This is a genomic window from Pseudomonas sp. MNR3A, from assembly GCF_009650575.1.
GTDB classification, from domain to species: domain Bacteria; phylum Pseudomonadota; class Gammaproteobacteria; order Pseudomonadales; family Pseudomonadaceae; genus Aquipseudomonas; species Aquipseudomonas machongensis.
Genome location: NZ_VZZS01000015.1, coordinates 1 through 55,404, shown reverse-complemented (window position 1 = coordinate 55,404; position 55,404 = coordinate 1). Strand labels below are relative to the sequence as shown.

At 64.0% G+C, this 55,404-nt stretch carries 54 protein-coding genes and 3 pseudogenes (1 of these 57 only partly in view); 32 read left to right on the top strand and 25 right to left on the bottom strand.

What is annotated here, in order from left to right:
* Both F6X62_RS11450 and F6X62_RS11445 read right to left on the bottom strand, forming a co-directional pair.
* Nucleotides 1-430, bottom strand: partial view of a LysR substrate-binding domain-containing protein gene (locus F6X62_RS11450; protein ID WP_153773548.1) — the 5' end (the start) only. 485 nt of this gene lie to the left of the window's left edge; only the first 430 of its 915 coding nucleotides appear in the window; the start codon lies at nt 428-430; the stop codon falls past the left edge of the window.
* Between the two features lie 82 nt (nt 431-512).
* Entirely contained in the window at nt 513-1,832 is a 1,320-nt protein-coding gene (locus F6X62_RS11445; RefSeq protein ID WP_151924765.1) for a Na+/H+ antiporter family protein, read from the bottom strand.
* A 243-nt stretch (nt 1,833-2,075) separates the two neighbouring features.
* Here F6X62_RS11445 and F6X62_RS25640 point away from each other — a divergent pair.
* From F6X62_RS25640 to F6X62_RS11430, 4 genes and pseudogenes are all read left to right on the top strand, one after another.
* Nucleotides 2,076-3,371: pseudogene (locus tag F6X62_RS25640) on the top strand (HAMP domain-containing protein); the annotation flags it as partial.
* A gap of 102 nt (nt 3,372-3,473) precedes the next feature.
* On the top strand, nt 3,474-4,229 hold the full coding sequence (locus F6X62_RS25635; protein ID WP_371926297.1) for a methyl-accepting chemotaxis protein: 756 nt from the start codon (nt 3,474-3,476) through the stop codon (nt 4,227-4,229).
* A gap of 122 nt (nt 4,230-4,351) precedes the next feature.
* A complete protein-coding gene (locus F6X62_RS11435) occupies nt 4,352-5,377 on the top strand; it encodes an ABC transporter substrate-binding protein (protein WP_153773546.1) in 1,026 nt (341 codons plus the stop codon).
* A 150-nt stretch (nt 5,378-5,527) separates the two neighbouring features.
* The gene (locus tag F6X62_RS11430) at nt 5,528-6,613 is read left to right on the top strand and encodes a TerC family protein (protein ID WP_232233037.1); all 1,086 of its coding nucleotides are present in this window, start codon (nt 5,528-5,530) and stop codon (nt 6,611-6,613) included.
* Between the two features lie 23 nt (nt 6,614-6,636).
* On the opposite strand, the gene F6X62_RS11425 is transcribed toward F6X62_RS11430, so the two are convergent.
* Complete coding sequence (locus F6X62_RS11425) at nt 6,637-7,866, bottom strand: acyl-CoA dehydrogenase (protein ID WP_153773545.1); 1,230 nt, start codon at nt 7,864-7,866, stop codon at nt 6,637-6,639.
* 142 nt (nt 7,867-8,008) lie between these two features.
* On the opposite strand from F6X62_RS11425, the gene F6X62_RS11420 reads away from it, so the two are divergent.
* The 4 genes from F6X62_RS11420 to F6X62_RS11405 all read left to right on the top strand — a co-directional run bounded on the left by F6X62_RS11420 (nt 8,009) and on the right by F6X62_RS11405 (nt 12,136).
* On the top strand, nt 8,009-8,947 hold the full coding sequence (locus tag F6X62_RS11420; RefSeq protein ID WP_054891282.1) for a LysR family transcriptional regulator: 939 nt from the start codon (nt 8,009-8,011) through the stop codon (nt 8,945-8,947).
* Between the two features lie 93 nt (nt 8,948-9,040).
* Nucleotides 9,041-10,084 (top strand): hypothetical protein, encoded by a 1,044-nt coding sequence (locus F6X62_RS11415; protein WP_153773544.1) that lies wholly within the window; start codon nt 9,041-9,043, stop codon nt 10,082-10,084.
* A 159-nt stretch (nt 10,085-10,243) separates the two neighbouring features.
* Entirely contained in the window at nt 10,244-11,398 is a 1,155-nt protein-coding gene (locus F6X62_RS11410; protein ID WP_153773543.1) for a cysteine desulfurase family protein, read from the top strand.
* Nucleotides 11,399-11,503: 105 nt separating this feature from the next.
* Nucleotides 11,504-12,136 carry a LysE family translocator gene (locus F6X62_RS11405; protein WP_153773542.1) on the top strand — a complete coding sequence of 211 codons (633 nt, stop codon included), beginning with the start codon at nt 11,504-11,506 and terminating at the stop codon, nt 12,134-12,136.
* A 6-nt stretch (nt 12,137-12,142) separates the two neighbouring features.
* Here the strand turns inward: F6X62_RS11405 and F6X62_RS11400 are convergent, their stop codons facing one another.
* From F6X62_RS11400 to F6X62_RS25625, 6 genes and pseudogenes are all read right to left on the bottom strand, one after another.
* Nucleotides 12,143-12,520 (bottom strand): response regulator, encoded by a 378-nt coding sequence (locus tag F6X62_RS11400; RefSeq protein ID WP_065862796.1) that lies wholly within the window; start codon nt 12,518-12,520, stop codon nt 12,143-12,145.
* 44 nt (nt 12,521-12,564) lie between these two features.
* Nucleotides 12,565-13,791, bottom strand: a complete 1,227-nt coding sequence (locus F6X62_RS11395) for a hybrid sensor histidine kinase/response regulator (RefSeq protein WP_063544794.1) — start codon at nt 13,789-13,791, stop codon at nt 12,565-12,567.
* Nucleotides 13,785-14,360, bottom strand: a complete 576-nt coding sequence (locus F6X62_RS11390; protein WP_153773541.1) for a chemotaxis protein CheB — start codon at nt 14,358-14,360, stop codon at nt 13,785-13,787. The genes F6X62_RS11395 and F6X62_RS11390 overlap by 7 nt, the downstream gene beginning before the upstream one ends.
* Nucleotides 14,357-15,178 (bottom strand): protein-glutamate O-methyltransferase CheR, encoded by an 822-nt coding sequence (locus tag F6X62_RS11385; RefSeq protein WP_063544792.1) that lies wholly within the window; start codon nt 15,176-15,178, stop codon nt 14,357-14,359. The genes F6X62_RS11390 and F6X62_RS11385 overlap by 4 nt, the downstream gene beginning before the upstream one ends.
* Nucleotides 15,175-16,401: pseudogene (locus F6X62_RS25630) on the bottom strand (response regulator); the annotation flags it as partial. The pseudogene F6X62_RS25630 and the gene F6X62_RS11385, both read right to left, overlap by 4 nt.
* Nucleotides 16,402-16,503: 102 nt before the next feature.
* Nucleotides 16,504-18,642: pseudogene (locus F6X62_RS25625) on the bottom strand (CHASE3 domain-containing protein); the annotation flags it as partial.
* 260 nt (nt 18,643-18,902) lie between these two features.
* Here F6X62_RS25625 and F6X62_RS11375 point away from each other — a divergent pair.
* Nucleotides 18,903-19,253 carry a response regulator gene (locus F6X62_RS11375; protein ID WP_063544790.1) on the top strand — a complete coding sequence of 117 codons (351 nt, stop codon included), beginning with the start codon at nt 18,903-18,905 and terminating at the stop codon, nt 19,251-19,253.
* A gap of 8 nt (nt 19,254-19,261) precedes the next feature.
* On the opposite strand, the gene cobF is transcribed toward F6X62_RS11375, so the two are convergent.
* Together cobF and F6X62_RS11365 are read right to left on the bottom strand one after the other, a co-directional pair.
* Nucleotides 19,262-20,011, bottom strand: coding sequence for a precorrin-6A synthase (deacetylating) (gene cobF, locus F6X62_RS11370; RefSeq protein WP_063544789.1), 750 nt, complete (start codon nt 20,009-20,011; stop codon nt 19,262-19,264).
* Between the two features lie 65 nt (nt 20,012-20,076).
* Nucleotides 20,077-21,366, bottom strand: a complete 1,290-nt coding sequence (locus F6X62_RS11365; RefSeq protein WP_153773539.1) for an OprD family porin — start codon at nt 21,364-21,366, stop codon at nt 20,077-20,079.
* Between the two features lie 353 nt (nt 21,367-21,719).
* Here F6X62_RS11365 and F6X62_RS11360 point away from each other — a divergent pair, with 353 nt between their 5' ends.
* From F6X62_RS11360 to F6X62_RS11350, 3 genes are all read left to right on the top strand, one after another.
* Nucleotides 21,720-22,088, top strand: a complete 369-nt coding sequence (locus tag F6X62_RS11360; protein ID WP_153773580.1) for a histone-like nucleoid-structuring protein, MvaT/MvaU family — start codon at nt 21,720-21,722, stop codon at nt 22,086-22,088.
* 227 nt (nt 22,089-22,315) lie between these two features.
* Nucleotides 22,316-22,843 carry a lactoylglutathione lyase gene (gloA, locus tag F6X62_RS11355; protein WP_153773538.1) on the top strand — a complete coding sequence of 176 codons (528 nt, stop codon included), beginning with the start codon at nt 22,316-22,318 and terminating at the stop codon, nt 22,841-22,843.
* A gap of 98 nt (nt 22,844-22,941) precedes the next feature.
* Nucleotides 22,942-23,184 carry a hypothetical protein gene (locus F6X62_RS11350; RefSeq protein WP_153773537.1) on the top strand — a complete coding sequence of 81 codons (243 nt, stop codon included), beginning with the start codon at nt 22,942-22,944 and terminating at the stop codon, nt 23,182-23,184.
* Nucleotides 23,185-23,226: 42 nt separating this feature from the next.
* Here F6X62_RS11350 and F6X62_RS11345 read toward each other — a convergent pair whose 3' ends face one another.
* Nucleotides 23,227-24,048, bottom strand: a complete 822-nt coding sequence (locus F6X62_RS11345; protein WP_153773536.1) for a shikimate 5-dehydrogenase — start codon at nt 24,046-24,048, stop codon at nt 23,227-23,229.
* 161 nt (nt 24,049-24,209) lie between these two features.
* Here F6X62_RS11345 and F6X62_RS11340 point away from each other — a divergent pair, with 161 nt between their 5' ends.
* The 3 genes from F6X62_RS11340 (at nt 24,210) to pbpG (ending at nt 26,036) form a co-directional block, all read left to right on the top strand.
* Complete coding sequence (locus tag F6X62_RS11340) at nt 24,210-24,548, top strand: hypothetical protein (protein ID WP_054891267.1); 339 nt, start codon at nt 24,210-24,212, stop codon at nt 24,546-24,548.
* 105 nt (nt 24,549-24,653) lie between these two features.
* Complete coding sequence (locus F6X62_RS11335; protein WP_153773535.1) at nt 24,654-24,836, top strand: hypothetical protein; 183 nt, start codon at nt 24,654-24,656, stop codon at nt 24,834-24,836.
* Nucleotides 24,837-25,109: 273 nt separating this feature from the next.
* Nucleotides 25,110-26,036 (top strand): D-alanyl-D-alanine endopeptidase, encoded by a 927-nt coding sequence (gene pbpG, locus F6X62_RS11330; RefSeq protein WP_153773534.1) that lies wholly within the window; start codon nt 25,110-25,112, stop codon nt 26,034-26,036.
* Between the two features lie 48 nt (nt 26,037-26,084).
* Here the strand turns inward: pbpG and F6X62_RS11325 are convergent, their stop codons facing one another.
* Nucleotides 26,085-26,516, bottom strand: coding sequence for a hypothetical protein (locus F6X62_RS11325; protein WP_054891264.1), 432 nt, complete (start codon nt 26,514-26,516; stop codon nt 26,085-26,087).
* A gap of 65 nt (nt 26,517-26,581) precedes the next feature.
* Nucleotides 26,582-27,283, bottom strand: a complete 702-nt coding sequence (locus tag F6X62_RS11320; protein ID WP_151924774.1) for an NUDIX domain-containing protein — start codon at nt 27,281-27,283, stop codon at nt 26,582-26,584.
* A gap of 134 nt (nt 27,284-27,417) precedes the next feature.
* Between F6X62_RS11320 and F6X62_RS11315 the strand changes: the two genes are divergently transcribed.
* From F6X62_RS11315 to F6X62_RS11300, 4 genes are all read left to right on the top strand, one after another.
* Nucleotides 27,418-28,068, top strand: a complete 651-nt coding sequence (locus tag F6X62_RS11315) for a nicotinamidase (protein ID WP_153773533.1) — start codon at nt 27,418-27,420, stop codon at nt 28,066-28,068.
* On the top strand, nt 28,065-29,267 hold the full coding sequence (gene pncB, locus F6X62_RS11310; RefSeq protein WP_153773532.1) for a nicotinate phosphoribosyltransferase: 1,203 nt from the start codon (nt 28,065-28,067) through the stop codon (nt 29,265-29,267). Before F6X62_RS11315 ends, pncB begins: the two co-directional genes overlap by 4 nt.
* A 121-nt stretch (nt 29,268-29,388) precedes the next feature.
* Nucleotides 29,389-30,762 (top strand): nucleotide 5'-monophosphate nucleosidase PpnN, encoded by a 1,374-nt coding sequence (gene ppnN, locus F6X62_RS11305; RefSeq protein ID WP_054925383.1) that lies wholly within the window; start codon nt 29,389-29,391, stop codon nt 30,760-30,762.
* 244 nt (nt 30,763-31,006) lie between these two features.
* The gene (locus F6X62_RS11300) at nt 31,007-31,633 is read left to right on the top strand and encodes a TIGR04211 family SH3 domain-containing protein (protein ID WP_054895397.1); all 627 of its coding nucleotides are present in this window, start codon (nt 31,007-31,009) and stop codon (nt 31,631-31,633) included.
* A gap of 5 nt (nt 31,634-31,638) precedes the next feature.
* Here the strand turns inward: F6X62_RS11300 and F6X62_RS11295 are convergent, their stop codons facing one another.
* Nucleotides 31,639-32,559: a LysR family transcriptional regulator gene (locus F6X62_RS11295; RefSeq protein ID WP_153773531.1), complete on the bottom strand. Its 921-nt coding sequence runs from the start codon at nt 32,557-32,559 to the stop codon at nt 31,639-31,641.
* A 124-nt stretch (nt 32,560-32,683) separates the two neighbouring features.
* Here F6X62_RS11295 and F6X62_RS11290 point away from each other — a divergent pair, with 124 nt between their 5' ends.
* Entirely contained in the window at nt 32,684-33,418 is a 735-nt protein-coding gene (locus tag F6X62_RS11290) for an SDR family NAD(P)-dependent oxidoreductase (protein WP_153773530.1), read from the top strand.
* A gap of 18 nt (nt 33,419-33,436) precedes the next feature.
* Nucleotides 33,437-33,643, top strand: coding sequence for a 4-oxalocrotonate tautomerase family protein (locus tag F6X62_RS11285; protein WP_054895394.1), 207 nt, complete (start codon nt 33,437-33,439; stop codon nt 33,641-33,643).
* A gap of 86 nt (nt 33,644-33,729) precedes the next feature.
* On the opposite strand, the gene F6X62_RS11280 is transcribed toward F6X62_RS11285, so the two are convergent.
* The gene (locus tag F6X62_RS11280; protein WP_063544776.1) at nt 33,730-34,611 is read right to left on the bottom strand and encodes a LysR family transcriptional regulator; all 882 of its coding nucleotides are present in this window, start codon (nt 34,609-34,611) and stop codon (nt 33,730-33,732) included.
* Nucleotides 34,612-34,741: 130 nt separating this feature from the next.
* On the opposite strand from F6X62_RS11280, the gene argC reads away from it, so the two are divergent.
* Both argC and F6X62_RS11270 read left to right on the top strand, forming a co-directional pair.
* Entirely contained in the window at nt 34,742-35,677 is a 936-nt protein-coding gene (argC, locus tag F6X62_RS11275; protein WP_153773529.1) for an N-acetyl-gamma-glutamyl-phosphate reductase, read from the top strand.
* Nucleotides 35,678-35,760: 83 nt separating this feature from the next.
* Nucleotides 35,761-36,447, top strand: coding sequence for a GNAT family N-acetyltransferase (locus F6X62_RS11270; protein ID WP_054895391.1), 687 nt, complete (start codon nt 35,761-35,763; stop codon nt 36,445-36,447).
* A gap of 60 nt (nt 36,448-36,507) precedes the next feature.
* Here the strand turns inward: F6X62_RS11270 and F6X62_RS11265 are convergent, their stop codons facing one another.
* From F6X62_RS11265 to F6X62_RS11255, 3 genes are all read right to left on the bottom strand, one after another.
* Entirely contained in the window at nt 36,508-37,827 is a 1,320-nt protein-coding gene (locus F6X62_RS11265) for an LLM class flavin-dependent oxidoreductase (protein WP_153773528.1), read from the bottom strand.
* A gap of 9 nt (nt 37,828-37,836) precedes the next feature.
* Nucleotides 37,837-38,790 (bottom strand): ABC transporter substrate-binding protein, encoded by a 954-nt coding sequence (locus tag F6X62_RS11260; protein WP_153773527.1) that lies wholly within the window; start codon nt 38,788-38,790, stop codon nt 37,837-37,839.
* 75 nt (nt 38,791-38,865) lie between these two features.
* Nucleotides 38,866-39,936 carry an LLM class flavin-dependent oxidoreductase gene (locus tag F6X62_RS11255; protein WP_153773526.1) on the bottom strand — a complete coding sequence of 357 codons (1,071 nt, stop codon included), beginning with the start codon at nt 39,934-39,936 and terminating at the stop codon, nt 38,866-38,868.
* Nucleotides 39,937-40,196: 260 nt separating this feature from the next.
* Between F6X62_RS11255 and F6X62_RS11250 the strand changes: the two genes are divergently transcribed.
* The gene (locus tag F6X62_RS11250) at nt 40,197-40,805 is read left to right on the top strand and encodes a cysteine dioxygenase (RefSeq protein ID WP_153773525.1); all 609 of its coding nucleotides are present in this window, start codon (nt 40,197-40,199) and stop codon (nt 40,803-40,805) included.
* Nucleotides 40,802-42,385, top strand: a complete 1,584-nt coding sequence (locus F6X62_RS11245) for a rhodanese-related sulfurtransferase (protein WP_153773524.1) — start codon at nt 40,802-40,804, stop codon at nt 42,383-42,385. Before F6X62_RS11250 ends, F6X62_RS11245 begins: the two co-directional genes overlap by 4 nt.
* Nucleotides 42,386-42,416: 31 nt before the next feature.
* On the opposite strand, the gene F6X62_RS11240 is transcribed toward F6X62_RS11245, so the two are convergent.
* Nucleotides 42,417-43,325: a LysR family transcriptional regulator gene (locus F6X62_RS11240; protein ID WP_153773523.1), complete on the bottom strand. Its 909-nt coding sequence runs from the start codon at nt 43,323-43,325 to the stop codon at nt 42,417-42,419.
* Nucleotides 43,322-44,287: a GlxA family transcriptional regulator gene (locus tag F6X62_RS11235; protein WP_153773522.1), complete on the bottom strand. Its 966-nt coding sequence runs from the start codon at nt 44,285-44,287 to the stop codon at nt 43,322-43,324. Before F6X62_RS11235 ends, F6X62_RS11240 begins: the two co-directional genes overlap by 4 nt.
* A 102-nt stretch (nt 44,288-44,389) precedes the next feature.
* Here F6X62_RS11235 and F6X62_RS11230 point away from each other — a divergent pair, with 102 nt between their 5' ends.
* Together F6X62_RS11230 and F6X62_RS11225 are read left to right on the top strand one after the other, a co-directional pair.
* Complete coding sequence (locus tag F6X62_RS11230; protein ID WP_125929782.1) at nt 44,390-45,175, top strand: SDR family oxidoreductase; 786 nt, start codon at nt 44,390-44,392, stop codon at nt 45,173-45,175.
* A 178-nt stretch (nt 45,176-45,353) separates the two neighbouring features.
* Nucleotides 45,354-46,784 (top strand): PLP-dependent aminotransferase family protein, encoded by a 1,431-nt coding sequence (locus F6X62_RS11225; protein WP_153773521.1) that lies wholly within the window; start codon nt 45,354-45,356, stop codon nt 46,782-46,784.
* Here the strand turns inward: F6X62_RS11225 and F6X62_RS11220 are convergent.
* Together F6X62_RS11220 and F6X62_RS11215 are read right to left on the bottom strand one after the other, a co-directional pair.
* Nucleotides 46,777-47,973, bottom strand: coding sequence for a cyanate transporter (locus F6X62_RS11220; RefSeq protein ID WP_153773520.1), 1,197 nt, complete (start codon nt 47,971-47,973; stop codon nt 46,777-46,779). The two genes, F6X62_RS11225 and F6X62_RS11220, sit on opposite strands and share 8 nt — an antisense overlap.
* Complete coding sequence (locus F6X62_RS11215; protein ID WP_153773519.1) at nt 47,970-48,428, bottom strand: nucleoside deaminase; 459 nt, start codon at nt 48,426-48,428, stop codon at nt 47,970-47,972. Before F6X62_RS11215 ends, F6X62_RS11220 begins: the two co-directional genes overlap by 4 nt.
* 207 nt (nt 48,429-48,635) lie before the next feature.
* Between F6X62_RS11215 and F6X62_RS11210 the strand changes: the two genes are divergently transcribed.
* Nucleotides 48,636-49,073, top strand: coding sequence for a carboxymuconolactone decarboxylase family protein (locus F6X62_RS11210; RefSeq protein ID WP_153773518.1), 438 nt, complete (start codon nt 48,636-48,638; stop codon nt 49,071-49,073).
* A gap of 19 nt (nt 49,074-49,092) precedes the next feature.
* Here F6X62_RS11210 and F6X62_RS11205 read toward each other — a convergent pair whose 3' ends face one another.
* Complete coding sequence (locus F6X62_RS11205; RefSeq protein ID WP_153773517.1) at nt 49,093-50,124, bottom strand: AraC family transcriptional regulator; 1,032 nt, start codon at nt 50,122-50,124, stop codon at nt 49,093-49,095.
* 169 nt (nt 50,125-50,293) lie between these two features.
* On the opposite strand from F6X62_RS11205, the gene F6X62_RS11200 reads away from it, so the two are divergent.
* Genes F6X62_RS11200 through F6X62_RS11190 form a run of 3 tightly spaced genes read left to right on the top strand, consistent with a single transcriptional unit; the run spans nt 50,294 to nt 52,937 of the window.
* Nucleotides 50,294-51,478, top strand: coding sequence for an acetyl-CoA C-acyltransferase family protein (locus tag F6X62_RS11200; RefSeq protein WP_153773516.1), 1,185 nt, complete (start codon nt 50,294-50,296; stop codon nt 51,476-51,478).
* A 13-nt stretch (nt 51,479-51,491) separates the two neighbouring features.
* Nucleotides 51,492-52,340: a 3-hydroxybutyryl-CoA dehydrogenase gene (locus F6X62_RS11195; protein ID WP_153773515.1), complete on the top strand. Its 849-nt coding sequence runs from the start codon at nt 51,492-51,494 to the stop codon at nt 52,338-52,340.
* 12 nt (nt 52,341-52,352) lie between these two features.
* Complete coding sequence (locus F6X62_RS11190; protein ID WP_153773514.1) at nt 52,353-52,937, top strand: TetR/AcrR family transcriptional regulator; 585 nt, start codon at nt 52,353-52,355, stop codon at nt 52,935-52,937.
* Nucleotides 52,938-52,977: 40 nt separating this feature from the next.
* Here F6X62_RS11190 and F6X62_RS11185 read toward each other — a convergent pair whose 3' ends face one another.
* On the bottom strand, nt 52,978-53,970 hold the full coding sequence (locus tag F6X62_RS11185) for a bile acid:sodium symporter family protein (RefSeq protein ID WP_153773513.1): 993 nt from the start codon (nt 53,968-53,970) through the stop codon (nt 52,978-52,980).
* 127 nt (nt 53,971-54,097) lie between these two features.
* Between F6X62_RS11185 and ampC the strand changes: the two genes are divergently transcribed.
* On the top strand, nt 54,098-55,237 hold the full coding sequence (ampC, locus tag F6X62_RS11180; protein WP_153773512.1) for a class C beta-lactamase: 1,140 nt from the start codon (nt 54,098-54,100) through the stop codon (nt 55,235-55,237).
* The last annotated feature ends 167 nt before the right edge of the window (nt 55,238-55,404 follow it).

Below are 55,404 nucleotides of genomic sequence, written 5' to 3'. Positions count from 1 at the left end.
CGGCGACGATATCCACCACACGGTCGAACACGTCCAGGCGAATCTCCAGGGCCGGATACGCCGCCGACAACTGCGCCACAGCAGGTGCGACATGGTTGCGGCCGAAGCCGAAGCTGCTGCACAGGTGCAGCACGCCGCGCGGCTCCTGGCGCACCTGTTTCATCTCGCCGACGAAGTCGTCCATGTCACCGAGAATGCGGATGGCCCAGCGCTGGGCACGCTCTCCGGCGTCGGTGAGGGCAATGCTGCGGGCGTTACGGTGCAGCAGCCGCGTGCCCAGCGCCACCTCCAGCAAGCGGATGCGCTTGCTGACATAGGCTGGTGACAAGCCCAGTTCGTCCGCTGCCGCTGCAAAACCTGACTTGCGGATCACCGTGAGGAAGACGCGCAGGTCTTCCGGCAGCGGCGATTCGGCACGAGGTGTGTTCATTGGAGGTGCTCCCGAAGCGATTGATTCACGCTTCGGGCATGATGCCAGCCCTACCGGTTAGCGACAATCGATCCGATCGGGCCTAAAGCACCATCGCCGCTACCCAGCCAAACGCCAGCAGCGGCAGGTTGTAATGAATGAAGGTCGGCACCACCGTGTCCCAGATATGGTGATGCTGGCCATCGACGTTCAGGCCCGAGGTCGGCCCCAAGGTCGAGTCCGAGGCAGGCGAGCCAGCGTCGCCCAACGCACCGGCCGTGCCGACGATGCACACCGTGGCCAGCGGGTCGAAGCCCAACTGCACACACAGCGGCACGAAGATCGCGGCAAGAATCGGCACGGTGGAGAAGGACGAGCCGATGCCCATGGTCACCAGCAACCCCACCAGCAGCATCAGCAAGGCACCGATACCCTTGCTGTGGTCGATCCACTGCGCCGAGGTCTCGACCAGGCTCTTCACCTCGCCGGTGGCCTTCATCACCTCGGCAAAGCCCGAGGCCGCGATCATGATGAAGCCGATCATGGCCATCATTTTCATGCCCTCGGTGAACAGATCGTCGGTCTCGCGCCAGCGCACGATGCCCGACAGCGAGAAGATCAGGAAACCGACCATCGCACCGATGATCATCGAATCCAGCCACAACTGGATGATGAACGCCGCAGCGATGGCTGCGCCGGCCACCAGCAACGTCAGTGGGTTGTACTGCACACTGACCTGCTCGACCTCTTCGATGCGCGCCAGGTCGTAGTCACGCTTGCGCCGATAGCTGATGAACACCGCCACCAGCAGGCCAACGAGCATGCCCGCCGCCGGGATGGCCATCGCGTGGGTGACGTTGACGCCGCTGATGTCCACGCCCGCGCGGCTGACGTTGGCCAGCAGGATCTGGTTGAGGAAGATGTTGCCAAAACCCACGGGCAGGAAGATGTACGGGGTAATCAGGCCGAAGGTGATCACGCAGGCGATCAGGCGCCGGTCGATGCGCAGGCGTGTCAGCACGTACAAGAGCGGCGGCACCAACAGCGGGATGAAGGCGATGTGAATCGGCAGAACGTTCTGCGACGACACCGCAACCACCAGCATCAGGCCGATCAACAGCCACTTGAGCTTACCGCTCTGTGCCTGCCCCTGGCGGTCGATCATCGCCAGGGCGCGGTCAGCCAGGGCGTGAGCCAGGCCCGATTTGGCGATGGCCACGGCGAAGGCGCCGAGCAACGCGTACGACAACGCCACCGTCGCGCCGCCGCCCAGGCCGCCATTGAAGGCCGCGAGCGTGCCCTCGATCCCCAGGCCACCGACCAGGCCCCCGGTCAGGGCGCCAACGATCAGGGCGATGACCACATGCACGCGGGACAAGCTCAGTACCAGCATGATACCGACCGCGGCGATCACTGCATTCATGGTGTGCAATACCTCATTACGACAGACAAAAAGCGGGCGCTCCGGCGACAAGCTGCGCTGGGCAGCGGCCGGACCATGGGTGTTGTTATGGAGGGCGCACACTCTGAAGCACTGGGAGGAGGATGTCAAAACTGCCGAGGGATGGCGTTTGTATAGGCGTTTTTATCTTTATTGAACGTTCATATAAAGAAAAGCCCGGTCCCGCCGAAACAGTCGTCAGCCCCAGCTCTACTATTACAAGGGATGTACACCATGCCGTTGCGTCAACTTTCCATCCAATGGAAGATCACCCTGCTCGCCGGGTTGTGCCTGGCCAGCATCGTCACATTGCTCGTCGGCCTCTCGTTGTATCGCATGGACCACAGCTCGGATCTGGTCAAAGCCAGCAGCTCGCAGATGCTCACCGAATCCGCCCAGGCCCGTATCGAATCTCAAGGCGAGGTCCAGGCCCTGAGCATTCGCCGTCAGTTCATGGACGCCTACCAGTACGGTGCCGGCTTCGCCCGTCAGGTCCTGTTCCTGCGCGAACAGGCCGAAAACCGCTTCATCGACGCCCACGACCTGCGCCAGGACATGACCGCCCAAGTCCGCGCCGCCCTGCAGGCCAACCCCGACCTGCTCGGCCTTTCGCTGGTATTCGAAGCCAACGCCCTGGACGGCAAGGACAAACTGTTCAGCGGCCTCGCGGAGCTTGGCAGCAACGAAACCGGGCGCTTCGCCCTGTACTGGTCGCAGCCGCGCGCGGGCCAACTGACCGCCATGGCGTTGCCCGAGCGTGATATGGCCAACACCCAGATCGGCCCCAGCGGCGAGGCGGCCAATACCTGGTGGGCCTGCCCGCGCAGCACCGGCAAGGTCTGCGTGATCGAGCCCTACTTCTATGAGATCGCTGGCCAGCAAGTGCTGATGACCAGCATCGTCTTCCCGCTGATGGTGGACGGCAAGGTGATCGGTACCCTGTCCATCGACACCAACCTGAACAGCTTGCAGGCCCTGAGCGAAGACGCCAGCCGCAGCCTCTACGAAGGTCGCACCAAGGTCGGCATCCTCAGCCCCGCGGGCCTGCTGGCCGGCTACAGCCCGGACGCCGGCAAGCTGGCCGAGCGCTTCGACCAGGTCGATACCCGCCAGGGCGCCGAGCTGGTGCGCAAGCTGACCGCCGGCAAGCTGCAGGTACTTCACGACCAGCAACGCCTCAAGGTACTGGCCGCGTTCGCACCGATTCCCGGCGGCAAGCCTTGGGGTGTGCTGCTCGACGTACCGGAAAGCGCCCTGACCGGCCCTGCCGACGCGCTAAAGCGCGAACTCGACGTGCTCAACACCAGCGGCACCCTGCTCGAGCTGGGCCTGGGCCTGGCTGCGGCGATCGCCGGCCTGCTGGCGGTGTGGCTGATGGCGCGCGGGGTAACCCGGCCGATCCTCGGCGTGGCAGCGATGCTCAAGGATATCGCCAGCGGCGAAGGTGACCTGACCCGTCGCCTGAACTACGACAAGCGCGACGAACTGGGTGAGCTGGCCGGCTGGTTCAACCGCTTCCTCGACAAACTGCAACCCACCATCGCCGAGGTCAAACGCTCAGTGCAGGCAGCACGCGGCACGGCCGACCAGTCTGCTGCCATCGCCAGCGAAACCAGTGCGGGCATGGAGCAGCAGTACCGCCAGGTCGACCAGGTCGCGACCGCCTCCCACGAAATGAGCGCCACCGCCCAGGACGTCGCCCGCAGCGCGGCCCAGGCAGCGCAAGCCGCGCGCGAGGCCGACCAGGCCACCCGCGAAGGCCTGGCCGTGATCGATCGGACCACTGACAGCATCGATGCGCTGGCCGCCGACATGAGCAGCGCCATGGCCCAGGTCGAGGGGCTGGCGCAAAACAGCGAGAAGATTGGTTCGGTGCTGGAGGTGATTCGCTCCATCGCCGAGCAGACCAACCTGTTGGCTCTCAATGCGGCCATCGAGGCCGCGCGCGCCGGGGAAGCCGGGCGTGGTTTCGCAGTGGTCGCCGACGAAGTCCGCAACCTCGCGCGGCGTACCCAGGAGTCGGTGGAAGAGACCCGCCAGGTGATCGAGTCGCTGCAGGCCGGCACCCGTGAGGTGGTTGGCGCCATGGACAGCAGTCATCGTCAGGCCCAGGGCGGCGTGGAGCAGGTCGGCCAAGCGGTCACCGCGCTGCAGCGCATCGGCCAGGCGGTCACCGTGATCAGCGACATGAACCTGCAGATCGCCTCGGCCGCCGAGGAACAGAGCGCGGTGGCCGAAGAGATCAACAGTAACGTGGCCACCATCCGCGACGTGACCGAATCGCTGTCAGGTCAGGCCAATGAGTCGGCGCGGGTCAGCCAGTCGCTGAACAGCCTGGCCAACCAGCAGCAGGGGCTGATGGACCAGTTCCGGGTCTGAACACGCCTGCGCGATGCCAGCCTGGCATCGCGCAGGGATCGCCGCCAGCCGCCGAACCAGGCCGCTGCCCTCGTCGTCTACACTTTGCCCGACCCCACGAATTGGCAATCGACGAGGCCATCATGAAGAAAATTCCAACCTTGCTGGCCGGCCTGCTGCTCGCGCTGGGCCTGGCCAGTACCGACAGCGCCGCACGCGCCGAGTCAGCCAAACCCATCCAGTTCGGCGCCATTGGCTGGGAAAGCGGCGCCCTGACCACCGAAATCCTGCGCCTGATCGTCGAGAACGGTTACGGCTACCCCACCGATACCCTCCCCGGCAGCACCGTCAGCATGGAAGTCGCGCTGGCGAAAAACGACCTGCAAGTGATCGCCGAAGAATGGGCCGGGCGCAGCCCGGCCTGGGTCGACGCCGAGAAAAAGGGCGAGGTGTTCGCCTTGGGCGACACCGTGAAGAACGCAGTCGAAGGCTGGTATGTGCCGGCATACGTAATCGAGGGCGACCCGGCGCGCAACCTGAAGCCGCTGGCGCCAGAACTCAAGAGCGTCGCCGACCTCAAGCGCTATGCGCAGGTATTCAAAGATCCCGAGGCGCCGACCAAGGGTCGCTTCCTCAACAGCCCAAGCGGCTGGACTTCAGAGATCGTCAACAGCCAGAAGCTCAAGGCCTACGGGCTCGATGGGCTCTACAGCAATTTCCGCACCGGCTCAGGCGCCGCCCTCGACGCTGAAGTCAGCTCGGCTGTTCGCCGTGGCCAACCGGTGCTGTTCTATTACTGGAGCCCGACACCGCTGATGGGCCGCTTCGATTTCGTGCGCCTGGAAGAGCCCGCTTATGACGCCCAGGCCTGGGCCACCTTGACCGACCCGGCCAACCCCGCCCCACGTGGCAGCAGTTCGCTGCCCGCCAAACTGTCGATTGGTGTATCGAAGGCCTTCAAGACCCAATACCCGGACCTGGTGGCCTTGTTCGAAAAGGTCGACTTGCCAATCGACACCCTCAACCAGGCCCTGGCCATCATGAGCGAGAAACGCCAGGACCCGCGAGAGGCGGCCAAGGTATTCCTGCGCGAGCATCCACAGGTCTGGAAAGCCTGGATGCCACCTGCAGTGGCGCAGAAAGTCGGCGACGCGCTCGGGAAACCGTGATCAGGCAAAGAAATGTAACACCCCTCCCCCTTGGCCCCGGCACTCCATGGACTAGGCTTACACCCATGTGATGCCGGGCCCCTCTGACGGTTTGCGCCGCCATGTCGGAATCACTGTTGCCATGCAACGTCGACAATCAAGGAGGGGCTCATGACAGCTCTGCAGACATTCCTCACAACACCCCTGCTCGGCACCAGCACCTGGCTGTGGCTGGTATTCGTCACCATCGTCATCGCCCTGCTGGTCCTCGACCTGGGCGTGCTGCACCGCCAGGAACGCGAAATCGAAATGCGCGAAAGCCTGCTGCTTTACTCGGGCTACTTCAGCGTGGGCGTACTGTTCGGGGTATGGGTGTGGTACGAGCTTGGCGCCCAGTCGGCATTGGAGTTCTACACGGGCTTCCTGGTCGAGCAGTCGCTGTCGATGGACAACGTGTTCGTCATGGCGATGATCTTCAGCTTCTTCGCCATCCCTCGCCGTTACCAGCACCGCGTGCTGTTCTGGGGCATCCTCGGCGTGGTAGTCCTGCGTGCGATCATGATTGGCGTGGGCGCCGCGCTGGTACAGAACTTCGCCTGGGTGCTCTACCTGTTCGGTGCGTTCCTGCTGTTCACCGGGGTGAAGATGGCGCTTTCCAGGGAAGATAGCCATCCGGACCTGGCCAACAACCCGGTGCTGCGCTTCGTGCGCAGGCACATGCGGGTCACTGACCAGATCCACGGCAAGCACTTCTTCGTCCGTCTCACACCACCCGGCCAGAGCAAGGCGTTACGTTACGCCACCCCACTTTTCCTCGCCCTGGTGCTGATCGAACTGGCCGACCTGGTATTTGCCGTCGACAGCGTGCCGGCGATCTTCGCCATCACCCAGGACCCGTTCATCGTCTACACCTCGAACATCTTCGCCATCCTCGGCCTGCGCTCGCTGTACTTCGCCCTGTCAGCCTTGATGCACCGCTTCGTCTACCTCAAGTACGCCCTGGCGTTGGTGCTGATCTTCATCGGTTGCAAGATCTTCTACCACGGGTTGGTGGGCAAGGTGCCGGCGCTGCTGTCGCTGGGCGTGACATTCGGGTTGCTGCTGGGCGGCGTGGTGCTGTCGCTGTTCAAGACCCGAGGCAGCGAAGGGCAAGAACCTGCCCTGGCCCAGGACAGCCCGAGCAAGGCCGAAGCGACCGCTGGCGACACCGCGCCAGGATCATCCAAGGCCCCTACCACGAACCACACCGGCCCTTGACGGCAAGGACCTGCCCAGCGGGCTTACTGCCCGCTGCGCAGCATCTCCTTGGGCACATACTTGCCGATCTCGTACTTGCCGATCGCCGCCCGATGCACTTCGTCGGGCCCGTCGGCCAGGCGCAGGGTGCGCTGCATGGCATACATGTAGGCCAGCGGGAAGTCGCCGCTGACACCGGCACCACCATGAATCTGGATAGCGCGGTCGATCACCCTGAGCGCGACGTTCGGCGCCACCACCTTGATCTGGGCAATCTCGCTACGCGCCACCTTGTTGCCGGCGGTGTCCATCATGTACGCCGCCTTGAGGGTCAGCAGGCGCGCCATATCGATTTCCATCCGCGAGTCGGCGATCTTGTCGACGTTGCCTCCCAGCCGGGCCAGCGGCCGACCGAACGCGGTGCGGCTTACCGCACGCTTGCACATCAGCTCCAGGGCACGTTCGGCCATGCCGATCGAACGCATGCAATGGTGGATACGTCCCGGCCCCAGGCGCCCCTGGGCAATCTCGAAACCACGCCCTTCGCCAAGGATGACGTTCTCGTAAGGCACGCGCACGTTATCGAACAGCACCTCGGCATGACCATGGGGCGCGTCGTCGTAACCGAACACCGGCAGCGGGCGCACGATCTTCACCCCGGGCGCATCGGTAGGCACCAGCACCATCGAATGCTGCTGGTGGCGCGGGCCATCGGGGTTGGACAGCCCCATGAAGATCATCACCTTGCAGCGCGGGTCGCAGGCGCCGGAGGTCCACCACTTGCGCCCGTTGATCACCCACTCGTCACCATCACGCACGGCGGTGGCAGCCATGTTGGTGGCATCGGAGGAAGCCACATCAGGTTCGGTCATGGCAAAGGCCGAGCGGATCTCGCCACGCAGCAGCGGTTCCAGCCACTGCTGCTTCTGCGCCTCGCTGCCATAGCGCACCAGCACTTCCATGTTGCCGGTATCCGGCGCCGAGCAGTTGAAAGGCTCTGGCCCCAGGAGCGAGCGCCCCATGATCTCGGCCAGCGGTGCGTACTCCAGGTTGGTCAGCCCCGCGCCGTACTCGGACTCAGGCAGAAACAGGTTCCACAGCCCTTCGGCCCGGGCCTTGGCCTTGAGCTCCTCCATGATCGCGGTGGGCTGCCAGCGGTCACCCTCGGCAACCTGGCGCTCGAACACCGCTTCGGCGGGATAGACATAAGTGTCCATGAACGCAGTGACGCGCTCGCGCAGAGCCTGGACCTTGGGCGTATAGGCGAAATCCATCTGGGCTACCTTTGCGGAATGAAGAACATGCAGCAGAGCCTAGAGCAGTGCAGGTCAATCCACCTAGTCTATTTTCGGCGTGTATTAACATTCATAACCGATATATGATCGGCGAATAACATCAACAACACGTGGCGCCCTTATGAACCTCAGCAAGGTCGATCTCAACCTGTTCATCGTCTTCGACGCCATCTACACCGAAGCCAACCTGACCCGTGCCGGGCAGATCGTCGGCATCACTCAGCCTGCCGTATCCAATGCCCTGTCACGCCTGCGCGAAACCTTCAACGACCCGCTGTTCGTGCGCACCGCCCAAGGCATGGTGCCGACACCGATGGCACAGAACATCATCGGCCCGGTGCGTAATGCCCTGGCCCTGCTGCGTACCTCGGTGCAGGAAAGCCGGATCTTCAATCCGCAGCAGGCCAGCAAGACCTTCCGCATCAGCATGACCGACCTCACCGAAGCGGTGGTCTTGCCGCTGCTGTTCCAGCGTTTGCGCCGCCTGGCGCCGGGCGTGGTGATCGAGAGCTTCCTGTGCAAGCGGCGCGAGACTACCAAGGAGCTGGCCGCAGGTCGCCTGGACTTCGCTGTCGATGCCCCGCTGAACACCGATCCACAGGTGCGCCACGTCAAGCTGATGCAGGACCGCTATGTCTGTGCCCTGCGCCAAGGCCACCCCTTGGGCGAGGCCAAGCTGACCCTCGACAGCTACCTGGGCATGACCCATATCCATATTTCCAGCCGTCGCAACGGCCTGGGCTACGTCGATCTGGCACTGGGCAAGATGGGCGTGCAGCGCAAGATCGCGCTGCGCTCCCAGCACTACCTGATGGCCTCGCAGGTGCTGCAGCAGACCGACATGGTGATGACCGTCCCTGAGCGTTTCGCACGCCGCCATCAGTTGCGCTACCTGACGCTGCCGGTAGAAGTCCCGCCACTGGAAACGCACCTGTACTGGCATGAAAGCACTGATCAGGACCCGGCCAACCGCTGGATGCGCGAGCAGATCATCGAACTGTGCCAGCAGGTGGTGGCGCAGGATGAGCGAGAGATTGCCGCGCAGGCCGCTGCCGACTGAGCGAAGGCGGTGCATACGATGATGGCACACTGGACGAACGGTGCCATCACCTCTAGCATCTGCGCCGCCCTCACCCAACGCTCAAGGACGATCATGCTCGCCACCGCAGCACGCTCCATCACTCTGGTTGCCGCTTGCGCACTGCTCGGCGCCTGCAGCTTCAACGGCACCTACCAGGACAGCAGCCGCACTGACGCGGCAAAACTGCGCTACGTCTCCAACACCTCCAACTCGACGCTGGATGTCTACCGGGGTCCCCGATGCGAGGGCAGCACCACCGGCCTGCTCAACAACTTCCTGGCCAGAGACACTCGCCGTCGCGCCGACATGCGCGTGCCACCCACCGCCGACACCCGTGGCTACCTGGAGATCCGCCTGGAGCCCGACCAGCCACTCTATCTGTTTGCCAACACCTTGAGCACCGGTGGCGCGCCCTGCTCGATCGGGGTCACCTTCACCCCCGCCGCCGGTTCGGAGTACGAAGTGAGCGTCGACCGCAGCGACGGTTACTGCATGCTTCAACTCACCCGCCTGCAACGCATCGACGGCAAGGATGTACGCATCCCCTACCCGCTGAACGATGAGCCCTTGGCAAGCTGTAGCGGCACCTCGCCGCTGTTCCCGCTACCGCCCACTCCGCTGCCTGCCTCCGTGCAACGCAGCGCGATGATCGAAAGCCTCATCAATGACAGCCTGGCCTCGTCCGGCGCAGTGATCGACATACTGCAAGCCGGCAACCTGCAGCAACCTCCGGCCGATCAGCAGATCGCCGAACGTCGCAAGGCCTTGGGCAATGCCACGCTGCCCGATGCCTACTGGGACCAGTACCGCGCCAATCTGCAGCATTTCGAGCAAGCCCTTGGCCAGGTCAAGCCCCTCGCCCAGGCCAGATTCCGCGACAATAACCGCAAGTACCTCAACAGCGTGCAGGACCAGCAGTTGCAGATCTGGGCGGGTCTGGAGTTGGGTAACCGCTACAATAGCCGCGAGGTTCGCATGCGCGACATGAGCCGTTACTACGCGCGGGTCTACCGCCAGATCACCGCTGAAGCGAAGCTCGAACACCTGCGGGCCATGGCGCAGCTTGACCGGCAATACGGCGTTTGCGAACGCTTCGAAGGGTGCTGGAGGCTTTGATGCAACGGCCAGCCAGAATAGTTTTCTTCTGGCTGGCCTCAAGCAGAAAAATATTTCTACGGAACACTGAGAAAGGCGAAAACAAGAAAAACTTCTTCCCTCGCGACTCCCCTAGCATGCTCACATCATTCTTCAGCCTCTGCTCGCACGGTCCCACCTATGCACAACTCACCGCTGTACCTCGACTACGCCGCCACCACCCCAGTCGATGACCGGGTCATCGAAAGCATGCTGGCCTGCATGGGCCACCAGGCGCATTTCGGCAATCCTGCGTCCAGCGGTCACGCCTTCGGCCAGGCCGCCCGCGAGTTGGTGGAACAGGCCCGTTGCCAGGTCGCCGAACAGGTCGGCGCGGCGCCCGAATCGCTGGTATGGACGTCCGGTGCCACCGAGTCGAACAACCTCGCCCTCAAGGGCATCGCCCAGGGCGCCGGCCAGCCCGGTCACTTGATCACCAGCCAGCTGGAACACAAGGCCGTGCTCGACACGGCCGCCGAACTGGAGCGCCAGGGCTGGGCGGTCACAAGGCTGGCGCCGGATGCACAGGGGCTGATACAGCCCGAAGCCGTCCAGGCCGCCCTGCGTGCCGACACCCGCCTGGTATCGCTGATGGCGGTCAACAACGAGCTGGGCACCACCACCGACTTCAGCCGGATCGGCGAATGCGTACGCGCACATGGCGCACTGTTACATGTGGATGCCGCCCAGGCCGTGGGCAAGGTCAGCATCGACCTGGCGCGCCAAGCCGTCGACCTGATGTCGTTTTCCGCACACAAGGCCTACGGCCCCAAGGGCATTGGCGCACTGTACGTCGGCAGCCGCGCGCGCTCCTGCCTGCAGGCGCAGATGCATGGTGGTGGCCATGAAGGTGGGCTGCGCTCCGGAACGCTGCCGGGGCATCAGATCGTCGGCATGGGAAGTGCCTTCGCCCTGGTCGGCGCCCTGGCCGCAAGCGAGCACGAGCGGATCAAGGCACTGTCGCAACGCCTGCGTGACGGCCTGCTGGCCTTGCCGGGTGTGAGCCTCAACGGTTGTGCCGAACAGCGCATCCCACACACCTTGAACCTGTGCATCGAGGCCAAGGGCTTCAGCAGTGCGGCATTGGCGAGCGAACTGGCCATTTCCACGACCTCGGCGTGCAACTCGGCCAGTAACGCTGCATCCCACGTGCTGCTGGCCCTGGGGCTGAGCGAGCAGCAGGCACGCAGCAGCGTACGCATCAGCCTGGGGCGCTACAGCACCGAGGCTGATGTGGACAAGGCGCTCGAGGTGTTCGGGCGGGTCATTGCAGCGGGCGCCGTGGCGCTCTGGTAGCGACGCCTTCTGTCAGGTACGGACAGTGAAGTAAAACCCATTGCCATGGCATCCGGCGCCGATTACTGACATCTTGGCGCTTTCCCCTGCGAAGGAACGCGTTCCATGGCATTGCATCTCTGGCTGACGTTTTCCCTGGCCTATCTGATCACCTCGCTCACCCCGGGCCCCAACGTCCTGCTGACCGTACGCAACGCTCTGCGTTACGGCCCGTCCGGCATGGGCATGACGCTGCTGGGCAACCTCAGTGCGCAGTTGCTGCTGATCAGCGGTGTGGCGATGGGCGTCGGTGCGTTGTTGATCTCGCTGCCGGCGGCATTTCTGGCGTTGAAGCTGGTGGGTGCGGGGTATCTGATCTATCTGGGCCTGCGTCAGTTGCTGTCACGGGACAAGCCCAAGCTGCCCGCAGGCGAGATCACCCCGGTAGCGCCACGCGCGAAATGGCGGATCGGTGTCGAAGCCTTCCTGGTGTCGGCGAGCAACCCCAAGACCTTGGTGTTCTTCTGCGCCTTCCTGCCACAATTCCTTGAACCTGGCCGGCCGATCTTCGGCCAGTTCGCAGCAATGTTCATCAGTATCGCGGCCATCGTCGGGCTGGTGCATTCGTTCTACTGCTTCACCGCCTACCGCTTCGGCCAGCGCCTGAAGGCCTCGCGCCTGGCAGCCTGGTTCAAACGCGCCACCGGTGCGCTGTTCATCGGGCTGGGTGTGCGATTGCTCAGCACCAAGGCGGTGTAAGTCCCGTTATCTGAGCAATGCCTGGATCTGTTCATGCAGGGTGTCGAGGTCGAACGGTTTGGCCAGGATCGGCGCCTTGCGCGCGATCGGGCTGCCAGACTCGAGGATCTCCGCGGGATAGCCGCTGATGAAGATCACCTTGAGGTCCGGGCGCAGCTTGACCGCAGGCTCGGCGATATCAACCCCGGAAATCCCGCCTGGCAGGCGAAAGTCCGTGACCATCAGGTCCAGGTGCGGCTTGCTCGCCAGAATCGCGAACGCCTGCTCACCATCCTCGGCCACCAGCACGTGATAGCCCTCGCCCGCCAGGTAGTCGCGCAGGATCATCCGGATGACCGGTTCGTCCTCGACCACCAGCACCACATCTTGTGCATCTTCGCTCATGACAACGCCTTGAATTTCAAATAGTTGGCCATCTGACCACCAGGTCACACAGAGGTTGCCTGCGCCTGGTCACTTTGTTGATCGGCCGTCGCCAGCGGCAGCAGGATGCTGAACGTCGCACCCTGCCCCTCTTGGCTCTCGACCTGGATTCGTCCACCGTGGGCCTGCACGATCTGCTCGGAAATATACAAGCCAAGCCCCAATCCACCACTGGCCTGGTGCGCCGCAACCCGCTCGAACTGCTGGAAGATCCGCTGCTGGTTGGCGGCACTGATGCCGATGCCGTGATCCTGGACCTGCACACAGGCCATGCCGGTTTGCTCGAACACCCGCACCTGGACCGGGCGTCGCTCGCCATAGCGCAAGGCATTGGACAGCAAGTTGGCCAGCACCTGCTCGATACGGAACTCGTCCCACTCCCCCTGCAGCGCGTCGCAGCGTTGCAGCTCGATGTGGGTGTCCAACGCCGTTGCCTGGGCCGAGAAGTTCTCCACCAGGCCGCGCACCAACTGCGACAAGTCGAACAGCCGCGGGCGGATCGACAGCTTGCCGGTGCGGATGCGCGACACGTCGAGCATGTCCTCGATCAGCCGGATCAAGCTGTTGATCTGCCGTTCGTCACGCTCGACCATCGCATGCAGGTGGGTTTCGCTGAACGCCGCGAGGTTGCCCCGCGACAAATGCATCTTGCGCAGCTGGGTCTCCAGGATCAGGCCGTTGAGCGGCGTGCGCACTTCGTGGGAAACGATCGACATGAAGTCATCGCGCATGCGCACCGCACGCTCCAGCTCGCTGCGTGCCACCTGCAGCTGGGCAAGCAGTTGCTCCTGCTCCTGCCGGCTGCGCTCGAGCGCTTCCAACTGACGCCCGAGCACCTGGCGCTGGCGATAAAGGTCGACGAACACCGACACCTTGCTCTTGACCGCCTGGGTGTCCAACGGCTTGTGCAGGAAGTCCACCGCGCCGCTCTCGTAGCCCTTGAAGGCGTAGTTCATCTCGCGGCCAGCAGCGCTGACGAAGACGATCGGAATGTTCTTGGTCTTCTCCATGCCGCGCATCAGCTCGGCCAGCTCGAAACCATTCATGCCCGGCATCTGTACATCGAGGATGGCCAGGGCGAACTCGTGCTCGAGCAGCAGCGACAAGGCCTGCTCGGCCGACTGGGCGCGGTGCACCTCACGGTCCTCACCCTGGATCAGGGCATCGAGGGCCAGCAGGTTTTCCGGCAGATCGTCGACGATCAGCAGTTTGGCGATGATGTGGCTTAGCATGCGCTGGGTTCCAGGGTGGCGAGCAACTGCCCGATACCGCTCAGAGAAAGAATATGGTCGGGGCGATGCAGGGCCAGTGCGGCCTCCGGCATCAGCGCAACCTGTGCGTCGCGGGGGTCCTGGACCACGGTCCGGCCTCCGCACTTCTTGATGCAGGCAAGGCCCTCGGCGCCGTCTTCGTTGGCACCGGTGAGCAGCACGCCGAGCAGCCCTTCGCCATAGGCATCGGCAGCCGAGGCGAAAAGGAAGTCGATCGCCGGGCGCGAAAAGTGTACCGGTGCCTCCTGGCTCAGCGACAGGCTCAGGTCGCGCTCCACCGACAGGTGATAACCGGGCGCTGCAACATAGATCTGCCCGGCCTCGATCCGTTCCTTGTCACGAGCCTCGCGCACCGGGCGATGCAACCGGCGATGCAGCACCTCGGCCAGTTGGCTGTGGCGGTCATCCGGCAGGTGCAGCACACACAGCACAGGCTGGGCGAAGCCCTCTGGCAAGCCGCCAAGCACCTCGAACAAGGCCGCGACGCCGCCGGCCGAGGCGCCGATGACCACTGCGCGCACGCCGTTCATGTCTTGCGGTAGATCCGCTCGGGCCTGACCAAAGGCTCGAAGCGGTCGCTATAGGCCGAAAAATCCACCGATTCCTTGCTGCCCAGGAACAGGAAGCCGCGATGGCACAACGACTCGTGGAACAGCCCCAGGGCACGGTCCTGCAAGTCTTTGTTGAAGTAGATCAGCACATTGCGGCATGACACCAACTGGGTTTCGGAAAACACGCTGTCGGTGGCCAGGCTGTGGTCGGCGAAAGTCACGTTGTCACGCAGGCTGCTGTCCATGATGGCGTTGCCGTAGGCAGCAGTGTAGTACTCGGAGAAGTCGCGCCGCCCTCCGGCCTTGCGGTAGTTCTCCTCGTACTCGCGCAGGCTTTGCATCGAGTAGATGCCCTGCTTGGCCTTCTCCAGCGAGCTGGGGTTGATGTCGGTGGCGTAGATGATGGTGCGCTCCAGCAACCCTTCCTCGCGCAGCAGGATGGCCATGGAGTACACCTCCTCTCCCGTGCTGCAACCGGCGATCCAGATTTTCAGTGAGGGCCAGGTGCGCAACAGCGGCACCACCTCCTCGCGCAAGGCGAGGAAGTGGTCAGGGTCGCGGAACATCTCGCTGACCGGGATCGTCAGGTATTGCAGCAACTGCATGAACATGCCCGGGTCGTGCAGTACCCGCTCCTGCAGCGCAGTCACGGTACGGCAGTCGAACTGTCGCAGGGCATGGAGGATCCGGCGCTTGATCGACGCGCCTGAGTAGTCACGGAAGTCGTAGCTGTACTTGAGGTAGATCGCCTCGATCAGCAGCCGGATCTCAATATCGGTGTTGCGTTCGCTAGTCAAATTCGCTCCAGTTGCGGCAGCCAGACGCGGATCAGGGAGAACAGGCGGTCGAGGTCGATCGGCTTGGCCAGGTAATCGTTGGCACCCGCCTGCAGGCAACGCTGCTGGTCATCCTTCATGGCCTTGGCCGTCACGGCGATGATCGGCAGCTTGCGCCAGCGGGGCTGCTGGCGGATCAGCCGGGTCGCTTCATAGCCGTCCATTTCCGGCATCATCACGTCCATCAGCACCAGGTCGACATCATCGTGCTGTTCAAGGCGCTCCAGCGCTTCACGGCCGTTGCGCCCGATCTCGACGATAGCGCCCTTGTGCTCCAGGGCACTGGTCAGGGCGAAGATGTTACGCACATCGTCGTCCACCAGCAGGATCTTGCGCCCCTCGAACACCTTGTCGCGGCTGCGCGCGGTCTTGAGCATGCGCTGGCGCTCGTGGGACAGTTGCGACTCGACCTTGTGCAGGAACAGCGTCACTTCGTCGAGCAGGCGCTCCGGCGAGCGCGCGCCCTTGATGATGATCGAACGCGAGTACTTGAGCAGGTCGGCTTCTTCTTCGCGGGTCAGGTTCCGCCCGGTGTAGACGATCACTGGCGGGAAGCTGCGGATGTCTTCGGCCGTCATGCGCTTGAGCAGCTCGTTGCCGAGCATGTCGGGCAGCTTGAGATCGATGATCATGCAGTCGTAGATGTTTTCGCGCAGCAGCTCCAGGGCCTCCTGGGCCATGGCCACGGCGGTGATCTCGATGTCGTCGTCGCCGATCAGGCGGGCGATGCTCTCGCGCTGCAGGTCGTCGTCCTCCACCAACAGGATGTGCTTGAGCTTCTGCGTCAGCTTGGCTTCCAGGCGGCTGAACACCTCCTTGAGCTCCTCGCGGCTGGCCGGCTTGACCGCGTAGCCCACCGCGCCCATGTGCATGGCGGCCTCGACGCGGTCTTCCACCGAGATGATGTGCACGGGGATATGCCGGGTGTTGGCCTGTTCCTTGAGGCGCTGTAGCACAGTGAGCCCGGAATGGTCGGGCAGACGCATGTCCAGCAGCACCGCATCAGGCACGTACTGTGCCGCCAGGGCGAAGCCTTCGTCGGCGCCATGGGCGACCAGGCAGTTGTAGCCCAGTTCATGGGCCAGGTCGTAGAGGATCCGGGCGAAATTCGGCTCGTCCTCGATCACCAGGATGCAGCGATTGGCGAACGGCGCCTGCTCGCGATCGTCGGCAAATGCGGGAATCGGCAGCGGCTGCTGAGGTGCAGCCAGCGCGCGCGGTGCCGGCGGCAACTGATCGAGGGTCGGGCGCAGGCTGTGGGCCTCTTCCTGTCCATCCACCGATTCGTAGCGCTCGGGAATGATCAAGCTGAACACGCTGCCCTGGCCGGGACTGCTGTCAACGCTGATCTGGCCACCGAGCAAGTGCGCCAGGTCGCGTGAGATCGACAGGCCCAGACCGGTACCACCATAGCGGCGGTTGCTGGTGCCGTCGACCTGATGGAAGGCACCGAAGATTGCCTGTTGCTGGTCGGCGGCGATACCGATGCCGCTGTCACGCACGGCAAAGACGATGCCCATGCCGACCTGATGACTGATGTTCAGGCTTACCTGACCACGCTCGGTGAACTTGATGGCGTTGGACAGCAGGTTCTTGAGGATCTGCTCCAGACGCTGTCGGTCGGTGAACAGGGTCGCCGGCACCTGCGACTCCAGCTTCACCTCGAAACTCAGGCCCTTGTCATCGGCCAGCGGCTGGAACATGCCACGCAGTCCTTCGACCAGGCGCACCACCTGGGTGGTCTCAGGACGCACTTCGAGCTTGCCCGCCTCGACCTTGGCGATGTCGAGAATATCGTTGATCAGGTTGAGCAGATCGTTGCCAGCCGAATAGATCGACTCGGCAAACTTGACCTGTTCCTGGCTGAGGTTGCCCTCGCCATTCTCGGCCAGCAGCTTGGCCAGGATCAGCGAACTGTTGAGCGGCGTGCGCAGCTCGTGGGACATGTTGGCGAGGAATTCGGACTTGTACTTGCTGGAACGCTGCAGGTCCTCGGCACGCGCCTGCAGTTCCACCTGCGCCGCATTGAGCTCGGTGTTCTTGCGGTCCAGGGCGACGGTGCGCTCGGCCAGTTGCTCGTTGGTCTGCTCGAGCTCGGCCTGCTGGGTCTCCAGGTGGGCCTGGGACTCCTTGAGTACACGCGACTGCTCTTCGAGTTCCTCGTTGGCAGTCTTGAGTTCCTCTTGCTGGACCTGCAGCTCTTCATTCAACTGCTGGGTCTCGGCAAGCACTTCCTGCAGACGCTGGCGATAGCGTGCGCTCTCGATGGAGATGCCGAGGTTGTCGGCGATCCGCTCGAGCAGCTCGCCGTCACGCTCCTGCAATGGGCGCAGGAAACCCAGCTCAAGCACGCCATTGACCTGGCCATTGTCACTCGCCGGGACCAGCAGGGCACTGCGCGGCAGGCCGCTGCCAAGCCCCGAACTCAAGCGGTAGTAGTCCTTGGGCAGGTCGTCCAGGCGCAGCTGGCGTCGCTCGCGCACCACCTGGGCCAACAGGCTCTCATGCTCGCCGACCACCTGCTCGCGCCCCTGCTGGTCGGCATCGAGCCCATAGCTGGCCACGCGCACCAGGCGCCCATGGCTGTCACGGATATACAGCGCACCCACCACGCTACCCAGATAGCTGGCAAAAAAACGAAGGATGTTGTCGCCCAGCATGGTCAGCGTCAGTTGCCCAAGGACCTCCTGCGCCAACTGGGTCTGCCCGTTGCGCAACCAGGCCTGGTGTTCAAGACGCTCGGCAGAGCGCTGTTGGGCCTGCAGGTTGCTGACATAGCTTTCGGACAGCGCCAACAGGTCACGCCGCCCCAGGTAGGCCAGCAGCGCACTGAGGCCGACGATGAACAGCACGAATGCGCTGATCGCGGTGACGGTGACCGTGCTGACCTTCTCGTTGCGCGTCATGCGCAGTTGCTGTTCGGTGGCAACGAAGTCGTCGAACTCCTTGCGGATCTCGTCGGTGATGCGCTTGCCGCGACCACTGCCGATCACCCCGCGAAAATCGCCCTGGTCGCGGCGCACCTTGATCAGTTCGCTACCGAACTCGTTCCAGGCGCGCTGAAGGGCCACCAGGCGGTCGATACGATCGACCTGCGGTGGGTTGTCCAGGACCATGCCACGCAGGCTGTCCAGACTGCTGAAGATTCTCGGCTTGGCCACCTCATAGGGGTCGAGGAAGCGCTCGTCGCCGGTGATCAGGAAACCGCGCATGCCGGTTTCCATGTCGATCGACAGCTTGACCGTTTCGTTGGCATTGCCAATCACCCGATCGGTGTGCTCGACCCACTGCATGGCCGAGAGCAAATAGTTGATCACCGCAACGAAGGCGACGGCGCCCAGCAGGCCGACACCCAACGGGAGGCCTACGTTACGGCTCAGCAGCTTGCGAAAACTGCGTTGATCCATGGAGGCTGCTTGAATCATCTGATAACGCCCGAGCGAAATAAGTCCATTGAACAGTGTGTGGCCACTACATTCAGTCATTGTTGTATGCCGCTGCCACGCCCACACCTGGTGCGAGTCTAACCAGCTTTGCCTGATCTGGCAGGGCATTTAGCCAGTATTTGAAGCTATCCGCAGCCAATCGTTCCATCCGATTGCAGGGGCCGCTATCCTGACGGAACTTCTGCCTGTGCGACAGGCACAGAGTAAAGACATTTCCCTTACGCGACAGGATTCAAACCATGCACCTTCTGGTAGTCGAAGACGACGACATCGTTCGTATGCTGATGGTCGACGTGCTCGACGAATTGGGCTACACCACCATCGAGGCGCAGGACGCCACCACAGCCTTGAGGATTCTCGAGGATGGCACACAACCCCTGTCGCTGCTGATGACCGATGTCGGCCTTCCTGACATGCGCGGCGAAGCGCTGGCCGCCAAGGCCCGGGAAATCCGACCGCTGCTACCGGTGCTGTTCGCCAGTGGCTACGCCGAGAACGTCAATGTCCCCGAGGGCATGCACCTGATCGGCAAGCCATTCAGCATCGACCAACTGCGCGACAAGGTCGTGGAAATCCTCGGGACGCCCTGACCCGGGCCTCACCCTTCACGGCGCAACAGGTAGGTATCCATGATCCAGCCCTTGCGCCGCCGCGCGTCTTCGCGCACTTGCACGATCTGTGTCTTGACCTCCACCAGCTTGCCCGCCACCAGGATCTCGTCTGCCGTTCCCAGATAAGCCCCCCAATAGATCGTCAGGCCCGGGTCGTCCAGCGCGGTGAACGCGCACTGTCCATCGAGCATCACCACGACGTTGTCGATCACCGCCTGCTCGGCCAGGCGCCGCGCTGGCAGTACGATCAGGGGTTCGCCAATGCGGTTCAGCGCGATCCGGTGCCGCGCGGCCAAGGCCTGGACACTGCTGATCCCGGGGATGATTTCAAGCTGCAGCGCCACCCCGCGCTCGCGCACCAGGTCGAGAATGCGCAAGGTGCTGTCATACAGCCCCGGCTCGCCCCACAACAGGAAGGCGCCGATATCGTCGGCCGCCAGCTCATCCTCGAGCATGCGGGCGTACAGGGCTGCGCGCGCGCGGTGCCAGTCCTGCACCGCACCGACATAGTCCTGGTGCTGCCCGTCCCGCCGCGGATCCTCCAACTGCACCAGACGATACCCACCCTCGGGGACATAGCGCTCGAGCATGAGTTTGCGCAGTTGCAACAGCTCATGCTTGTCGCCACCTTTATCGAGCACGAAGAAGACCGTCGCGCGGCGCAACGCGTCGACGGCCTCGAAAGTGACCTGACGGGGGTCGCCCGGGCCTATACCGATCAACAGAAGTTGCTTCATGGCATTGCCTCGCTGCCCGTACCGCCGTTCATTGTTCATCGCCCAGGGGTATTTGGCAAAGTGCTTCAGAACACCGAGAAGTTGTAACTGACGATGACCCGTGTCTCGTCCATGTCACGCGCCCATCGTTCGTAGTTGCTGCGATACGTGGAGTTGCGCAGACGCACGCTGAGATCTTTGAAGGTGCCGCTCTGGACCTGGTACTTGAGTTCGCTGTCACGCTCCCATTCCTTGCCTTGGGCGCTGCTGCCCGGCACCTGGATATGATCACCGTTGATATAGCGAGTGAAGAAGCTCAAGCCAGGAATGCCCAACGCCTTGAAATCGTAGTCATACCGCAATTGCCAGGAACGCTCATCGGCGGCTGCGAAGTCGTTGACCTGAGCGTAATTGACCAGATAAGGGTTGCTGCCATCCAGATAAGGCATGGCGCTGTCGCCATACATGCGTTGCCAGCCGGCACTGAACTTGTGCCCGCCCAGGCTGTAGCCGAGCATGCCGCTGAACGCCCGATGCTCGATCTCACCGGCGCGTGCGTTGCCGATATCGTCGCTCTTGATCAGGCGCACGTCCGCAGAAAGCGCGCCCACCGCCAAAGGTTGCGTGGCGACCAGCCCGAGGAAGTGCTGGCGGTAGATGTTCTCGAGCTTCGACACCTGGTACTGGGCACTGAGGCGATCATTGACGCGGTAATCGACGCCCGCCAGATCGAAGTGGTCGGCCTGGATATCGCAGGCGTAACGCTTGTTCTTGCAGTGCACGCGAATATCCTGGCGATCACTGGAGTCTCGCGCGGTGTACTTGTCCAGGCGGGCCACGGTGAACTTCAGGTCGCGCAACTCTTCGGACGTCAGCATTGCACCATGGAACATGGTGGGCAGTAGACGACCATCGTTGTACTTGAGCAGCGGCACGTCCGGCATCATCGCGCCATAACGCAGTACCGTCCGGGACACCTTCATCTTTGCCGCCACGCCCAGCTTGGCGTATTGATCGGCAGAATGGCGCGGGTCATGCCCACGTGAGGGCAGCAGACCACTGTTGCTGTCGGCGGGGCTGGAATCGAGCTTGAAACCTAGCATGCCCAGCGCATCGACACCGAACCCGAGCGTGCCGTCGGTGTAGCCGGAACGGGCATCGAGAATGAAACCCTGCGCCCATTCCTCGCGCTTGGAAGCACCCTGGGCAGAACTGCTGTGGCCGTCACGAAAGTCCCGGTTGAAATAGACATTGCGCGCCTCGACCTTGGCGTGACTGTCTTCGAAAAAACCATCGGCCTGCGCACCGGCTGCCGCGCACAACAAGGACAGGCCGGCAATACTGCGGCCACGGGCGAGAGGAAAGGGAGAGAACATGCAGGGGAACATCCAGAAGAGGCGAGAAACATGCCGATGCACTATCGGGCACACGTGCCGCGAGGCACTCGACATTAAACGAAGACGACGCGCCATTTTCACGCAGGCGCTCTAGTCGGGCCATTGGACCATGGTATGAACGCTGTTGCAGAGGCCTGGAAAGCGCACTGAGTTTGCGGTTCGTGACGCGCAGAAAGTTCCTTACTTGCCGCTAAAAGTTTGAGGTTTACCGAACACTGGGCCACGTCTACACTCTTGTTCAGCGAACAGTTTCACCCATCCGCGTGGCCGGCGTTTATTACTGTTGCATGTTCGTCACGCCATGCCACGGCCGACTGACAGGAGTGATGAAAGTGTCCAGACTTGCAGAGTTTCGTGCGGCCGAAAAAGCACTTCAGGAGCAAATCGCGCAACTGGAGACAATGAAAAAGGACGCCAGCCTTAAACGCGAGATCGAATTCGAGCAGAAACTACTTGGGCTGATGAAAAGCTATGACAAGGGCTTGCGTGACATTGTCGCGATCCTCGACCCCAAGGGCGTGAAAGCCAGCGCGAAAAACTCGACCAGCCCCGTCAAGCAGCAACGCCGTCCGCGAGTGGTCAAGGTCTACGAGAATCCGCACACCGGCGAGCTGATCGAGACCAAGGGTGGCAACCACCGAGGCCTGAAAGCGTGGAAGGAACAGTACGGCGCGGCCACGGTGGAATCCTGGGTACGCTGATGAAACATCCACGCCTGCTTCACAGTTTTTTCACATCGCCTGGGCGAGTATCGAACCAGCTAAAGGACTAGCGACCCCATCACGCGCCCGCACATGCGGGCCTCTAATTCCAGCGCCCTGCCTTCGTGCAGGGCGCTTTCATTTGCGCAATCGCTTCACTGCCGTATCATGGCCGTCCTGTTTTCACCGTCGGCGCGGTCTGCGCCGGCCTTGTCTCTGGAGCCCCCATGAGCCTGAACGATCTGCAAACCCTGCCCGGCGTCACCGCCCAGCCCGACACCGCCACCGCAAAATTCGTCTTCAATCACACCATGCTGCGGGTCAAGGATATCGAGAAGTCGCTGGACTTCTACACCCGCGTGCTGGGCTTTCGCCTGGTAGACAAGCGCGATTTCCCCGAAGCGAAGTTCAGCCTGTACTTCCTGGCCCTGGTCGACCCGACGCAGATTCCTGCCGATGACGCCGCGCGTCACCAGTGGATGAAATCCATTCCGGGCGTGCTGGAGCTGACCCACAACCACGGCACCGAGAGCGATGCCGAGTTCGCCTACCACAACGGCAACACCGATCCGCGCGGCTTTGGTCACATCTGCATCTCGGTGCCGGACGTACGTGAGGCCTGTGCACGCTTCGAAGCGCTGGAGGTGCCCTTCCAGAAACGCCTGCAGGATGGCCGCATGAACCACCTGGCGTTCGTCAAGGACCCGGATGGCTATTGGGTCGAAGTCATCCAGCCGACCGAACTGAAGGGCTGACCGACGCAGGTCACGCTCGTCGGGGCCGGGAACTTCCGGCCCCTCGCTGTGGTACATAGAGGTGAGCGCTTCCAAACCAGCACAGCGAGGTAAGGACGATGCAAACCCTTCACTGTGAGTACCGTGAGCACACCATCACCGCCAGTGTGATGCCCCACCCCGATTCTCCCCTGCCCTTTACCGCCGGCTGCCTGATCACCGATCCCGAAGGCCATACCAGCAGGCGCCTGTCGATGCCCATGAAGTTCTTCTCCGACCTGGAAAACGCCCAGCACGTATCCCTGGCGCACGGCCGCGCCCTGGTGGACGAGCGACTGGACAAAGGGCAGAAGGTGTTCTGAGCGCACTCAAGCCATCACGGGGATTCCCGTGATGGCGACCGTTCAGGCTTCACGGGCGTAAGCGACCGCTGCCTCCACCTGCTCCACGGTTGGTCTGATGCCGGTGTACAGCACGAACTGCTCCAGCGCCTGCAGCGCAATCACGTCGAGCCCGGTGATCACCGGCTTGCCCAGTTCCTGGGCGAGAACAATCAGCGGCGTCATGGCCGGCATGGCCACTACGTCAAATACGAGTTGCGCAACCTCGACCGCCTCACGTGGGAAAGCCAGCTCCTGCGCCTGCGGCCCGCCGGCCATGCCAATGGGGGTCACGTTGACCAGCATCGGCGGACACAGGTCGCCCAGCTCGCGCTGCCAGCGATACCCACAGCTATCTGCCAGTTGCCGCCCGGCCTGCTCGTTGCGGGCAATGATCAGGCCCTCGCTGAAACCGGCGTCACGCAGCGCACTGGCCACCGCTTTGGCCATGCCGCCACTGCCGCGCAAGGCAAAGGCGGTGGCCGGATCGACCTGGTGCAACTCCAGCAGTTGGCGCACCGCCAGGTAATCGGTGTTGTAGGCCTTCAAGTGACCGTTGGTGTTGACCAGCGTGTTCACCGACTCGATGGCTGCCGCGGAGGGATCGATCTCGTCCACCAGGGCCATGCACGCCTCTTTGTAGGGCATGGACACACCGCATCCGCGGATACCCAGGGCGCGGATGCCACCCACTGCCGCAGGCAGGTCCTGGGTGGTCATGGCCTTGTAGTAGTAGTCCAGCCCCAACTGTTGATAGAGGTGGTTGTGGAAACGCACGCCGAAAGTCCCCGGACGTCCGGCAAGGGAAATGCACAGTGTCGTGTCCCTGCTGGGTGCAATCGCCATATCTGCTCCTGTCGTTGATGACTGAATCGTTTCTGCGAGCGTACCAGACCTGACCGTCAATCGCCCCTTACACAACCTTTACCTTGCACCTGTGCTCTCTTTACCGATTTCGCGGTCTTATTGATAAGCCCCAAGTGTGGGGTTATCGCGAGGATTCATTCATGAACCGTCTCATCCCCGGAATCGCCCTGCTGGTCGGAGCACTGGCCGTCAGCGGGCAAGCAGCCGCCCATGGCGGCGGTTGGGGCCCAGGCCCTGTACTCGGTGCAGCCGTGGTCGGTGCCGTGGTCGGGGCAGCAGTATCCGGCGGCCATGACCGTACCGTCTATGTGGAGCGTCAACCGGCCTATTATCCGCCGCCTCCGGTCTATGTGCAGGCGCCACCGCCGCCGGTGTATTACCAGCCCTATGTCGTCGAGCGCTATGTACCCGCGCCGCCGCCAGTGTATCGCCGCTACTACGGCCCGCCGCCGGTGTACTACGGCCCGCCGCGCTGGTGACCTGCACTTGTCGTTGAAAAAAGTAATGACCACTATCGAGCAAGTTGATTTCAAACAGCGTCGGCTGCTGCGTAAGGTAGGGCCATGTTTCACAGGAGGTCCAACATGGCCACTATCCACATCATGTCTGTCGTCGGCAGTGCTGTCCCTGCTCCCTTGCGCGCTCAAGGCCTGCTGGCCTGCTGGTACCTGATGCGCAACGGCGAGCCCGTCAGCGGCCCTCTGGATTCCCGCGCCAAGGCCCAGGCCATGGTCGAACAGCTGCAGGCCGGCACCCTTACCGCCTGACCACCGTTTTTATTATCCGTTTCATGTGTTGTGCGTTGCTCCTTACGCTTCTTTCTGCCCGCCTCTGGCGGGCTTTTTTTCACCTGTGCGAAAGCGCGGGGACCATTTGTCGCAACAGGCCGGAAAAACCGATACAGCATGAAGGTTTTTTCATTTCGACGCTGGGCCTGGACGAGCAATCGACAGCCGCTGAGCCATACTCCACAATGCAGCGGTTTTCGGGGGGAAACCCTTGCACAGCCAACGACATACCAACTATTAGTGAGCCTCAACGTGAAAACTTCCCTGTCCATCCTCAGCCTGCTGCTGGCGCTCACAGGAACCGCGATCCTTCCGTCGACCGCTGCTGCACAATCCCCGGCCCAGGCACAACGCGATCCTTCCAAACTGCACCTGGCTTCCGGCAGCGCCTTGCTGATCGACCTGAATACCAACAAAGAGCTGTACTCCAGCCACGCCGACCGCGTGGTGCCCATCGCCTCGGTCACCAAGCTGATGACCGCCATGGTAGTGCTCGACGCCAAGCTGCCGATGGACGAGATGCTCACCATGACCATCGCCAACAACCCTGACCTCAAGGGTGTCTTTTCCCGCGTACGCCCCGGCAGCGAGCTGAACCGCCGCGAGACCCTGCTGATTACCCTGATGTCGTCGGAGAACCGCGCGGCCAACACCCTGGCCAACCACTATCCCGGCGGCTATGGCGCGTTCATCAAGGCGATGAACGCCAAGGCCCGCAGCCTGGGCATGACCCAGACCCGCTACGTCGAGCCGACTGGCCTGTCGACGCACAACGTCTCCACTGCCCATGACCTGGCCAAGCTGCTGATCGCCTCGCGCAACTACCCGATGCTCAGCGAGCTCTCGACCACCCGCGAGAAGACCGTAGCCTTCCGCAAACCCAATTACACCTTGGGCTTTCGCAACACCGATCATCTGGTGAACAAGAGCAACTGGGATATCAAGCTGACCAAGACCGGCTTCACCAACGAGGCGGGGCACTGCCTGGTACTGCTGACCAGGATGGACAACCGCCCGGTGGCGATGGTGATTCTCGACGCCTACGGCAAGTTCACCCACTTCGCCGATGCCGGGCGCCTGCGTCAATGGCTGGAAACCGGCTCGGCCAAGGCGGCGCCGGCGGTGGCGATGCAGTACAAGTCAGACCGCCAGAACCGCTCGCGCGTGGCGTCCGAGTAAGTCACCAGATTCAGGGCGGCCCGTTGCGGGTCCGCCCTGCCCTCACCCTCAGGCAATGGTGCTGATCAGGTTGCCGGAGCTACTGCTGTTCAGCTTGCTCAAGGCCTGCAGCAACTGCGCGGTCGCCTGCTGGATCTGACCGCTGATGGTCGCGATCTGCGCCTGGACACCCGCCACCGCAGCCAGCTTGGCCTTCTCGTCCATCGGTTGCGCCTGAACCTCGGACAGCCGCTTCTGGGCGTCGGCCAGTTGCTTCTGCATTTGCTTGATCAGCTCACGCAACTGGCGGATGTGTGACGGCTCGCTGCTGTTGTCGCTGCTCTTGGCCTTGTCGGCCTTGTCAGACGGTGCCGGCATGGCGACCTGGGCGCCGCCAGCCGCGCTGCTGCTCTTTTCAGTGTCGCTGGCCTGGGCGGCCGTCTGCAGCGCAGACGACTGCCCATTCACGCCGGTGACATTGACACTTGTGATCCCTACCATTTCCCTTCTCCGCAAGGATTTTGACCTGACCGCTGTATCGGCCGCCAAACGCCATGCTTGAGCCTTCATGCTTCCGGCAACAGGCTGCGCTCGAACAGAAAGGGCCCCACGCCTTGCGGCAGGTGCTCGTAAAGCTGTTGCGGCCGGCCCAGTCGCGGCTGATTGCGTTCGCCTGTATCACGCACCCAGCCTGCCTCCCTCAGACGCTCCAGACGCTTGCGCAACGACGTGTTGTTCACCGGCCGCCCCAGGCACGCCTGCGCCGCACTCAACGCATCGAGCACCGTAAAACGCGTCGGCAGCAAGTACAGCGGCAGGCTGCTGTACAGGCTCTTGGCCGCCAGCCGCTCGCAGGTGCGCTGCACCAGCAGCCCGTGATCGAACGGCAACAGCACTTTGCGGGTCGACAGACTGTCGAGGTCGAAAAAGGCCAATTGCTCCCCCGCGATGAATTGATCCGGGTCGAGCAATGCCAGGTAGTAGGTACTCAACGACCACCCGCGCGGATCACGAAAAGCGTTGCCTTCTGTACCGACCTGCTCCATGTGCCGAGGCAGAACCTGTGCCTTCTCTCGCAGCGCCCGCTCGGCCGCCGCATCCAGGCTATTGTCCGGTGTGCTGCCGTTGACGATGACACCCGGCAAGGCCCACTGGCCTCGATGCGGCTCTCGCTCGCGGCGGTGCAACAACACCTGCAATCCCTGCAAGTCCGGGGCAAGGCGCAATGCAACGATGTCCACGCTGGCCAAGACTTCAACTGCGCTCATGTCGACTCCTTGTTCAATACGTCATATTCCACCAGGTGTTTTTTGTGATGCAAGCCCTAATCCCGAAAAAAGGCTGCTTGACACACTTATAATACCAGGTGAAATATATAGGCATTCCAGTAGAGGAACCTCCTATGAAGATCGCCAGTTTCGACGTCGATGCCCAGAACGGCTTTACCGCTAACGCCCCGCAGGAGCTGCCGGTACCCGGCGGCCACCTGATTGCACCGGCGCTCAATGCCATGGCCCGTCGTGCCGACCTGCGCCTGGGCAGCAAGGATGCTCACCCAGCCAATGCTGCCTGGGTGGTGAGCGATGCCGCACAGATGCTTCAGCCACTGGCATTGACCAACGCCGACCTCACCTGGGTCAGCCACTGCGTGCCCGGCACACCCGGTTTCGAACTGCTGCCCGGCCTGCCTGCCCCGATCGATTACGACTATTTCGTCTGGAAAGGCGTGGAGCCTGACCTGCACCCCTACGGCGCCTGCTACCACGACCTGGCCGAGCGACGCTCCACCGGGGTCATCGAGTACCTCAAGGTTCACGCCGTCGAGGTCGTGCTGGTCGGCGGCCTGGCTCTGGATTACTGCGTGCGCACCACCGCGCTGCAACTGAACCGCGCCGGACTCCAGGTGCTGCTCTACCTGCCCGCCTGCCGAGCACTGAGCGACGCCGGCGCCCAAGCTGCCTGCAGCGAGCTGGCTGCCGCCGGGGTAGTACTGTGCGCCAATGAGGAAGAGCTGGACCGCCAGCTCGCACTGTTCAAGGAGCCCTGCCCATGAGCGACGACGTGTTTGCCCCACGGATCATCCAGAACCTGCTGGATACCGACTTCTACAAGATCACCATGATGCAGGCGGTGCTGCACAACTACCCCAACGCCGAGGTGGAGTGGGAGCTGCGCTGCCGCAACGACGAAGACCTGTCGCCCTACCTTGCCGAGATCCGCTACCAGATCGAACAGTTGGCCGAGGTCTCGGTGACCCACGACCAGCTCGCCTACCTGGAAAAAATCCCCTTCATCAAGCCGGATTTCATCCGGTTCCTCAGCCTGTTTCGCTTCAACCTGCGCTATGTCCAGGCCGGACTGGACGATGCCGGGCAGCTGGCGATCCGTATTCGCGGCCCCTGGCTGCACGTGATCCTCTATGAAATCCCGTTACTGGCAATCATTTGCGAGGTGCGTAATCGCTACCGCTATCGCGAAGTGACGATGGAACAGGTGGGCGAGCGCCTGTACCAGAAACTCGACTGGCTCAAGGCGCACGCCAGCAGCGATGAGCTGGCGGGGTTCCAGCTCGCTGACTTCGGTACCCGCCGACGCTTCTCCTATCCAGTGCAGGATCAGGTGGTGCGTATCCTCAAGCGCGACTTCCCCGGGCGTTTCGTCGGCACCAGCAATGTCCACCTGGCCCGAGAATACGAACTCAAACCCATCGGTACCATGGCCCACGAATGGTTCATGGCCCACCAGCAGCTCGGCCCGCGCCTGGTCGATAGCCAAGTCGCAGCGCTGGAGTGCTGGGTGCGTGAATACCGAGGGTTGCTCGGCATCGCCCTGACCGACTGCATCGGCATGGACGCCTTCGTGAAGGACTTCGACCTGTATTTCGGCAAGCTCTTCGATGGCCTTCGCCACGACTCCGGCGATCCACTGGCCTGGGCGGAAAAAGCCATTGCCCACTATGAGCGCCTGGGCATCGACCCGCTGAGCAAGACCCTGATCTTCTCCGACGGCCTGGATTTCGCCAAGGCACTGCAGCTCTACCGCGCGCTGCACGGGCGGATCAACGTCAGCTTCGGCATCGGCACCAACCTGACCTGTGACATTCCTGGCGTGAGGCCGATGAACGTGGTGATCAAGATGACCGCCTGCAACGGAGCCCCTGTCGCGAAGATCTCCGACAGCCCTGGCAAGACGCAGTGCCGGGACGAAAATTTCGTCGCCTACCTGCGCCATGTGTTCAAGGTCCCCGCCTGAGCCATCGTGCACTGGCAATTGCCCAAGCGCCGAATCTTTGCCTCTCCCCCTCGTTGCCGCGTGCAATTGTCGGTATGGTGTTGTCAAAGAAGGATGTTTTACCCGCACAGGAAAGACTTAGATGCCCCAACGCAATGTCATCAACGCCTCCGTCAGCCCCAAAGGCAGCCTGGAGACGCTGTCGCAACGTGAAGTCCAGCAACTGAGCGAAGTCGGTACCGGCAGTCTCTACACCCTGTTCCGCCAGTGCGCCCTGGCAATCCTCAACACCGGCGCCCATGTCGACAATGCCAAGACCATCCTTGAGGCCTACAAGGACTTCGAGGTCCGCATCCACCAGCAAGATCGCGGCGTGCGCCTGGAATTGCTCAATGCCCCGGCCGATGCCTTCGTCGATGGCGAAATGATCGCCAGCACCCGCGAAATGCTGTTCAGCGCCCTGCGTGACATCGTCTACACCGAAAGCGAGCTGGCCAGCCAACGCATCGACCTGGAAAGCTCCCAGGGCATCACCGACTACGTATTCCACCTGCTGCGCAACGCACGCACCCTGCGTCCGGGCGTGGAGCCGAAGATGGTGGTGTGCTGGGGCGGTCACTCGATCAGCAGCGAGGAATACCAGTACACCAAGAAAGTCGGCCATGAACTGGGCCTGCGCAAGCTGGACGTCTGCACCGGCTGCGGCCCGGGCGTCATGAAGGGCCCGATGAAGGGCGCCACCATCGCTCACGCCAAGCAGCGCATGCACGGCAGCCGCTACCTGGGCCTGACCGAACCGGGCATCATCGCTGCCGAGGCGCCGAACCCCATCGTCAACGAGCTGGTGATCCTGCCGGATATCGAGAAACGTCTGGAGGCCTTTGTCCGCGTCGGCCACGGCATCATCATCTTCCCCGGAGGCGCAGGCACGGCCGAGGAATTCCTGTACCTGCTCGGCATCCTCATGCACCCGGACAACCATGACCTGCCCTTCCCGGTCATTCTCACCGGCCCGCGCAGCGCCGAGCCGTTCCTGCAGCAACTGCATGCCTTTGTCGGTGCCACCCTTGGCGAAGCGGCGCAGCGCCACTACCAGATCATCATCGACGACCCGGCCGAAGTGGCCCGGCACATGGTCGAGGGGCTCAAGACGGTCAAGCAGTTCCGCCGCGAGCGCAACGACGCCTTCCACTTCAACTGGCTGCTGAAGATCGACGGTGGCTTCCAGCACCCGTTCGACCCGACTCACCAGAACATGGCCGATCTTGCCTTGCGTCGCGACCTGCCGCCCCATGAGCTGGCCGCCAACCTGCGTCGGGCGTTCTCGGGAATCGTCGCCGGCAACGTCAAGGACAAGGGCATTCGCCTGATCGAGGAGCATGGCCCGTACCAGATCCGCGGCGACCAGGCGATCCTCGACCCGTTGGGCAGGCTGTTGCAGGCCTTTGTCGACCAGCACCGGATGAAACTGCCCGGCGGCGCGGCCTACGTGCCGTGCTACCAGGTCGTGACCTGACTGCGGGTGCGGCTCCAGCGCCAACCTGCGCGGATCAATCGCAGCGGTGAACTGCCACTGCGATTGATCCGCGCACGCGTCACCCCATGAGCAAACCTGTTATCTGCAATATCTTGCAGACAATTCCCGCCCAAAGCAGTGAACCTGCCTACAAAAAAACGGTCTTTCGCTGACGGTCAATCCACCGACCGCTTCACGGCCCAGTCACCGGGCCTCCAACCGTACTGTTTCAGCGAAGACCACCATGCCCGAATTCCGCCGCGCCACCCTCGCCCTCGCCGCCCTGCTCGCCACTGCCCCGTCCATCCACGCCGAAGAATCCTCCAGCGACGCACGCTGGGTCAGCGACAGCCTGAGCACGTATGTGCGCAGCGGTCCGACCGATGGCCATCGCATCGTCGGCACGCTCAAGTCCGGGCAGAAAGTGTCGCTGATCGGCACCCAGGGTAACTACAGCCAGGTTCGCGGCCAAAGTGGCGATCTGGTGTGGATTCTTACCAGCGACCTGCAGACGGTCCCTGGCCAGAACGAACGCCTGCCGCAACTCGATGCCCAGGTCGCAGACCTGTCCGGCCAGCTCAAGACCATCGACGACAGCTGGAAGACGCGCGTGCAAGGCATGCAGGAAACCCTGGATTCGCGCAAGGCGCTGATCGACGAGCTGGAGTCGCGCAACAAGGCCCTCAACGAACAGCTCGAGCAGTCGCAGTCGAGCCTGCGCGACACCCAGGCACGCCTGGGCGACGAGAACAAGCAGGTGATGATGCGGTACATGGTCTACGGCGGCAGCATCGCCGGCGCCGGCTTGCTGGCCGGTCTGATCCTGCCGGCGCTGACCCGCGGGCGCAAACGCAACGACCGCTGGTTCTGAAGCCCTCAGCTGGCGGGTAACTGCCCGCCCGCCACCAGGAAATCGATGAACAGCCGCACCCGCAGCGGCATGTGCCGCGCCTGCGGATAGATCAAGGTGAACGGCCGGGCCGTGCCACCGAAGGCCGGTAGCACTTCGACCAGCTCACCGCTGTCCAGGGCGTCCTGCACGGTGAAGCGGTACGCCTGCATCAGGCCGGCGCCATGTCGCGCGAGGGTGGCGGTGGCGAGAAAGTCGCCCAGGCAGGTGATCGAGCCGCCGACTTCGATCTCCACCAGGCCACCGTCCCGGCGAAAGGTCCAGGGCGCACTGCGTCCGCTGCTGGGGATCTCGAACAGGATGCACTCATGCCGCGCCAGGTCTTCCGGCACCTGCGGATGGCCTGCTCGCGCCAGGTAGCCCGGGGTGCCCACCACCACCAACTCGGCGTTTTCCAGGCGCCGTGCCACCAGCCGCGAATCGGCAGGCTCGCGTCCGCGGATGGCCAGGTCGAACTGCTCATCGGCGAAATCGACATTGCGATTGCTGACATGCACGTCCACCTGCACTTGCGGATAGCGCTCGCGAAAACGCGGCAGCCACGGCAACAGACGGTGATGGGCGTAAGGCGTCGGCGCACTGACCCGCAGGCGCCCACGCGGCTCGATCTGGCCACCAGAAACTTCGCGCTCGGCCTCCACCAATTGCCCAAGTGCCAGGCGGCACTGTTGGTAGTACACCTGCCCGGCATCGGACAAGCGCATCTGCCGCGTAGTACGCACGAACAACCGTACCCCCAGGCGTTCTTCCAGGCGCGCCACCGAGCGACTGACCGCCGCGGGCGTGACCCCGGCCTCGGTGGCTGCGGCAGTGAAGCTGCCGGTATCGGCAGCCAGGCAGAACAGCTCGAGGCTGCCCAGTTGAAGATCATCGAAATGGCGGGTCATGATGGCTCTATTGATTACATGAGGTATCGATTGAAATGCCATCCGCCTTATTTTTCAACTCCAGATGAGGTCTTAGAGTGGCTCCACCCACGAACCAGCCGGTTCGCATATCTGGAGATCCACCATGAGCACCGCAAGAACCATCGTCATCACCGGCGCATCCAGCGGCTTGGGCTTTGCCCTCGCCAAGGCCTTTATCGAACGGGGCGACAACGTGGTCGGCAACGCCCGCACCCAGGCCCGCCTCGATCAGGCCGCCATCGAGCTGGGCAACCCGGCAGCCTTCGTCGGCGTCGCTGGCGACATCGCCGACGCCAGTACTGCACAACGCCTGTTCGATACGGCGCTGCAAGTGTTCGGCCGCGTCGATATCCTGGTCAACAATGCCGGGATCTTCATTCCCAAACCGTTCACCGACTACACCGAGCAGGACATCGACGCGCTGTTTGCCACCAACCTCAAGGGCTTCATCTACCCCTCCCAGGCCGCAGCGAAGATCATGAGCGCCCAAGGCCATGGACACATCGTCGCGATCACCGCCTCGGTCGCCATGCAGCCTAACGTGCGGGTACCCGCAGCGCTGCCGATCCTCGTCAAGGGTGGCCTGAACCAGGCGGTCAGGGGCCTGGCGCTGGAACTGGCCGGTAGCGGCATACAGGTCAACGCCGTGGCTCCGGGGATCATCGAGACGCCCCTGCACAACAACGACGTCGCAGGCCTGGGTGTCTTGTCGCCGAGTGGGCGCACCGGCAAGCCGCAGGACATCGTCGATGCCGTGCTATACCTGACCGACGCACGTTTCGTCAGCGGCGTCGTACTTCCAGTAGACGGCGGCAGCACCGCCGGTACCTGGCACTGAAAACCCAAGGAGCCTGCCATGCCATACGTTCATATCCGTGTGACCGAAGAAGGGGTCACTGCCGAGCACAAGCGTCTGTTGATCGAAGGCACCACCGAACTGCTGCAACGGGTGCTGAACAAGCCGCCAGCGAGTACCTTCGTGGTGATCGAGGAAGTGCCCACCGACAATTGGGGAGTGGGTGGTGAAACGATAACGGCGGTGCGCAAGCGCGAGCGGGGTTGACCCACATCATCGCAGTGGTCTTTTGGCGGACACGCCTGCCAAGGACCACTGCGGTGTATGCGCTTGATCGCAGCCGACACAGACGGTCATTGCCGCAACCGTTCCAAAGCCTCCAGCACATGCCCCGTGGCCCGCTCCACCTCACCTTCGCGGCAAGCGATCCCCAGCGCCCGCCACAACCCCGGTCGCAACGGGCGTCGAGCGATGCGTCGGTCCAGTTCAGGCGCCTCCCCCTCCTGGGGCAGCAACGTCGCGCCATACCCCGCAGCCACCAGGCTCTTGATCGCATCGTTGTAGTTCAACTCGATGCGCGCCTCCGGATACAGCCCGGCCGCCGCGAACCAATCGCTGGTCACCCGCGAAAGCTGCGTGCTGCTGTCGTTGAGAATCAGCGCGCGCTGCCCGAGCCAGGCCGGTGTGACCCGCGCCGGAGGCTGCCAGTCGGCAGGCAGGTAGGCCATGATCGGGTCGCGTCGCCAGGGGGTGAGTTTCACCCCCTTCACTGCCACCTGCGGCAGCGCCACCAGGCCGATGTCCAGGCTCCCCTCACGCACACGCGCCAGTGATGCTTGCGACGTGAGCACCTGAACCTGCACATCGATCCCCGGATGCTCACTGCGCAGGGCCGCCAATGCACTGGGCAACAGATGAGCGATGGCGCCAGTAGAGGCGCCCAGGCGCACCCGCCCGGTCAGCCCGGCCACCTGGCGTTGCACTTCATCCAGCGCCTGGTCTGCATCGGCCAGCAGCCGACGGGCACGCGCCAGCAGGGTTTCTCCGACCACCGTGGGCCGAACCTGCCCGCGGGTACGGGTAAGCAGCGCAGCCCCCACCCTCGCTTCAAGCTCGGCGACATGCAGGCTGATGGTCGGTGGTGCCAGGTTCAACTGGCGAGCGGCCTCGGCGAAAGAGCCAAGGTCGGCGATCACCACCAGTGTGCGCAGGCGGTCGAGGCTGATTTCTCGCAGGGTGCTGCTCCTTGTCCTGTTGGACGTCGTGATTCATTTAATCTGAACATCGTCGTCATGATATTCAAATTTTCTTCAGATCAAACAACAGCGAGGATACACCCACCTCCTTCCTGAACGGATCCCCACCATGCACCAGCCCCTGATATTCATCGACGGCGACCAGGGCACCACCGGCCTGCAGATCCACGCCCGCCTGCACGGTCGCAGCGATCTTCGCCTGCTGACCCTGCCCGAGACCGAGCGCAAGGACCCGCAGCGCCGCCGCGAGGCCATCAACAGCGCCGATATCGCCCTGCTCTGCCTGCCCGACGCGGCCGCACGCGAGGCCGTGGCGACGATTCACAACCCGGCAGTACGGGTAATCGACGCCAGCTCCGCGCACCGCACCACCCCAGGATGGGTCTACGGCTTGCCGGAGCTGGACGAGCAGCAGGCCGAACGCATCGCCCAGGCCACACGGGTCAGCAACCCTGGTTGCTACCCGACCGGTGCCATCGCCCTGCTGCGGCCGCTGGTGCGCGCCGGCCTGTTGCCTGCGGACTACCCGCTGAGCGTGCATGCCATTTCCGGCTACTCCGGTGGTGGTCGGGCTGCGGTCGAGCGTCATGAGCAGTCAGGTGGCGATCCTGCCCCGGCGCTGCAGCTCTACGGCCTGGAGTTGGCGCACAAGCATGTCCCGGAGATCCAGGCCCATGCTGGCCTGAGCGCACGCCCGGTGTTCCTGCCAGGCTATGGCGACTATCGCCAGGGCATCGTGCTGAGCATCCCGCTGCAGTTGCGCCTACTGGCGCCGGGCGTCACCGCCGAGCATCTGCAGGCCTGTCTCGAACAGCACTACCAGGGCGCGCGCCATGTCCAGGTAATGCCCCTGCACCAGCAAGGCCCAGCGACACCCTTGGACCCGCAGGCGCTGAACGACAGCAACGACCTGCGCCTGGCACTGTATGCAAACCCCGAGCACGGGCAGGTCCTGCTGACGGCCGTGTTCGACAACCTGGGCAAGGGCGCTTCGGGTGCCGCAGTGCAGAACCTCGACCTGATGCTTGCAGCGATGCGCCAGTGAGGCCAGGCCGGTAAAAGCGGTTAGACTGTGAACCCCGCGTCATTCAGGCGCGGGGTGAGTTCAACCGCCGGAGCCTGTCCCCGATGTTCATCCTGAGCCGCCTCGACGGCGTGCCGCCCGAATCCTTCCAGAACCAGATCCGCCAGCTGGTGATCGAACATGTCGGCGCGCTGAGTAGCGTCGCCATCACCGCAGACAACCCGCTGTATCCGCTGTATCAGTACGGTGTCGGACTCGAAGTCCACCAATACCTGCAGGCCCTGGACGGCACTCGTGGCCTGGCCGTGGAGCTGGTCCTGGCACTGGACGCCGACGCCCCGGACCAACTGCTGGGTTTCGCCCTCGCCTTGCCCGCCCAGGATGACGCACACGCCTGTGTTCTGGCGTTTCTCGCCGTATCCCCTGCCCATCGTCGCGAGGGCATCGCCCGCGGACTGCTGACAGACCTGCGGGCACGCTACCGTTGCGTGGAGATGAGCGCGTTCGCCCACGCCGTGCCCTGGTTCGAGGCCATGGGCCTGCAGGTCGTGAGCGCCACCGGGCCGCAAGTGCTGATGAGCAGCACCGGCAAGGCCAGCGGCGCGCTGGTCGGACGCCTGGACATCGCGCCCATCTACCAGACCCTGGAAGTGCGCCAGATTCACGCCTACCTGCTCAAGCAGCATGGCGAAGAGGCGATGATCGACGCCGAACGCCAGCGCGATGAGCACCTTGACGAACTGGCGTTGCAGGCCCAGGCCTGCGTGGCGATGCGCAAGCGCGTGCATTGAGCCGAAATCGGTCGCCGCTCGCGGGAATGGCCTGTGATGCCATCGTCGCAGCGGCGACAGTCAATCAGCGAAGCGCGGTATGGCCAGCCCCAGGCTCTCCCTCAGGGTCGTCCCTTCGTACGCCGTGCGATAGACCCCACGCTCCTGCAGCAACGGCACCACCTCCTGAGTGAAGCGTCGGAACTGCCCCGGATGCCCGATGTAGATATTGAAGCCATCCAGTGCCCGCGCTTCGAACCAGTCGGCCATCTTCGCCGCCACCGTCTGCGCCGAGCCCACGAAGGCACCCGGGCGCAGCTGGCGGCCGAACTCCACCGCCTGGCGCAGGCTGAAGCCCTTGTCCCGGGCCTGGTCGGCGATGCGCTTGGCATTGGTGAAGAAGCTGCTGCGGGCAAACTCAAGGCTCTGCTGCGGAAACGGCGCATCGAGGTCGTACTGGCTGAAATCGTGCCAACCGAAGTTACGCCCGAACTCCTTCAACGCCAGCTCGAAGCTGTGATCGGCCTGATGATAGTGACGCTCGATCTCACGGGCATGCTCGTCGGTGTCACCCACATAGATCTCGGCGCCCGGCAGCACCAGCACCTGCTCAGGGTCACGCCCCAGGCGTGCGGCGCGAGCCTTCACGTCGCGGTAGAACGCCTGGCCCTGCTCGACGCTTGCAGCGTGGGTGAAGATCACGTCCGCCGTGGCCGCCCCCAGGTCACGCCCCTGCTCGGAATCCCCGGCCTGGAAGATCACCGGCTGGCCCTGGGGTGAGCGCTGGATGTTCAACGGGCCGACCACCGAGAAGTGCTCACCCTTGTGGTTGAGGGTGTGCAGCTTGGCCGGGTCGAGAAAGCGCCCGCTCTGGCGATCCCGCGGGAAGGCATCGTCTTCATAGGAATGCCAGAGTTTCTGCACCACCTCGACATGCTCGTGGGCGCGGCTGTAGCGGGTGTCGTAGTCGTAATGCTCGTCCAGCCCGTAGTTGCCAGCGGTGCCGGCATCGCCGCTGGTGACCACGTTCCAACCGGCACGCCCCTTGCTGATCAGGTCCAGCGAGGCCAGGCGCCGAGCGACGTTGAACGGCGCGTTGTAGGACGTGGTCAGGGTGCCGACCAGGCCGATATGACGGGTGCTGACGGCCAATGCCGAGAGCAATGTCAGGGGTTCGAGACGATTGAGGTAATGGGACGGCGAACCTGGCGTGATGAACTGGCTGTCGACGATGAAGATCAAGTCGAACAGCGCAGCTTCTGCCTGGCGGGCAATATCGATATACCAGTCGATGTTGACGCTGGCGTCGGCAGGCAACGCCGGGTCCAGCCACAGGTTGTGTCGCCCTGGGCCGCCGCAGCCCATGGTAAGGGCACCCAGTTTGATCTGTCGTTTGCTCATGCCGGGGCCTCAGTGCTGGGTAACGGCGCTGTCCTGCAGCGCCGCCGAGAAGGAGGTGTCGAACAGACTTGCGGCCGGATAGCCCTTGATCAGGCCGATTCCGGCAAAGAAGTCCACGGTCTTCTGTGCATCGGTGATCACCTGTGCGTTGAGTGGTGCCAGGTCGGTGCGGGCGCGGGCGAACCAGGCGCGGGCGATGTCGCCGTCGGCACGGGTACGCTTGGCCCAGGCGTCGGCGTACGCCTCGGTGTGCGCCGGATCGCTCAGGGTCCATTGACGCGCCTTTTTCAGGCGCTGGAGGAAGTCGGCGATCTGCGCACGTTTTTCCTGCACGGCCTTGGCATTGGCAACCACGAAACTCTGCGCTGGGATGATGCCTTCGGCGGTGGCCAGCACCCGTGCGCCCTGGCGCTCCTGCTGGGTGACGTAGGGCTCCCAGGTGGCGATCACGTCAACCGATCCGCCATCCAGCGCGTGGGAGGCGTCCAGGGCGCTGAGGTAGCGCAGCTCCAATGCGTCGCGGGGGACGCCGGCCTTGTCGAGGGCGCTGAACAGCAGTTGCTGGCTCCAGGAACCTTTCCAGATCGCCGCGCGCTTGCCCTTGAGGTCGGCCAGGCTGTGGATGTCGGAATCCTTGCGCGCGAGGATCGCCACGCCCTCGAGGTTCTGCCGCGACACCGCCACCACCTTGATCGGCGCACCGAGTGCGCCAAGGAACAACGGTGGCGCATCCCCCAGCAGGCCGAGATCGAGGCTGCCGACATTGAGTGCCTCGGCCACTGGAGAGCCGGCAGTGAACTGCTTCCATTCCAGGGTGTAGGGCAAATCGTCCAGCACGCCGGCCGCTTCCATCACGGCACGGGCGTTGTAGCTCTGGTCGCCGACCACCAGGGTCTGCGCGGCAGCCGCAAGGCTGATCGAGGTGGCCAGCACACCGGCGGCCAGTTGTTTGAGATAACGCACGTTCGTCTCCAGATGCCACATCGGGCAAGTCAGGGCGATCCGCGCGTGCGGTCTCGCCGCGTGTAACAGTGAATATCAGGCGTTGCGCGCTGCCACCTTGGCGCGGGTCAACGGAATCAGTTCGCGGCCATAGTCCTCGGCGTCGGCCAAAGGGTCGAAGCCACGAATAAGGAAGCTGGTCACACCCAGGTCGTAGTAGGTCAGCAAGGCATCGGCGACCTGCTCGGCGGTCCCCACCAACGCTGTGGAGTTGTGGCCGCCACCTACCAGCGCAGCGATGCCGGTCCACAGGCGTTCGTCGACCCGCTCACCCTTGGCCACGGTGTCGCGCAGGCGCTGGGCGCCCACGCTCTGCGGCTTGTTGGCGATCACCGGCCCTGCCTGCTCGAGGCGCTGGCGAGCCTGGCCCAGAATGCCCTCGGCCTTGGCCCAGGCCGCCTCCTCGGTGGCGGCGATGATCGGCCGGAAGGACACACTGAACTGCACCTGGCGGCCATGACGCGCAGCCTGCTCGCGCACGGCGGCGATGGTTTCGGCGGTTTGCTCCAGCGATTCGCCCCACAAGGCGTATACATCGGCGTGCTTGCCCGCCACCGCCAGGGCCGCAGGCGAGGAGCCGCCAAAATAGATGGGCAGATGCGGCTGCTGCAGCGGCTTGATCGCCGAAAACGCACCCGCGGCCTGGTAATGGTTGCCGTCATGGTCGAACGGCGTGTCGTGGGTCCAGACCTTGCGCACCACGTCGAGGAATTCATCGGTGCGGGCATAGCGCTGGTCATGGGCCAGGTGGTCGCCGTCCTTGCGCTGCTCGATGTCGCTGCCGCCACTGATGATGTGCACCGCCAGACGCCCGTCGAGCAGGTGTTCGAGGGTCGCCAGCTTGCGTGCGGCCAGGGTCGGTGCAACGAAACCCGGACGGTGCGCCAGCAGGAAATGAATACGCGAGGTGGCAAGCCCTGCCAGGGCAGTCACCAGGAAACCGTCAGGCTGGTCCGACCAATAACCGACCAGGATGCGATCGAACCCGGCCTGCTCATGGGCCTGGGCAAAACGGGTGATGTAGTCCTTGTCGAAGACGGGCCCGCTGGGGGCCAGGATCTCCGATGACAGGCGATGGCCGATCATGCCGATGAATTGAACGCTCATTGCAGGTGCCCCAAGGTCAGAAAGGGTTTTTATAGCGTTTGAATCTAAAATGCCCACTGACTTATACGCTAACCACTTGATCACACCCTGTGAAATTCGTTTTAGGCATAACCTAATGCAATCAAAATGCAGAACTTGCAGATAATTTCTCACCGTCAGTAAATGCTAAATTTGCATATTAGCTTATGAATAATTTGAATTTTGAGAATATTCAGGCAGTTGCTAGGGTTTGCCCATGACCGTCAGCCCGAGCCTGAACCATGAGCCAGACACCGCGCCTCGAGCGCCTGCGCCACTTCATTGGCGAACTCTCCGACCTGCTGGACCGCCACCCCGACGAAGCCACCCTGCTCGATCAGGGCCACACCCTGCTGTACAGCCTGGTCGCCCATGACGACTGGTTACCCGAAGCCCTTGCCCAGCCGGACCCCGCCCGCTACCAGCAATACCTGCTGCATTGCGATTCGCGCCAACGCTTCTCGGTGGTCAGCTTCGTCTGGGGCCCAGGCCAGAGCACGCCGATCCATGACCACCGTGTCTGGGGGTTGATCGGCATGTTGCGCGGTGCCGAGTACGCCCAAGGCTTCACCCGCGACGCCCATGGCGCCCTGGTGGCCCAGGGCGAGCGGCTGCGGATCGACCCTGGCCACGTGGAAGCGGTGTCACCGCGCATCGGCGATATCCATCAGGTCAGCAACGCCTTCGACGACCGGGTCTCGATCAGCATCCATGTCTACGGCGCCAACATCGGTGCGGTCAGCCGCACCGTCTACCTGCCCGACGGTAGCGAGAAGCCATTCATCTCCGGTTATTCCAACTCCAGCCTGCCCAACATCTGGGACCTGTCCAAAGAGAACCCTGCCCCATGACCCGCCTCAGCACACGCAGTTTCCATGACATTCGCTCCGCCCTGCTGGCCCAGGAAGAAGTCGCCCTGATCGACCTGCGCGAGGAAGACCCCTTCGCCCAGGCGCATCCGCTGTTCGCGGCCAACATCCCGCTCTCGAAGCTGGAACTGGAAATCTTCGCCCGCGTGCCACGCCGTGACACTGCCATCACCGTCTATGACGATGGCGAGGGGCTGTCGGCCATCGCTGTCGAGCGTCTGCAGGCGCTGGGCTATAGCGATGTGGCGGTGCTCGAGGGTGGACTTGGCGGCTGGCGCGATGCTGGCGGCGAGCTGTTTCGCGACGTCAACGTACCCAGCAAAGCGTTCGGCGAGCTGGTGGAGAGTGTGCGCCACACGCCCTCGCTGGCCGCCGAAGAGGTCCAGGCCCTGCTCGACAGCCAGGCCGACGTGGTGGTGCTCGACGCCCGGCGCTTCGACGAATACCAGACCATGAGCATTCCTGGAGGCATCAGCGTGCCTGGCGCCGAACTGGTGCTGCGCGTCGCCGAACTGGCACCCGATCCGGCGACCCGGGTGATCGTCAACTGCGCAGGGCGCACCCGCAGCATCATCGGCACACAATCGCTGGTCAACGCCGGCATCCCCAACCCGGTGGCAGCGCTGCGCAACGGCACCATCGGCTGGACACTGGCCGGTCAACAACTGGCCCACGGCCAGGCGCAGCGCTTCGCCGAGGTCGGCGACAGCACCCGCAGCAGCGCTGCCGAGCGCGCCCGCGCCGTTGCCGACCGGGCGGGAGTGCAGCGCCTGGACCGTCAAGGTCTGGCCAGCTGGCAGGCAGAGACTGCGCGCACCACCTATCTGTTCGACGTGCGCACACCCGAGGAATACGTTGCCGGTCACCTGCCCAACAGCCGCTCCACGCCCGGTGGCCAGTTGGTGCAGGAAACCGATCACAACGCCAGCGTACGCGGCGCCCGCATCGTGCTGGTCGATGACGACGGCGTGCGTGCCAACATGAGCGCTTCGTGGCTCGCGCAGATGGGCTGGGAAGTGGCGGTGCTCGACGGCCTGAGCAAGGCCGACTTCAGCGAAACCGGCGAGTGGCAGGCACCCCGCCCGGCACTTGCGCGCAATACCGAGATCGACGTCGAGCAATTGCAGGCCTGGCTGGCTGAGGAAGGCACCGTCTTGCTGGACTTCACCGCCAGCGCCAATTACGTCAAGCGCCACATCCCGGGCGCTTATTGGGCGATCCGCGCGCAGTTGCCCGAGGCCCTGGAGCGCCTGCCCAAGGCCGAGCGCTACGTGCTGACCTGCGGCAGCAGCCTGCTGGCAAGCTTTGCCGCCACCGATCTGCAAGCCCTGACGCGCACACCGGTCTATCTGCTGGCAGGCGGCACGGCAAGCTGGATCGCCGCCGGCAAACCCCTGGAATCAGGTGAAACGCGCCTGGCAGCGGAGCGTACCGACCGCTATCGCCGGCCATACGAAGGGACCGACAACCCGCGCGAAGCCATGCAAGGCTACCTCGACTGGGAGTTTGGTCTGATCGCGCAACTCGAGCGCGATGGCACCCACGGCTTCAAGGTGCTGTGACCTGAAGCGCAACAGCTGCAGGCGTATCCGCTCACGCGAGATAGGCCTGCAGCCGTTGCGCCAGAAACCCATGCAAGCGCCGCACCGCCGGGCTCAGCGACTGTCGGTGCGCGCATACCAGTTGCAGCGGCGCCGCCTGCCCTGCATGGTCCGACAGCAACTCCACCAGCCTTCCGGCGCGGATGTCCTCGAGCACATCCAGGCGCGACTTGTAGACCACACCGAGCCCCGCCACCGCCCAGCGTCGCACGATATCGGCATCATCGCTGCAGCGATCGCCACTGACCAGCACCGTGCTCGTTGCCCCTGCATCCTCAAAACTCCAGCGATCGTGGATCTGCTCCCCCATCACATAACGCAGGCAGTTGTGCCCGGCCAGCGCCTGCGGAGTCTGCGGCGCGCCATGCCGAGCGATGTAGGACGGTGCCGCGCACAACGTGCGGCGGTTATTGGAGGCCAGCGGCAAGGCCACCAGGCTGGAATCCCCCAGCAGCCCGTAGCGGATGCTGGCATCCAGTTGCTCGCCAAACAGATCGGCCACTTGGTCGCTGACCCGCAGGCGCATGTCGAGTCGTGGATATTCGGCCTGAAACTCCGTCAGCCAGGGCAACAGCAGGTTGCGCCCCAGGTCCGACGGCATCGACAGACGCAATGGCCCCGCCAGTTCGGCGCGTGCCTGCTCCAGCGCCATTTCGCCATCGACCAGCGCGTCCAGGGCCTGACGCGCGTGGGGCAGATAGCGCTCGCCATCGTCCGACAGGCGCAGCCGGCGTGTCGAACGCACCAACAGACGAATCCCCAGGCTGTGCTCCAGGCGCTGCAGCGCGGAACTGGCCAGGGCTGGAGAGATGTCCAGTTGTCGCGCTGCAGCTGAAAGCCCACCGGCCTCGACAGTGGTGACAAACACCTGCAGGTCGTCCATGCGCACCCGTTTCTTCATGCCACGACTCCTTCACGCCCCACGCGCCGTGCATCACGACGTATCGCCTGGGGCGGAATGCCGAACCCGCGTACAAAGGCCTCGCGCAAATGCCGACGGTCGCGAAATCCTGTCTCGCGGGCCACCACATCCAGACTATGCCGACTTTGCTCGATCATCAGCCGCGCCGCCTCCAGGCGCAGGCCCTCGATGGCCCGCGCCGGGGATTGCCCGGTTTCGGCACTGAACACGCGGCTGAACTGGCGCGGGCTCAGGTGCGCAACCTCGGCCAGTTCCTCGACGCTCAGCGGCCGCTGCAGGTGCTGGCGAGCGTAGTCGAGCACACTCTGCATGCGGTCGGTGCGCGGTGCCAGGTCGAGCAGCTGCGAATGTTGCGACTGGCCTCCCGAGCGGCGCTGGTGCATCACCAGCCGATGCGCAACGGCTCGTGCGAGCTCATGGCCGTGATCCTGCTCGAGCATGCCCAGGGCCATGTCGATACAGGCGGTCATGCCGGCGGACGTCCAGATGTTGCCATCGGCAATGAAGATGCGGTCGTCCTCTACCTGGATCGCCGGGTGCATCTGCCGCAGCTCCCGGGCGTAGGCCCAATGCGTGGTCGCCCGACGCCCGTCGAGCAGGCCGGCTGCCGCCAAGGTGAAGGCCCCCGTACAGATCCCGGCGGTACGCCGCGCCTGCTCGCCCAGCCGACGCACCAGGTCCACGCTGGCCGGATCGGCAGGTGAGGCGATCGGCGACAACGTGCCCGCCACCAGCCAGGTGTCGGCATGCCCCGGCGTATTAACAGCCTGGGTCTGCAACTGCATGCCCAGCGACGACATCAGCGCACCGCCGGCCACGCTGTAGTTGCCCAAGGCGTAAAGACGCTTGCCCGTCAGCACATTGGCGAACTCGAACACCGACTGCGACGCCAGCGCCATGACCTGGAACCCTTCACACAACAGATAGCCGACCCGATGCATGGCCCACCTCGCTTGATGTCCTGAAAACGTACTATATGCGTCATTTGCGCCACAATCAAAGGCGCGCATCATCGCTGCAACCCAACCCACGGAGCAGCAACCATGACTCGTACAGCCCTCATCACTGGCGCCTCTACCGGCATTGGCGCACTCTACGCCGAACACCTGGCCCGCCGCGGCCACGACCTGATCCTGGTCGCCCGCAACCGCGAACGCCTCAATCAACTGGCCTCGCGCCTGAGCAGCCAGACTGGACGCAGCGTCGAAGTCCTGCCGGCAGACCTGGCAGACAGCCAGGACCTGGCGCGCATCGAAACCCGTCTGCGCGAAGATGCCAGCATCGGCCTGCTGGTCAACAACGCGGGTATCGGTACCCACACTGCACTGCTGGAAAGCGACGTCGAACAGATGACCCGCATGATCGCGCTGAACATCACCGCCCTCACCCGCCTGACCTATGCCGCGGTGCCTGGCTTCGTCGAGCGCGGCGAGGGTGCGCTGATCAACATCTCCTCAGTGGTCAGCCTGCTGCCGGAACTGCTCAATGGCGTGTATGGCGGCAGCAAGGCATACGTCACCGCCTTCACTCAGAGCCTGCACAAGGAGCTGGCCGACAAGGGCGTGCAGGTCCAGGCCGTACTGCCAGGCGCCACCGCCACCGACTTCTGGAGCATCGGCGGCCTGCCGGTGGAGCACCTGGATCCGGCGATCGTCATGACCGCGCAGGATCTGGTGGAAGCGGCACTGGCCGATTTCGACGCCAAGCGCCTGATCTCGATTCCGTCGCTGCACGAAATCGAACGCTTCGAGGCGTTCGAGGCCAGCCGCCAGGCGTTGAACGGGCACCTGTCGAATCAACAGTTGGCGCCACGTTATCGTCAGGGTTGATCTGGGTGTGCGTGGGCAGGCCTTGTGACAGCGGCGGTTCGGCGCTCCGACTTGCCCGCGAAGCGCCGCGCGGGCGGCGCTCGATCTCACAGGCGCTGAAGAACTCCCGCCAAGCAACAAAACTTGCGAGCCACCCCCCAAAATCGCAAGCTAGGCCGTCCCCCATCCGGATAGCCCCATGGAACTACACATTCGCCTGGAGGGCCGCAAGGGCCTGGCCGAGCAGCTCTACCAGCAGCTGCGCAGCGCCATCGACAGCGGCCACCTGGCCGCCGGCACCCAGTTGCCGCCCACGCGCCTGCTGGCCGAGCAGTTGGGGATATCGCGCAAGACCGTGGCCGAAGCGTACTCGCGGCTGACCTACGACAACCTGCTCAGCGGTGTGGTCGGACGTGGCACCTTCGTCAGCCCACGGCGGGCCCTGCAGGCCAGCGACGTCGAGCCGATTGCCCTGGCCGCCAACAGCCTCGAACGCTGGCAGCAACGCGCCACCGTGCTCGGCCGCTCCGCGCTCGAGGCGCCCTCGCGTTACGACTTCGTCGGCGGCGTATCGGCCAAGAGCCAGTTTCCCTTCGATCAATGGCGCGCCTGCATGCAGTACGCCCTGCGCTGCAGCCAGCGCCACAGCGAGCGCCAGTTCCCGGCCCAGGGTCTGCCCGAGCTGCGCGAAGCCATCGCCCATCACATTGCCTTCGCCCGCGGCGTGCACTGCAGCGCCGCCGATGTGCTGGTGTGCAACGGCGCCCAGCAGGCGCTCGACCTGATCGCTCGGGTGCTGGTCGAACCCGGTACACGCGTAGCCATGGAGGATCCCGGCTATCCACCGGCACGCCAGCTGTTTCTGGCGATGGGCGCTGATTTGCAGTCGGTGCCGGTGGACGATGAAGGGCTGTGCGTCGAGCAGATCGCAGACGGCACCCAGCTGATCTATGTGACGCCGTCGCACCAGTTCCCGCTCGGCATGCCGATGAGCGAACGGCGCCGACACGCCCTGCTCGCCCGCGCCGCTGAACTCGGAGCGCTGATCATCGAGGACGACTACGACTGCGAATTTCGCTATCAGGGCCCGGCCAGCGATGCGTTGCAACGCCTGGATCGACACGGGTTGGTGGCCTATGTCGGTACCTTTTCCAAGACCTTGCTGTCGGAGCTGCGCCTGGGCTATGCCGTACTGCCTCCCAGCGTCCTGCGCGCCGCCTGCGTGGCCAAGCACCTGAGCGACTGGCACAGCCCGAGCCTGCAGCAATGGGCGTTGGCGCGCTTCATCGGCGAAGGCCATCTGAACCGCCATATTCGTCGTTGCCACGACATCTATGCCGCACGGCGCGAGCGAATCCTCGCACGCCTGGAAAGCGACCTGGCGCCCTGGCTGAGCGCCGTACCGGCCAGCGCCGGCTTTCACCTCAGCGCCCTGGCCGCACCTGGAGTCGATGTGGAGCTGCTGGTCAGGCTGACTCGCCGGGTCGAAGTCGGCGTCTATTCACTGGCGCCGTTCTTCAACGACGTGCCAGTGCGTCCGGGGCTGCTGATGGGCTTCGGTGCCATCGAGCGGCTGGACATCGACCCGGCGTTGGACCGCGTGCGCGATGCCCTGCAGCAGCTCAGTTGAGCGTCGTCGCCTGCATCGAGCGCCCCCGCCGCGCCACGGCAGCGGCGTAGCCTCGGGGGGCAAAGCGTGCGGTCACCAGCAGCATCGCCACCACGGTCAGCGTCAGCAGCGTCCAGGCAGCCTGGAAATCGCCGGTGAACGCACGCAGCCAGCCCGTCACATAAGGCACGGTACCGGTGACGATGAAGCCGACACCCTGCACGAACGCAGCCAGGCTCCCCGCCTCGCCCGGTGTTTTCAGATGCTCGAGGGTCAGGGTAAGGCTGAGGCTGAAGCACGCACCCAGCCCCAGGCCGATCATCGCCACCCAAAGCCCCATGGCCTGGGTAGGCGCCAGCAGCAAACCGAGAAACCCACCCAACTGGATCGCCAGCGCCAACCACAGACCAGGCCGCCGGTCATGCAGGCGCCTCAGCAGCAATGGCAGCCCCAGCGCACCACTGACCTGGAAGATGGTCATCAGCCCCACCAGTTCGCCACCGCCCTGAGCTGTACCGCCGTGCTCCAGGTGATAGGCCGGCAGCCAGGCGACCATGCTGGTGTAGCCGCCGTTGATCAGGCCGAAATACAGCGCCAACAACCAGGCACGGCGATTACCGAACCAGTGACCGCCGCTGGCCGCGGCCAGGTGAGGCGTGTCGTGGCGCGGGCGTAGCCAGGCCCAGCCGCACAGCGCAAGCAGCGCGGGCACTGCCCAGATGCCAAGCCCCGCCTGCCAGCGCCCCGCCACCTCGCTGACAGTCGGCCCGAGCACCGCAGCCAGGCCGCCGCCGCTCATCAACGCTGCCGAGTACAGCCCCATCGATGCAGCCAGGCGGCTCGGGAACCAGCGATTGACCAACCCCGGCATCATGCCCTGCACCACCGCCACGCCAAGGCCGGCGACCACGGCGCTGGCGATCAGCGCCCAGGCGCTGTCCAGTTGCAGCCGCCACAGGCACGCCAGGGCGATGGCCGAAAGTCCGGCGAGCATCCCGCCATGCTCACTGATCCAACGCCGCAGCCAAGGCTGCAGCAAAGGCACCAACCCCATGCACAGCACCGGTAGCGCCGTGAGCAACGCCGCTTGCTGGTAGCCAAGCCCAGTGCTGCTGCGCATGGGTTCGAGCAAGGGGCCGATGCTGGTCAGGATCGGCCGCAGGTTCAGGGCCAGCAGGATCACCAGCAGCAGGTTCAACGCGCCTCTCATACCGGGTTCGCCTGCCGCCACTGCTGGTAGAGGCCGGCCTCGCCCTCAGGCTTGAGCATGCGCAGTGGCAGGCTCTGCTGCTGCGGTGCACGTGCCATCTGCGCGTAGACCGCTGCCGTAGACAGCCCGTAAGGCTCGCCCTCGTCGTTGTCATAGGCGAACCATGCCCGCTCGATGCCGCACAGGTGCATGGCGGCCAGGCACATCGGGCACGGGTGGCCGCTGGCATAGATTTCGGCACCGTCCAGACGCGACCTGCCCAAGGCCTGGGCGGCCTTGCGGATCGCCTGCAACTCGGCATGGGCAGTCGGGTCCTGAGTGCTGTGGATCTCGTTGACCGCACGGGCGACGATCTGGCCCTGGTGCACCAGCACCGCACCGAACGGGCGACCACCCGCTTCGATATTGGCGCGGGCCAGTGCCAGTGCTTCACGCATGAAGGTTTCGTTGGACATGAATCGATACTCCTCGAACAACAGGCGGCCATTATCCCGGCTGCTGGCGCGCGGCAGAAATGAAGAGATTGGATGCAGGTCAGTGGCCGCACGAATGCCGGCATTGGTCTCCCGGCAAATAGCGGGATTGGCTATCGGGCCCTGCAGGCAACGGCGCTACGCTGGCACCACGAATCACCCCTGACTTGAACTGACTGGAGAATCACCATGCACGATCGAATCGAATGGGCCAGGCACGCCCCTGAAGCCTACAAGGCCATGGTCGGCCTGGAGCAGGTCCTGGCCAAGTGCGGCCTGGAGCATTCACTGCTCGAACTGGTGCGCCTGCGCGCCTCGCAGATCAATGGCTGCGCCTATTGCGTGAACCTGCACGCCAACGATGCGCGCAAGGCGGGCGAAAGCGAGGCACGCTTGCAGACCCTGAGCGTGTGGCAGGAAACCCGTTTCTTCACCCCGCGTGAACGCGCCGCACTGGCCTGGCTGGAAAGCCTCACCCGCTTGCCTGAGCGCGGTGCACCGCAGGTCGAGTACGAAGCGCTGCTGGAGCATTTCGAAGCAGGTGAAGTTGCCAACCTGCCCCTGGCGATCGCTACCATCAATGCCTGGAACCGCTTTGGTGTCGGCTTTGCCATGGTGCCGGCTTGAGGTGGAGCCTTTGGGGCCGCTATGCGGCCCCGGCGGTCTGCGGGTTCACACCCAGCCGGGTCCGATAACTCCCCGGACTCTGCCCCGTCCACTTCTTGAACGCCCGGTGAAAGGCGCTGGGCTCCTGGAACCCGGTCTGCTCGGCGATCTCGGCAATGCTCAGTTGCCCCTCGCGCAAACGCTCGAACGCCATGGCCCGGCGCACTTCATCCTTGATCTGCTGGTACGAGCGCCCCTCGCGCTCCAGTTGCCGGCGAAAGGTACTGGCGCTCAGGCCCTGGCGCTCGGCCATGGCCGTCAGGGTCGGCCACTGTCCGTAGCCACGGCTGCGCAGATGGCGATAAACCTCCGCCACCAGGTCGCCCTGGTTGCGAAAACGGATCACCAGGCCCTGCGGCGCGCTGCGCAGGAAGGTCTTGAGCGCCGCCAGGTCCTGCACCACCGGCAGGCGCAGCCAGGCGCTGTCGAACTCCACTTCGGTACGCCCACTGCCCAGGCGCAGGTCCGGCCCCCACAGCAGCGTGTCGTCGTCCTGCGCCGGGCGCGCCACGGCAAGCTCGGTGCGGTCGATGCTGATGCGCCGTCCGGCCAGCCAGCACAGCAGGCCGACCACCAGCACCAGGAAGGTTTCCTCGGCATAGACCCGTGTCAGCGGATCGTCGATATTCGACTGCACGCTGATCACCGCACGCCCGCCGCGCACCGCGAAACTGCCGCGCAAATCGCGCAGGAACAACGCGAAGTTACCCAGGCACTGACGCAGCGCCTTTTCCAGGGTCGGCTCCTGGATCAAGCCACGGCAGATCAGGGCGAAGCTGCCCATCGGCATGCCATGGCTGTCGAGACGAAAGAACTCGTCGTCCAGGTCTTCGATCAGCGCCAGCCAAAGCCGGGCGAACGCCTTGGCCGGTACCCGCGCCTGGGGGCGGGCCAGCAGCGCCGGGTCGATGCCGACCGCACGCAGTTGCGCATCGCGCTCATCGGGGCGATCGCGCAGGGCGTGGAGCATGGCATTGAGAAAGTACACCGCGACCGAATCGCTTTCGCGCATGACGGATATCCGCTGTCTATGCTGAGTGGCAAAAAATGCCAGGTTGACTGAGCAGTTTCGGCATAGGCCCGTTCCCGGCCTTTGCCTAGACTCGGACCCCATCCGCAACGGTCGCCATTCTCGCAGAGCCCGGCACCGTCCCGCCACGCCTTCGCAATCGGAGCTATATATGAGCAGCGCAGAAATCTATGTCGTCAGTGCGGTGCGTTCGGCCATCGGAGGTTTTGGTGGCTCACTCAAGGACCTGCCGCTGGCCGACCTCGCCACCGCCGTGACCCGCGCTGCCATCGAGCGCTCGGGCGTGGCCGCCGAGCAGATCGGCCATGTGGTGATGGGCAACGTGATCCCGACCGAACCACGCGACGCCTACCTGGGCCGAGTGGCGGCGATGAACGCCGGCATTCCCAAGGAAACCCCGGCATTCAACGTCAACCGCCTGTGCGGGTCGGGTCTGCAAGCGATCGTATCCGCCGCCCAGGGCCTGCTGCTGGGCGATACCGACATTGCCCTGGCTGCTGGCGCCGAGTCCATGAGCCGCGGCCCTTACCTGCTGCCGCAAGCCCGTTGGGGGGCACGCATGGGTGACCTGCAGGGCATCGACTACATGGTCGGCATCCTCCAGGATCCGTTCGAAGGCTTCCACATGGGTATCACCGCCGAGAACGTCGCGGCCAAGCACGGCATCACCCGTGAAATGCAGGACGAACTGGCGTTGACCAGCCAGCGTCGCGCCGCCCGCGCCATCGCCGAAGGTCGTTTCGACAGCCAGATCGTGCCGATCGAACTGAAGACCCGCAAAGGCAGTGTGCAGTTCGCCATCGATGAGCACGTGCGCGGCGATGTCAGTGCCGAGCAGTTGGCGGGCATGCGCACCGCCTTCAAGAAAGACGGCAGCGTCACCGCCGGCAATGCCAGCGGCATCAACGACGGCGCCGCCGGCCTGGTCCTGGCGACCGGCGATGCGGTGCGCCGCCTTGGCCTCAAGCCGCTGGCAAGGCTGGTGGCCTACGCCCATGCCGGGGTCGAACCCGAGCTGATGGGCCTGGGCCCGATCCCGGCCACGCGCAAGGTACTTGAAAAGGCCGGCCTGTCGGTCAAGGATCTGGACGTGATCGAATCCAACGAAGCCTTCGCCGCCCAGGCCTGCGCCGTGGCCCAGGCGTTGGGCTTCGATCCGGAAAAGGTCAACCCCAATGGTTCGGGCATCTCGCTCGGCCACCCGGTCGGCGCCACTGGGGCGATCATCGCCACCAAGGCCATTCACGAGTTGCAACACATCCAGGGTCGCTATGCGCTGGCGACCATGTGCATCGGTGGCGGCCAAGGCATCGCCGTGGTCTTCGAGCGCGTGTGACGGGAGCATTGACATGACCATCCAGCAGATCGCCGTGATCGGCGCCGGTACCATGGGCAACGGCATCGCCCAGGTGTGCGCGATAGCCGGCTTCCAGGTGTTGCTCATCGATGTCAGTGACGCAGCGCTTGAGCGCGGTGTCGCCACACTGAGCAAGAACCTGGAACGCCAGGTCAGCAAGGGCACCCTCGAGGCGGACAAGGCCCAAGCCGCCAGGACGCGCATCCGCACCAGTACCGACTACGCGCAGCTGTCGAGCGCGCAACTGGTGATCGAGGCCGCGACCGAAAACCTGGCGCTCAAGCAGCGCATCCTCCAGCAGGTGGCCGCCAGTGTCGCTGCACAGTGCCTGATCGCCACCAATACCTCATCGCTGTCGGTCACTCAGCTGGCCGCCAGCATCGAGCACCCTGAGCGGTTCATCGGTGTGCACTTCTTCAACCCAGTGCCGATGATGGCCCTGGTCGAGGTCATCCGTGGCCTTCAGACCAGCGACACGACCTACGCCCAGGCGCTGCTGGTCACCGAGAAGTTGGGCAAGACACCGATCACTGCGGGCAACCGCCCGGGCTTCGTGGTCAACCGCATCCTGGTGCCGATGATCAATGAGGCGATCTTCGTGCGTCAGGAGGGCCTGGCCAGCGCCGAAGATATCGACACGGGCATGCGCCTGGGCTGCAACCAACCGATCGGCCCGCTGGCACTGGCCGACCTGATTGGCCTGGACACCCTGCTGGCGATCATGGAGGCCTTCCACGAGGGCTTCAACGACAGCAAGTACCGCCCTGCACCGCTGCTCAAGGAGATGGTTGCCGCCGGCTACCTCGGGCGCAAGAGCGGCCGTGGTTTCTTCACCTACTGAGGAGCGCGCGCCATGCCGGTCACTGCTGCCCTGCGCTGCGCCAATTTCGAGGAACGCCGCGACAGGGCCATGGTGCTGTTCGCCGAAAAAGGCTTCGGCCAGGTCAGCATGCGCGAGCTGGCCGCGCATGTCGGGCTGACGGCGGGCTCGCTGTACCACCATTTCCCGAGCAAGCAGGACCTGTTGTTCGACCTGATCGAGGAGCTGTATGAAGAACTGCTGGCCACGCTCGACCAAGGCCGCCGCGCGCTGGCCAGAGGCAAGCCGGCATTGCCTGGCCTGATTGCTGCGCACTGGCAGTTGCACAGCGAGCGGCCCTTGCAGTTTCGTCTGGCAGAGCGGGATTTCTGCTGCCTGAGCGAGGCTCAGCAGGCACGCCTGGGCGAGCTGCGCCACGACTACGAAACCGGGTTGTTGCAATTGGTTGCGCCCAAGGCGCGCCATGGCGGCGAGGTGCTGGCAGCGGCCGGGCACGTGCTGGGCAGCTTGCTGAACCAGCTGCCGGGCGTGCTGCAAGCGCGTGGTGTGCCCGAGCTGCAAGGCGTCGGGCTGATGGAGAGCCTGGTGGCGGGCGGGATAGAGCGAGCGTTGGTGTGAACGGTAGGCGCTTCGCGTCCCGCTCACACTATCCTCTGCGTCAGGACGCCGCCGAAGCTTCCTCGCCCCCCACTTCCCGCGCTGCGTAGCGCTGCGCCAGCACCGCACACACCATCAGCTGGATCTGGTGGAACAGCATCAGCGGCAGGATCATCGCGCCGATCCCGCTACCCACGAACAATACCTGAGCCATCGGCACCCCGGTGGCCAGGCTCTTCTTCGAGCCGGCAAACAGGATGGTGATACGGTCTTCGACGCTGAAGCCCAGCACGCGCCCCAGCAAGCGGGTACCGAGCAGCACCACCGCCAGCAACACGCCGCAGACGACGAACAGACCCAGCAAGTGCTGCGGCGAGACGGTATTCCACAAGCCCGTCACGACCGCTTCACTGAACGCGGTATAGACCACCAGCAGGATCGAACCCTGGTCGACGATCTTCAGCCAGCGTGCATTCTTCTTGACCCAGGCGCCGATCCAGCGACGGGCGATCTGCCCGGCCACGAAGGGCACCAGCAGTTGCAGGGTGATCTTAAGTACCGCATCGAGCCCCGAACCGGTATCGCCGTCAGCACCCAGCAACAGCATCACCAGCAGTGGCGTGAGGAAGATGCCCAGCAGGCTGGAGGCCGCCGCACTGCAGATCGCTGCCGGGACGTTGCCGCGTGCCAGCGAGGTGAAGGCGATGGCCGACTGCACGGTCGCAGGCAAGGCGCACAGGTAGAGCAGGCCCAGGTACAGCTCGTTGCCCACCAGCGGCACGAACAGTGGCTTGAACGCCAGGCCCAGCAATGGAAAGAGTACGAAGGTGCAGGAGAACACCAGGATGTGCAGGCGCCAGTGGCCGGCACCGGCGATGATCGCCTCGCGTGACAGCTTGGCGCCGTGCAGGAAGAACAACAGGCCAATCGCCAGGTTGGTCAGCCAGCCGAAGGCCACTGCGCCGTCACCCGAGCAGGGCAGCAAGGTCGCCAGCAGGACCACCGAGAGCAGGGTCAGGGTGAATTTATCGAAAAGCATGCGCAGGTACTTCATGAAGTGTCCGTCTTGTCATGGTGCAAGGCCTGACGATAAGGTCTGCGCTCTCTCGGCGCTAACGCCGGAACCCCCGCCAGTGTCGCTGAACGGACATTGGCCCTCTTCCAGGCAAGGAAACCTACCGATGTACAACCTCCGCCCCGCCCTGCTCACCCTGGCCCTGGCGATGACCGCAACCCCGGCGCTGGCAGACGACCTGCAACACCAGGTCGACGCCATCGTCCAGCCACTGATGCAGGCACAACGCATTCCCGGCATGGCCGTGGCGGTCTACGCCAATGGCCAGGCGCACTACTTCAGCTACGGCGTGGCCGACAAGGCCGACAATCGCCCCGTGACCCGCGACACGCTGTTCGAAGTCGGCTCGGTGAGCAAGACCTACACCGCGACCCTCGTCGCACTGGCCAGCGCCCAAGGCAAGCTCGACCTCGATGCCCCGGCCAGCCGCTACCAACCGGCACTGGAAAAGTCCGCGCTGGGCTCGGCGAGCGTCCTGGAACTGGGCGCCTACAGTGCTGACTGCCTGCCGTTGCAGTTTCCCGACGAGGTAAGCAACGACGCGCAGGCGCTGGTGTTCCTCCAGCAGTGGCAACAGAAAACCGAGCGCGGCACCCGCCGTTGCTATTCCAATCCGAGCCTGGGACTGTTCGGTAACCTCGCGGCGCAGGCGCAGAAGCGCCCGTTCGCCGAACTGATGCGCCAGGACCTGCTCCCAGGCCTGGGCCTGAAGCACACCTACCTGCAGGTCCCGGCAGCAGAGCGCAGCCACTATGCCCAGGGCTACGATGCCAATGAGCGCCCGATTCGCGTCAGCCCGGGGCCCTTCGCCGACGAAGCCTACGGCATCAAGACCAGCGCCACCGACATGCTCGCCTACCTGCGCGCGCAGCTCGACCCGCAGGGATTGTCGGCGGATATGGCCAAGGCGATCGCCATCACCCACGGCGGCTACTTCCAGGTGGGCGACATGACCCAGGGCCTGGGCTGGGAGCGCTACCCCTATCCGGTCGCACTCGACACTCTGGTCAAGGGTAATGGTGTGCAGATGATCCGTGAGCCACAGCTCACCACGCGCCTGCAACCCGCGCAACCGGCCGGTCCGGCGTACTGGTACAACAAGACCGGTGCCACCACCGGGTTCGGCGCCTACGTGGTGTTCGTGCCGAGCAAGGGCATGGCCATTGCGTTGCTTGCCAATCGCAATTACCCCAACGATGAACGGGTCCGTGCAGCCTACGCGATCCTGTCTGCCGTGGCGCTTTGAGTGGCATGCCTTTCAAGGTGGTTGCGTAGAGGCTGGGAGGGTTCGCCGAAAGATTTTCAGCGCCTACGAGATCGAGCGCCGCCCGCGCGGCGCTTCGCGGGCAAGCCCGCTCCCACAGTTTGTTTCGGGCCAATGAGTCCTGTGGCATTTTCGCGCGCCCCCTTTTG

Excerpts from the sequence above, each read along its gene's own strand:
- F6X62_RS11445 (WP_151924765.1), bottom strand. The coding sequence starts at position 1,832 with ATGAATGCAGTGATCGCCGCGGTCGGTATCATGCTGGTACTGAGCTTG.
- F6X62_RS25635 (WP_371926297.1), top strand. The coding sequence starts at position 3,474 with ATGGAGCAGCAGTACCGCCAGGTCGACCAGGTCGCGACCGCCTCCCAC.
- F6X62_RS11435 (WP_153773546.1), top strand. The coding sequence starts at position 4,352 with ATGAAGAAAATTCCAACCTTGCTGGCCGGCCTGCTGCTCGCGCTGGGC.
- F6X62_RS11430 (WP_232233037.1), top strand. The coding sequence starts at position 5,528 with ATGACAGCTCTGCAGACATTCCTCACAACACCCCTGCTCGGCACCAGC.
- F6X62_RS11425 (WP_153773545.1), bottom strand. The coding sequence starts at position 7,866 with ATGGATTTCGCCTATACGCCCAAGGTCCAGGCTCTGCGCGAGCGCGTC.
- F6X62_RS11420 (WP_054891282.1), top strand. The coding sequence starts at position 8,009 with ATGAACCTCAGCAAGGTCGATCTCAACCTGTTCATCGTCTTCGACGCC.
- F6X62_RS11415 (WP_153773544.1), top strand. The coding sequence starts at position 9,041 with ATGCTCGCCACCGCAGCACGCTCCATCACTCTGGTTGCCGCTTGCGCA.
- F6X62_RS11410 (WP_153773543.1), top strand. The coding sequence starts at position 10,244 with ATGCACAACTCACCGCTGTACCTCGACTACGCCGCCACCACCCCAGTC.
- F6X62_RS11405 (WP_153773542.1), top strand. The coding sequence starts at position 11,504 with ATGGCATTGCATCTCTGGCTGACGTTTTCCCTGGCCTATCTGATCACC.
- F6X62_RS11400 (WP_065862796.1), bottom strand. The coding sequence starts at position 12,520 with ATGAGCGAAGATGCACAAGATGTGGTGCTGGTGGTCGAGGACGAACCG.
- F6X62_RS11395 (WP_063544794.1), bottom strand. The coding sequence starts at position 13,791 with ATGCTAAGCCACATCATCGCCAAACTGCTGATCGTCGACGATCTGCCG.
- F6X62_RS11390 (WP_153773541.1), bottom strand. The coding sequence starts at position 14,360 with ATGAACGGCGTGCGCGCAGTGGTCATCGGCGCCTCGGCCGGCGGCGTC.
- F6X62_RS11375 (WP_063544790.1), top strand. The coding sequence starts at position 18,903 with ATGCACCTTCTGGTAGTCGAAGACGACGACATCGTTCGTATGCTGATG.
- cobF (WP_063544789.1), bottom strand. The coding sequence starts at position 20,011 with ATGAAGCAACTTCTGTTGATCGGTATAGGCCCGGGCGACCCCCGTCAG.
- F6X62_RS11365 (WP_153773539.1), bottom strand. The coding sequence starts at position 21,366 with ATGTTCTCTCCCTTTCCTCTCGCCCGTGGCCGCAGTATTGCCGGCCTG.
- gloA (WP_153773538.1), top strand. The coding sequence starts at position 22,316 with ATGAGCCTGAACGATCTGCAAACCCTGCCCGGCGTCACCGCCCAGCCC.
- F6X62_RS11350 (WP_153773537.1), top strand. The coding sequence starts at position 22,942 with ATGCAAACCCTTCACTGTGAGTACCGTGAGCACACCATCACCGCCAGT.
- F6X62_RS11345 (WP_153773536.1), bottom strand. The coding sequence starts at position 24,048 with ATGGCGATTGCACCCAGCAGGGACACGACACTGTGCATTTCCCTTGCC.
- F6X62_RS11340 (WP_054891267.1), top strand. The coding sequence starts at position 24,210 with ATGAACCGTCTCATCCCCGGAATCGCCCTGCTGGTCGGAGCACTGGCC.
- F6X62_RS11335 (WP_153773535.1), top strand. The coding sequence starts at position 24,654 with ATGGCCACTATCCACATCATGTCTGTCGTCGGCAGTGCTGTCCCTGCT.
- F6X62_RS11325 (WP_054891264.1), bottom strand. The coding sequence starts at position 26,516 with ATGGTAGGGATCACAAGTGTCAATGTCACCGGCGTGAATGGGCAGTCG.
- F6X62_RS11320 (WP_151924774.1), bottom strand. The coding sequence starts at position 27,283 with ATGAGCGCAGTTGAAGTCTTGGCCAGCGTGGACATCGTTGCATTGCGC.
- F6X62_RS11315 (WP_153773533.1), top strand. The coding sequence starts at position 27,418 with ATGAAGATCGCCAGTTTCGACGTCGATGCCCAGAACGGCTTTACCGCT.
- pncB (WP_153773532.1), top strand. The coding sequence starts at position 28,065 with ATGAGCGACGACGTGTTTGCCCCACGGATCATCCAGAACCTGCTGGAT.
- ppnN (WP_054925383.1), top strand. The coding sequence starts at position 29,389 with ATGCCCCAACGCAATGTCATCAACGCCTCCGTCAGCCCCAAAGGCAGC.
- F6X62_RS11300 (WP_054895397.1), top strand. The coding sequence starts at position 31,007 with ATGCCCGAATTCCGCCGCGCCACCCTCGCCCTCGCCGCCCTGCTCGCC.
- F6X62_RS11295 (WP_153773531.1), bottom strand. The coding sequence starts at position 32,559 with ATGACCCGCCATTTCGATGATCTTCAACTGGGCAGCCTCGAGCTGTTC.
- F6X62_RS11290 (WP_153773530.1), top strand. The coding sequence starts at position 32,684 with ATGAGCACCGCAAGAACCATCGTCATCACCGGCGCATCCAGCGGCTTG.
- F6X62_RS11285 (WP_054895394.1), top strand. The coding sequence starts at position 33,437 with ATGCCATACGTTCATATCCGTGTGACCGAAGAAGGGGTCACTGCCGAG.
- argC (WP_153773529.1), top strand. The coding sequence starts at position 34,742 with ATGCACCAGCCCCTGATATTCATCGACGGCGACCAGGGCACCACCGGC.
- F6X62_RS11270 (WP_054895391.1), top strand. The coding sequence starts at position 35,761 with ATGTTCATCCTGAGCCGCCTCGACGGCGTGCCGCCCGAATCCTTCCAG.
- F6X62_RS11265 (WP_153773528.1), bottom strand. The coding sequence starts at position 37,827 with ATGAGCAAACGACAGATCAAACTGGGTGCCCTTACCATGGGCTGCGGC.
- F6X62_RS11255 (WP_153773526.1), bottom strand. The coding sequence starts at position 39,936 with ATGAGCGTTCAATTCATCGGCATGATCGGCCATCGCCTGTCATCGGAG.
- F6X62_RS11250 (WP_153773525.1), top strand. The coding sequence starts at position 40,197 with ATGAGCCAGACACCGCGCCTCGAGCGCCTGCGCCACTTCATTGGCGAA.
- F6X62_RS11245 (WP_153773524.1), top strand. The coding sequence starts at position 40,802 with ATGACCCGCCTCAGCACACGCAGTTTCCATGACATTCGCTCCGCCCTG.
- F6X62_RS11240 (WP_153773523.1), bottom strand. The coding sequence starts at position 43,325 with ATGAAGAAACGGGTGCGCATGGACGACCTGCAGGTGTTTGTCACCACT.
- F6X62_RS11235 (WP_153773522.1), bottom strand. The coding sequence starts at position 44,287 with ATGCATCGGGTCGGCTATCTGTTGTGTGAAGGGTTCCAGGTCATGGCG.
- F6X62_RS11230 (WP_125929782.1), top strand. The coding sequence starts at position 44,390 with ATGACTCGTACAGCCCTCATCACTGGCGCCTCTACCGGCATTGGCGCA.
- F6X62_RS11225 (WP_153773521.1), top strand. The coding sequence starts at position 45,354 with ATGGAACTACACATTCGCCTGGAGGGCCGCAAGGGCCTGGCCGAGCAG.
- F6X62_RS11220 (WP_153773520.1), bottom strand. The coding sequence starts at position 47,973 with ATGAGAGGCGCGTTGAACCTGCTGCTGGTGATCCTGCTGGCCCTGAAC.
- F6X62_RS11215 (WP_153773519.1), bottom strand. The coding sequence starts at position 48,428 with ATGTCCAACGAAACCTTCATGCGTGAAGCACTGGCACTGGCCCGCGCC.
- F6X62_RS11210 (WP_153773518.1), top strand. The coding sequence starts at position 48,636 with ATGCACGATCGAATCGAATGGGCCAGGCACGCCCCTGAAGCCTACAAG.
- F6X62_RS11205 (WP_153773517.1), bottom strand. The coding sequence starts at position 50,124 with ATGCGCGAAAGCGATTCGGTCGCGGTGTACTTTCTCAATGCCATGCTC.
- F6X62_RS11200 (WP_153773516.1), top strand. The coding sequence starts at position 50,294 with ATGAGCAGCGCAGAAATCTATGTCGTCAGTGCGGTGCGTTCGGCCATC.
- F6X62_RS11195 (WP_153773515.1), top strand. The coding sequence starts at position 51,492 with ATGACCATCCAGCAGATCGCCGTGATCGGCGCCGGTACCATGGGCAAC.
- F6X62_RS11190 (WP_153773514.1), top strand. The coding sequence starts at position 52,353 with ATGCCGGTCACTGCTGCCCTGCGCTGCGCCAATTTCGAGGAACGCCGC.
- F6X62_RS11185 (WP_153773513.1), bottom strand. The coding sequence starts at position 53,970 with ATGAAGTACCTGCGCATGCTTTTCGATAAATTCACCCTGACCCTGCTC.
- ampC (WP_153773512.1), top strand. The coding sequence starts at position 54,098 with ATGTACAACCTCCGCCCCGCCCTGCTCACCCTGGCCCTGGCGATGACC.